This window comes from Streptacidiphilus sp. EB103A (genome assembly GCF_041261405.1).
In the GTDB taxonomy this organism is placed as follows: domain Bacteria; phylum Actinomycetota; class Actinomycetes; order Streptomycetales; family Streptomycetaceae; genus Streptacidiphilus.
Genome location: NZ_JBGCAQ010000007.1, coordinates 279,299 through 336,969, shown reverse-complemented (window position 1 = coordinate 336,969; position 57,671 = coordinate 279,299). Strand labels below are relative to the sequence as shown.

The following is a 57,671-nucleotide window of genomic DNA, read 5'->3' as shown; positions in this document are numbered from 1 at the left end:
GCAGCCCACGCACTGCGCCGGGACGAGCAGGTCCAGGGCGGCATCGAAAAGGCGGACGGACGCACTGGTCACGGGGATCCTCCGGGCGTCGACGCGGGGACAACAGGATGCTGCAACGGCCGGGAAGCGCAGGGATTTTTACCGTGAGTTCATCCGTACGGGGGTAGGACTGACGCGAGGGCTGTACAAGGCCCCGTACTGCCGCGATTTTGGGTGCTCAGGAGGTTCCGGCGGTTGCCGGTGCCCTCCGGTCGCCCTGAACGCACCGCATCCTCCCGGCAACGGGCGGGCGGAATCCCGGGAACCGTTGTTCCATGGGGTTTCAACCGTCCCCAGTGGGGAGGAAGGGATGTGAGGGGCGCTTCCGCCCATCCCGAGCGGGCGGTGCTGCGTACTCGATGGGCCGCGCGGACCTTGAGGGTTCGACCGGCGACAGTGCAAGGGATCGGAGTTCTGCGTGGACATCGTCGTCAAGGGTCGGAAGACCGAGGTGCCCGAGCGGTTCCGCAAGCACGTGAGCGAGAAGCTGGAGCACATCCAGAAGCTCGACGGCAAGGTGATCAGCCTGGACGTGGAGCTCTCGAAGGAGCGCAACCCCCGCCAGGCGGAGCGCTCCGAGCGCGTGGAGATCACGCTGCACAGCCGGGGACCGGTGATCCGGGCCGAGGCATGCGCCCCCGACCCGTACGCCGCGCTCGACCTGGCCTCCGCCAAGCTGGACGCCCAACTGCGCAAGGTCGCCGACCGGCGGCGGGTGCACAAGGGACCGCGCTCGCCGATGAGCGTGGCCGAGGCCACGGCGCGGCTCTCGTCCGCCCCCGACGTGGCCACCCCCGAGCAGATCGAGGCGCCCGCGACGAAGACCAGGATCGGTTCGCTGGAGATCGAGGGCGACGGTCCGCTGATCGTCCGCGAGAAGACCCACGCGGCCGTGCCGATGGCCCTCGACCAGGCGTTCTACGAGATGGAGCTGGTCGGCCACGACTTCTTCCTCTTCATGGACACCGACACCATGCAGCCGAGCGTCGTCTACCGCCGGCACGGCTACGACTACGGCGTCATCCATCTGAAGCTGGAGGGGCAGGGGTAGCCCTCCGACAGCTGTCCGGCGCTCGACGCAGGGGCGCGGCAGGGGCGCGGCACGGATTGCCGCGCCCCTGCGGCGCGCCCGGAGTCACTCGTCCGAGCCAATGCTGGCCTGCGGAATGATCGCACGGCGGCCGGAGCGTGGAATCATGGCGGCAACAGCCACCAGCCGAGGGGGAAAACCGGATGGCGGAGCGATGGGACGGGCGGCGCGGCGACGACCGGGAGCTCGACGAGCCTCGGCGTGCCGCCGAGCCGATCAGGGTCCTGGTCGTGGACGACCACGCCCTCTTTCGACGCGGCCTGGAGATCGTCCTCGCCCAGGAGGAGGACATCCAGGTGGTGGGCGAGGCGGGGGACGGCGCCGAGGCCGTGGAGAAGGCCGCCGACCTGCTGCCGGACATCATCCTCATGGATGTCAGAATGCCGCGCCGCAGCGGTATCGAGGCCTGTACCTCGATCAAGGAGGTGGCCCCCAGCACCAAGATCATCATGTTGACGATCAGCGACGAGGAGGCCGATCTCTACGAGGCGATCAAGGCAGGGGCCACCGGCTATCTGCTCAAGGAGATCTCCACCGACGAGGTCGCGACCGCGATCCGGGCGGTCGCGGACGGGCAGTCGCAGATCAGCCCCTCGATGGCGGCGAAGCTGCTGACCGAGTTCAAGTCGATGATCCAGCAACGCACCGACGACCGCAGGCTGCTGCCCGCGCCGCGGTTGACCGACCGGGAGTTGGAGGTGCTCAAGCTGGTGGCCACCGGGCTGAACAACCGCGACATCGCCAAGCAACTCTTCATCAGTGAGAACACCGTGAAGAACCATGTCCGCAACATCCTGGAGAAGCTGCAGCTGCACTCCAGGATGGAGGCGGTGGTGTATGCGATGCGGGAGAAGATCCTGGAAATAGGCTGAGCGAGCCGGTGCCGGCTACTGCAGCAGCTTCTCCAGCGGGGTGCGCAGGGCTTCGTCGTCCAGCCGCTCCACCCTGACCGCGTCGCAGCCGACCCATTCGGCGGCCTCGCGCAGTGCCTGGGCCAGTGCCGGGAGCGCCTTCGCCGAGTCCAGTGACACCTGACGGGCGATCAGAGTGCGGCCCTCGCGCGCCGGATCGACCCGGCCGACCAGCCGGCCGCCGGCCAGCAGCGGCATGGCGAAGTAGCCGTGCTGCCGCTGCTCCTTGGGGGTGTATGCCTCCAGTCGGTGGCTGAGGCCGAAGATCCGCTCGGTGCGCGCCCGGTCCCAGATCAGCGAGTCGAACGGGGAGAGCAGCGTGGTGCGGTGCCGGCCACGAGGCTCGGCCGCCAGCGCGGCCGGATCGGCCCAGGCCGGTGCTGCGGCCCCGCCCCGGCCCCAGCCCTCGACCAGAACCGGCACCAGTCCGCTGTCGGGCAGGGCGGCGGTGACCTGATCGACCTTCAGCCGGTGGTAGTCGCTGAGGTCCTTGCCGGTGGCCACCCCCAGCGCGGCACCCGACTGGCGCACCAACTGCCGTACGCAGGCGTCGTCGTCGGGTTCCGAGTCGAGCAGTTCGGCGGGGATAGCGCGCTCGGCCAGCTCGTAGACCCGCTTCCAGCTGCGGCGTTCGGTGCAGACCACGCGTCCGGTGTCCAGCAGCCACTCCACTGCGATCTTGGTCTCGGACCAGTCCCACCACTCGCCGCCCTTCCGGGCGCCGCCGAGCTCGGTCGAGGTGAGCGGTCCGTCGGCGGTCAGCCTGGCCAGCACCTCGGCGCAGGAGCGGTCCGCGTCCTCCATCCGGTGCCAGCGGTGGCCGCGGGCGAGGAAGGCCCGGCGTCGGAAGGCGAACAGCGGCCACTCCTCGACCGGCAGGATGCAGGCGGCGTGGGACCAGTACTCGAAGGAGGCGCCGCCGCTCCAGTAGGCAGCCTCGACGGCGGCGCGCCCCACCGGGCCCAGCCGGGCGTACGGGACGAGCTCGTGCGAGCGGGCCAGCACCGAGATGGTGTCCAGCTGCACCGCGCCCAGATGGCGCAGGACGCCGCGCACCCCGCCGCGCCGGTCCGGGGCGCCCAGCAGGCCCTGGGCGCGCAGGGCGATGCGGCGGGCCTGGTCCGCGCTGAGGGTGAGGGTGCCGGCGGGAGTGGTGGCTGCGGTCATGGGGCCAGCCTAGGAGGTGCCACTGACAGTGCCCCTGGAGAGTGAGCGGATCCGAACAACTGACTGGGGCTCAACTCGCAGGGGTGAGCTTTGGTCCACTCTCGCCGATTAGGGACACAGGCGTCGCGCCGGGGCTTCTAGCATATGAACGCAACGCCACGCACCGCAGTCACAGCAGCACCAGAAGTGACGGCGACAGGGGGGCTTGGCGGACGTGGACGCCGTCGCGGGGGCGACGGGCCACTGCATGTGATGTCGTTCATGCGATGGCGGGGGCCACTTCATTCCACTGAGGCGCGGGTATCGCGCCGCATCCGTACTTCGGCATGCCCATTCGGACATGGGCTGCCACTGGAGGGGAACATCATGGGTCGTAGGACCCGTTGGGCCGCCGCGTTCATCGCGGCGGGACTGCTGGCAGCCGTGGCACCGGCCGCCGCAGCACATGCGGCGACCGCCGCGCAGCGCATCGACCTCAGAGTGCTGGTCGTGGACGACGGCGGGCCGGCCACCGCCGCGATCATGAACGAGATGGACATCTCCGGGACGCCCTACACGGTGGTGAAGCTCTCGGACGCCAACCGGCCGACGATCGACGCCGCCTTCCTCAGCGGCACCGTCAACGGACAGGCGGAGGGCAAGTTCCAGGCCGTGGTGCTGCCCAACAACGCGCCCTTCGCGGCGGGCTCCGCCGAAATGGCCGCGCTGACCGGCTACGAGCAGACCTTCGGGGTCCGCCAGGTCGACGCCTACACCTACGCCCAGCCGGCGGTCGGACTCAACTACGCGGCGAATCCCGGCTACATCGGCTCGCTGGACGGCACCACCGGAACGGTCACGGCGGCCGGGCTCGCCGGGGCGTTCAAGTACCTCAAGGGAACGCTGCCGTTCGAGGACAACGACCCCAACGTGACCGAGAGCTACGGCTACCTGGCCACCCCGCTGGCCACCCAGGCGGCCGGGGCGAGCTTCACCCCGCTGGCCACCGCCCCGATCCCCGGCAGCAGTTCGGCGGGCGTCCTGGCGGGCGAGTACGACCACAGCGGTGTCTCCGAACTGGTGCTGACCTTCGCCTACAACCAATATCAGCAGCAGTACCGGCTGCTGGCCCGGGGCATCGTCGACTGGATGACCCAGGGCATCCACCTCGGCTACGACCGCAACTACTACGAGCAGCACATCGACGACGTCTTCCTGCCGGACGACCGCTGGAGCAGCACCGCCAAGTGCACGCCCGGCGACGCCGCCTCGGCCTGCAGCGGCACCCCGGCCGAGTCCACCATCCGGATGACCGCGGCCGATGTGACCTACGCCCAGCAGTGGGAGCAGGCGCACAACTTCACCTTCGACTTCCTCTTCAACGGCGGGGGAAGCGACGAGCAGACCGCCGCGACCGGCTCGGATCCGCTGCTGACCGCGCTGACCTCGGCCAAGTCCTCGTTCCGCTGGGTGAACCACACCTACGACCACCCCTTCCTGGGCTGCGTCCAGAACACCGCCACGGTGCCCTGGTCCTGCACCACCAACGCCGACGGCAGCACCGCCTGGGTGAGTAGGGCGACCATCCAGACGGCGATCACCCAGAACCAGCAGTGGGCCGCCAACCACGGTTTCAGCACGGACAACACCGAACTGGTCACGGGTGAGCACTCGGGTCTGGCGACCCTGCCGCAGCAGCCGGTGGACAACCCCAACCTGGCGCCCGCGCTGGCCGCCGCCGGGGTCAAGTGGACCGGCAGCGACCACTCCCGCGAGGCGAACCAGCGCGCGGTCGGGTCGGCGCTGACGGTGCCGCGCTACCCGATGAACGTGTACTACAACGCCGGTCACACCAATGACGAGGTGAACGAGTACAACTGGCTGTACACCAGCACCGCCCAGGGCGGCAGCGGCCTCTGCACCGCCAACCCGGCCACCAGCACCTGCCTGCCCGCGCCGCTCGACGAGTCCACCGGGTACGGCAGCTACGTCGCGCCGCTGGAGGCGCGGATCGACCTCGGGCACATCATCGACAACAGCCCGCTGCCGACCTACGCGCACCAGTCCAACCTGGCCGAGGACCGGATCCTCTACCCGGTGCTGAACCAGATCTTCGACAGCTACGCCAACCTCTTCGCCGCCAACGCGCCGATCGTCAACCTGCGCGAGTCGGCCATCGGCGCCGAGCTCAAGCAGCGGACGGCCTGGCAGGCGGCGGTGACCGCCGGGACCGCCAGCGGCTACCGCGTCGGCAGCACGGTCACGGTCACCGCGCCCAGCGGGGTCGCCGCCCAGGTCACCGCACCCACCGGCACGGTGCAGCAGCAGTTCCTGGGTACCAGCGCCTTCGGCAGCGCCTACGCCGGGGAGCTCTCCGGCTGGGCCAGCCCGGGGCTGCTGCAGAGCGGTGTCACGCTCAAGCTGAACGCCGCCGGAACCCCCGCGGCGCCGGCCGCAGCTGCAGCCGCGGCCCCCACGCCGAGTGCGAGCCCGAGCGCGAGTGCCGGTGCCACCTCCAGCACGCCGCCCACCGGCAGCACCGCCCCGGTGGTGCCCGACGGGGTGAAGAAGGCCGTGCCGCTGACGGTCGACGGTGTCGCCAAGCTGGTCGGCGCCCTGCTCTGAGCGAGGACCGGAGCAGCTGACCGCAGCACCTGACCGGACCGCGTCCGGGGCCCGTCGACACGCCGGGCCCCGGACGCGCCGCGCCGCGAAAAATCTGGAGCAGGGGGAAACGCAGGGACATGCACGGACCAGTCGAAGTCACCCTCCTCACCGAGGGCACCTATCCCTATGTACACGGCGGGGTGAGCGTCTGGTGCGACCAGCTCGTCCAGGGCATGCCCGATGTGCGCTTCCATGTGCTGGGCATCACCGGGAGCGGCCGTGAGCCCCAGGTCTGGACGCTGCCGCCGCAGGTCGCCTCGGTCAGCTCGGTGCCGCTCTGGGGGCGCACCCCCGGCGGTTCCGCGCCGCGCGGCCGGGACCTGCGCCGCTTCCTGGCCGGGTACGAACGCTTTCTGCTGTCGCTGCTGGACCAGGACTTCGAGAAGTACTTCGCCGACGAGCTCTACGAGCTGGCCGAGTTCGCCCTGACCGGCGGCTCGCTCACGGCGGCGCTGCGGACCGAGGGCGCGCTGCGCTCGCTGCAGAAGCTCTGGCAGCGGCCCTTCCTGGCGACCCATGCCTCCAGGCCCACCGTCCAGGACGCACTGGAGGCCACCGACCTGCTGGAGCACGCGCTGCGGCCGCTGACCGTCCAGCCGCCCAGCCGGGGGGTCGCGCACGCGGTCACCGGCGGGCTCGCGGTCCTGCCCGGGCTCACCGCCCGGCGCTTCCACGGGGTACCGCTGCTGCTCTCCGAACACGGCATCTACCTGCGGGAACGCTATCTCAGCTACCGCGCGGCGCCGTACCGCTGGCCGGTCAAGGCGCTGATCCTGGGCTTCTTCCGGCTGCTGGCCACCGAGGGCTACCGCGGTGCTGACCTGATCACCCCGTGCAACCGCTACAACCGGCGCTGGGAGGAGCGCGGGGGCTGCGACCCGCAGCGCATCCGCACCGTCTACAACGGCGTCGATCCCGAACTCTTCCCCTACGCCGGGCCCGAGCCCGAGGTGCCGACGCTCAGCTGGGCCGGGCGGGTCGACCCGATCAAGGACCTGGAGACCCTGATCCGGTCCTTCGCCCTGGTCAGGGCGGAGATCCCGAACGCCCGGCTGCGCCTGTTCGGAGCGCCGCCGGCCGGCGGCGAGGCCTACCAGGAGCGCTGCCGGGCGCTCGCGGCGGAGCTCGGCGTCGAGGCCGCGGTCAGCTTCGAGGGGCGGATCGACACGGTCCGGCACGCCTACGCGGCCGGCAGCGTGGTGATGCTGTCTAGCATCTCCGAGGGCTTCCCGTTCAGCCTGATCGAGGCCATGGCCTGTGGCCGGGCCACCGTCTCCACGGACGTCGGCGGGGTGCGCGAGGCCGTCGCCGACACCGGGCTGGTGGTTCCGCCCAGGGATCCCGCGGCGATGGCCCAGGCGGCCGTCGGCCTGCTGCGGGACCACGAGCGCCGGCAGGAGCTGGGCGACGCCGCCCGGGCGCGGGTCATCGAGCAGTTCACCCTCAGCCGGACCGTGGCGACCTTCCGTACGGTCTACGAGGCGCTGCTGGACGATCCGACCAGGCTGTGGTCCCCGGTCGGCGACCCGGCACCGGTCCGCACCCGCATGGCGGCCGCCGTATGAGCGCCGTCCTGGAACTGCGGCAGGGCCTGCGGCTCAGTCCGCTGCCCACCCCGCTGCCGAAGCCGGTCGGGCCGCTGGATCCGGCGGCGGAGGCGGCACTGCGCTTCGGGAGCGTGGCCGCGGCCGCCGTGCACCCCTTCGAAGTGGCTGCCGCCATCGAGGCCGAAGGGGTGACCGACCGTCAGGTCCAGCGCCGCTACGGCAGATCGGACGCCTTCGAGCTCGCCGAGGAGCTGTACGCCGAGACCCCGCGCAGCTACCCCGAGCCGGAGGCGGCCTCGTCGCCCTGGCATGCCCCGCTGTCCACCAGCGTGCTGCGCGGCTTCCTCTACGCCCTCCCCGGTCTGGCCTTCCCGCTCGGCGCGCCGATGCTCTCGGGCCCGCCGGACGCCGGCGGACTGCCGCACGGCACCTTCGCCCTGGCCCTGTCCGTCGTCCTCAACTGGGCCTGGAACCAGGCGCTCGCGCACCGCACCCACGCCCGGCTCGGCCGGGGCCAGCGCCGCTCCGGGGGCCGCTGCCTGCTGCGCGGGGCCTTCGTCGGGGCCGGGCTCGGCCTGCTCGGCGCCCTGATCGGCGTGCTGGTGGGCGGACACCGCAGCGGCGGCGTGCTGCTCTTCTGCGGCGGCCAGGCGCTCTACCTCGGCGGCTCCTGCGTCCTGCTGGTGCTGGGCCGGGAGTTGCTGCTGCTCCGCGCGCTGGCCCCGGCGACGCTGGGCGGGGCAGCGGCGCTGCTGGGGCTGATCCGTCCTTCTCCGCTGACGGCGCTGCTGCTCGTCTGGACCGTGCTGCTGACGGTGCGGCTGGCCCGGCGCGAACTGCGCGGCTGCCTGGCCGAGGTGGACGGTGACAGTGCGATCGAGCCGCTGCCACCGCTTCGGGCCTCGGTGCCGCACGGACTGTTCGGCATGGCGATGTCGCTGCTCACCCTGGGGATCGCGCTGCGCGGCGGCCGCCTCGACCTGGGGCCGACGGTGGCGCTCACCATCAGCATGGGCCCGGCCGAGTGGCTGCTGTACGGGTACCGGGACCGGATCCACGGCGCCCTGCGGGCCGCCCACACCGCGCGGGGATTCGCCCTGCTGTCGGCCCGGTCGCTGGCCCTGGGCCTGGGCAGCTATCTGGTCCTGCTCGCGCTCCTGGGCAGCGCGGTCGGGACGGCCCTGGCCGGCGGCCTGTTCGGACAGCAGTTGCCGGGGCTGCTCGCCCTGGGAGCGACCGTCTGGACGGCCCTGCTGCTCCAGGCGTTCGGGCTGGCCTGGGCCGCGACCGGGATCTGCTTCCCGGCCGCGGCCGCGACGGTGGCCGGGGTGGCCGAGCCGGCGGTGGGATCGACGGCAGCCGCCCTGCTGCTGGCCGTCGCCTGCTGGTCACTTGGTCGTGTCACGGTGCACAGGTGACACTGGTGGACATTCAGGACCGAGGACCGAGGACCGAGGAGCGTGGAAGTGACGACCCGTGGACCGGGAGAACGGTGCCTGCTGGTGCCGTTGTACGTCCACCCGGGGGCGGACCCGGCCGCCTGGGAGGCGACGGCGGCGAACGGGGCGACCGTGGCCTGGGTGGTGTTCAATCCGGCGAGCGGTCCCGGCGGTGCGCCTCAATCCGAGTTCGTCGAGGCGGCCGCGGTGCTGAGGGCGGCGGGGGTACCGCTGCTCGGCTATGTGGACACCGACTACGGCAGGCGGGGCCACCACGAGGTCGTCGCCGACATCGAGCGCTACCAGGAGTGGTACCGGGTCGAGGGCGTGTTCCTGGACCAGGCCGCCACCGCGCCCGACCTACTGGCCCACTACCGGCGGCTGGCCGTGGCCGCGCGTTCGCTGGAGGCACGGCAGGTGGTGCTCAACCCGGGGACGCACCCCGACCCGGGCTATGCGGAGCTCGCTGACGTGGTCGTCACCTTCGAGGGCGGCGCCGACAGCCACCGCAGCTTGCTGGTGCCGGGCTGGACCTCGGACTTCCCGCAGCAGCGCTTCGCCCACCTGGTGCACGGGGCCTCGCTGGAGGACTGCGCGGGGATCCGGGAGACAGCGCGTCGCCACCGGGCCGGATACTGCTACGCCACTCCGGGCAGCGGCGACAACCCCTGGTCCGTGGTCATGCCGGAGCTGCTGCTGACCGGCGTTCGGGGGACGCCGTGAGGTGGAGCAGGGTCGTGCCGGTCGCCGGGGCGCTGCTGCTGGCGCTGGCGGGTTGCACCTCGGGTGGCGGCTCCGGTTCCGGTGACACCGCGCCCAGTCCCAGTCCCAGTACCAGCTCCAGTACGGGCTCGGTCGCCGCCCGCTGGCAGCCGGCCCCCGGTACCAGCTGGCAGTGGCAGCTCAGCAAGGGCGTGGACACCGGCGTGGACGCGGCCGTGTACGACGTCGACGGCTTCGACGCCGGCGCCGCCGTGGTGGCCGCGCTGCATGCCAAGGGCCGCAAGGCGATCTGCTACATCAACGCCGGCGCCTACGAGGACTTCCGTCCGGACCGCTCCGCCTACCCGGCGTCGCTGCTGGGCTCCGGCAACGGCTGGCAGGGCGAGCGCTGGCTGGACATCCGCCGCCTCGACACCCTGCGGCCCATCCTCGGCAAGCGGTTCGACCTGTGCCGGAGCAAGGGCTTCGACGCGGTGGAGCCCGACAATGTCGACGGCTACCGGAACAACAGCGGCTTCCCGCTCACCGCGGCCGACCAGCTCGCCTTCAACCGCATGGTCGCCGGTCTCGCCCACGCCAGGGGACTGGCCGTCGGCCTCAAGAACGATCTCGACCAGATCCCACAGCTGGTAGGCGCCTTCGATTTTGCGGTGAACGAGCAGTGCGCCGAGTTCGGCGAGTGCGACGCGCTGACCCCGTTCGTCGCCCGGGGCAAGGCGGTGTTCGAAGCGGAGTACAACCTGCCGACCACCGCGTTCTGCCCGCAGGCGCGTCGTCTGGGCTTCAGCGCCCTGCGCAAGCACCTCGACCTGGACGCCTGGCGGCAGACCTGCTGAGCCCGGACAGGCATCGGTCTTGGCCGCCTCAGTAATTTTTCATGTCCGTTTTGTTCACTGTTGGCAGGAGTGGCCGACCCACTCGGGAGGGTGACACCCAGCCGGTCTGCTGACGGACCTCCCGACCCGATCGTTTCCTCGCATACGATGGCCACGCGGTGGTGCGTCTCCATCGCCGGTGCGCAGAACGCAAGTGCACAGACCGCCCAGTGCCAGCCCAGGCAAGGAGCCAGCCCACGTGTCCGTCTTCGACAAGATCCTGCGCGCAGGCGAAGGAAAGATCCTTCGCAAGCTGCATCGCATTGCCGCCCAGGTCAATTCCATCGAAGAGGACTTCGTCAACCTGACGGACGCCGAGCTGCGTGCGCTCACCGACGAGTACCGGGAGCGCCTCGCGGACGGCGAGACCCTTGACGACATCCTCCCCGAGGCGTTCGCCACGGTGCGCGAGGCTGCCCAGCGCACCCTGGGGCAGCGTCACTACGACGTCCAGATCATGGGCGGAGCCGCGCTGCACATGGGATATGTGGCCGAGATGCGCACCGGCGAGGGCAAGACCCTGGTCGGCACGCTCCCCACCTATCTGAACGCGCTGTCCGGCAAGGGCGTGCACCTGATCACCACCAACGACTACCTCGCCGAGCGCGACTCGGAGTGGATGGGCCGGGTGCACCGCTTCCTCGGCCTCGAGGTCGGTGTGATCCTCGCCAACATGAGCCCGGCCGAGCGTCGCAAGCAGTACCTCTGCGACATCACCTACGGCACCAACAACGAGTTCGGTTTCGACTACCTCCGCGACAACATGGCGTGGTCGCAGGAGGAGCTGGTGCAGCGGGGCCACAACTTCGCCGTCGTCGACGAGGTCGACTCGATCCTGATCGACGAGGCCCGTACCCCGCTGATCATCTCCGGCCCGGCCGACCAGGCCACCAAGTGGTACGGCGACTTCGCCAAGCTGGTCAACCGCCTCAGGCTGGACCGGGACTACGAGGTCGACGAGAAGAAGCGCACCGTCGGCGTGCTGGAGGAGGGCGTCACCCGGGTCGAGGACTACCTGGGCATCGACAACCTCTACGAGTCGGTGAACACCCCGCTGGTGGGCTTCCTCAACAACGCCATCAAGGCCAAGGAGCTCTACAAGAAGGACAAGGACTACGTCGTCATGGGCGGCGAGGTCCTGATCGTCGACGAGCACACCGGCCGTGTGCTCGCCGGCCGCCGCTACAACGAGGGCATGCACCAGGCGATCGAGGCCAAGGAGGGGGTGGAGATCCAGAACGAGAACCAGACCCTGGCCACCATCACCCTGCAGAACTTCTTCCGGCTGTACGACAAGCTCTCCGGGATGACCGGTACCGCGCAGACCGAGGCGGCCGAGTTCCACCAGATCTACAAGCTGGGCGTCGTCCCGATCCCCACCAACAAGGACCCGCGCCGGGTCGACCAGCCGGACCTGATCTACAAGTCCGAGCCGGCCAAGTTCTCCGCCGTGGTCGAGGACATCGTCGAGAAGCACGAGAAGGGCCAGCCGATCCTGGTCGGCACCACCAGCGTCGAGAAGTCCGAGTACCTCTCGCAGGAACTGCGCAAGCGCGGCGTCCAGCACGAGGTCCTCAACGCCAAGCAGCACGAGCGCGAGGCCCAGGTCGTCGCCCAGGCCGGGCGCCGCGGCGCGGTCACCGTCGCCACCAACATGGCCGGCCGAGGCACCGACATCATGCTCGGCGGCAACCCCGAGCACCTGGCCGCGGCCGAGCTGGCCCAGCGCGGGCTCTCCCCGGTGGACACCCCCGAGGAGTACGAGGCCGCCTGGGGCGAGGCCCTGGACAAGGCCAAGGCCGCGGTCAAGGCCGAGCAGGAGGAGGTCCAGGACCTGGGCGGCCTCTACGTCCTGGGCACCGAGCGGCACGAGTCGCGCCGGATCGACAACCAGCTCCGCGGCCGCTCCGGCCGCCAGGGCGACCCGGGCGAGTCCCGCTTCTACCTGTCGCTGGGTGACGACCTGATGCGCCTGTTCAAGGCCGGCATGGTCGAGCGCGTGCTGTCGATGGCGAACGTGCCCGAGGACGTGCCGATCGAGTCCAAGATGGTCACCCGCGCCATCGCCTCCGCGCAGACCCAGGTCGAGCAGCAGAACTTCGAGATCCGCAAGAACGTCCTGAAGTACGACGAGGTGCTGAGCCGTCAGCGCGAGGTCATCTACGGCGAGCGCCGCCGGGTTCTGGAGGGCGAGGACCTGCGCGAGCAGATCGACCACTTCATGGACGACACGGTCGACGCCTACGTCAAGAACGCCACCGCCGAGGGCTTCGCCGAGGAGTGGGACTTCGACAAGCTCTGGCAGGCGCTGGGACAGCTCTACCCGATCAGCCTCACCGTGGAGGAACTGGAGGGCGAGGACGGCGACCGTGCCGGAATCACCGCCGAGCTGCTCGCCGAGGCGATCAAGGAGGACCTGCACACCAAGTACGTCGAGCGGGAGAGCCAGCTCGGCGAGGCCGTGATGCGTGAGCTGGAGCGCCGGGTGGTGCTCTCGGTGCTGGACCGCCGCTGGCGCGAGCACCTCTACGAGATGGACTACCTCCAGGAGGGCATCGGCATGCGGGCCCTGGCCCAGCGCGACCCGCTGGTCGAGTACCAGCGCGAGGGCTTCGACATGTTCGCCGCCATGATGGAGGGCATCAAGGAGGAGTCCGTCGGCTACCTCTTCAACCTGGAGGTCCAGGTCGAGCAGCAGGTCGAGGAGGTCCCGGTGGCCCAGGACGGCAACACCGTCGTCATGGACAAGGCCCCCGAGGACGCCCGTCCGGAGATCCGGGCCAAGGGCCTGGAGGCCCCGCAGCGTCCGGACCGGCTGCACTACACCGCGCCGTCGGTCGACGGCGAGGGCGGCGTGATCGAGGGCGACTTCGCCACCGGCGATGACGGGGCGGACGAAGAGGCGGACGAGGAGAGCGGCACCCGCGCCGAGCGCCGCAAGGCCGCGAAGGGCCGCCGCCGCAAGAAGTAGCAGTACGCGGATTCGGAACAGTCCCATGGCGGTTCACCACCTGGTTTCCAGGGCGGTGAACCGCCATGCCGGTTCCGGGCGCCGGGGTGTGCGGTGCTGCTCCAGCCGGAAGGCCAGGAACTCCAGCCGCTCCTCCACGCCGACCGTCGCGGTCACCTCCAGCACTCCGGGGGCGGGGGAGTCGTCGAAGACCCGCCGCAGCACCGGGCGCGCGGTTCCCGGCCCTGGGCCGTGCAGGCAGCGCCGCCGGACCAGGGTCCGGACGTCGTCGTAGACGTCCTCGGTGGCCAGCGCGGCGAGCTGGTCGCAGACCCGGTGCCCGCTGAGCACCTCCAGCAGCCGCACCGCGTAGTGGCGCGCCAGGGTGTTGTGCCCGGTGCGGGTGGGCGCCGTGCCGCCGTGCTGCCTGGCTCTCGTCGCCCCCAGGCTGTGCACCCGCCCGATCCTGACCCCGGTGGCTGCAGTGTCGACCATGCCCGTACCCCCTTGACTCGCGGTGGTGTGCGTGAGGCCAGTGGTATCGGCTGTCACTGACAGCGACAAGGCTCCCGCGGACGCGTCGAGGGCTCCGGCGAAGTTCACCTATCCGAGTGGGCAGACGTCGCTGAGCTGGGAAGATGAACGGCACACCACAATCCGACCGGTCACCCAGCGCAGTCAAACCCCACTCGATCGGTGACTCTCCGCAGCCGTCCGGTGAGGTTGCCCGGCTGCGCGGGTGCGGTCGTCCGGCCGCATATGCTGGACGCCGGTCCCACCCCACCGTCGACCGGAGTGCCCCGATGCGCGTGTACGTTCCGACCACCCTGCACGCGCTCGCGCAGGCGCACGCCGACGGGAGCCTCGGACCGCTGCCGCTGCGGGCCTACGCGGTCACCCCGGCCCTGCGCGAGTGGTACCTCAGCGATGACATCGAGGAGCTGGAGTACGCCGCCCTGGTGCGCGCGGCCCAGTCCTCCCTGCGCCTGCTCGCCGCGGACGGCGCGGCTCCGCGCCGCCGGGTGGTCGTCGCCCTGGACGTCCCGGACGAGGCCGTCGCGCTGCAGAACGACGCCGAGCACGCGGACGCCTCCGCGCTCGGCGCGGTGACCCTCTCCGAGGCCCCGCCGCTGGCCAGGGCGGCCGCGGTGCACGCCGACGCGGACGAGCCCGAGGTCCGCGAGGACGTCTCGGCAGCCGCTGCGGCGGTGGCCGCCGCGGACACCGGGGACGAGGACGCCCGGTTCACCGTGGACGGCGCCGAGGACCACGAGCTGCTCTGGTTCGCGACCCAGGAGATCCCCGGCCTGCTGGCCTGACTGTCCGGAGGAACGGTCGGAGGAACGGCCCGCGCAACGACCCGAGCTCCCCGGTTGTCGGTGCCGCCGGGTACCGTGCGGCCATGCGCGCACATATCGTCTGGGACTGGAACGGCACCCTCTTCGACGACGTCGAGGTAGTGGTGGAGGCGAGCAACGCCGCCTTCGCCGCGATCGATCTGGCCCCGCTCACCGTCCAGCAGTACCGCGAGCAGTACCAGGTCCCGGTCATCGGCTTCTACGAGCAGGTGATGGGGCGGACGCCGACCGCCGAGGAGTGGCTGGTCATGGACGCCCGCTTCCACCGCCACTACGAGACGCTCAGGGACAGCTGTGGGCTGACCGAGGGGGCGGACGACGTCCTGGCCGGATGGTCCGGGTCGCAGTCGCTGCTGTCCATGTACGCCCACGCCGACCTGCTCCCGTTGGTCCGCCGGCTGGGCGTGGACCAGCACTTCATACGCGTGGACGGCCGGACCAGCACCAGCGGCGTCAGCGGCAAGGCCGAGCACCTGGTCCGGCATCTGGCGGCGATTCAGGTCGAGGGTGTGCACCCGTCCCGCACGGTGCTCATCGGCGACGTGGTCGACGACGCGCTCGCGGCGGCGCACGTCGGCGCGCAGGCGGTGCTGTTCACCGGCGGTTCGCACGCCCGGTCGGAGCTGGAGCGGGTCGGCGTACCGGTCGCCGACACCTTGGCGCAGGCCGTCGAATATGCCCAGGACCTGGTCAAATCATGACAGCATAAGACGTATGGACGCTGTCACGCAGGTACCGCTGCCCGTGAACGAGCCGATCCACGGGTACGCTCCCGGCAGTCCCGAACGGGCCCGGATCGAGTCGAGACTCGGTCAGCTCGCGGGCGAGTACGCGACGCTGTCGATGACGGTCGGCGGGGTGCAGCGGATGGGCGGCGGCGAGCGGATCGAGGTGGTCCAGCCGCACCACCACTCCGCCAAGCTGGGCGTCCTCGGCAATGCCACCCGCGAGGACGTCCAACTCGCGGTCGACGCGGCCGTCACGGCGGCCCCCGGCTGGCGTGAGCTGTCCTTCGACGACCGGGCCGCGGTCTTCCTCAGGGCCGCCGACCTACTGGCCGGCCCCTGGCGGGAGACCGTCGCCGCGGCCACCATGCTGGGCCAGTCCAAGACCGTGCAGCAGGCGGAGATCGACGCGCCCTGCGAGCTGGTCGACTTCTGGCGCTTCAACGTCCACTTCGCCCGGCAGATCCTGGCGGAGCAGCCGGTCAGCAGCCCAGGGGTGTGGAACCGCAGCGACCACCGGCCGCTGGAGGGCTTCGTCTGCGCCATCACGCCCTTCAACTTCACTGCCATCGCCGGGAATCTGCCCACCGCGCCGGCGCTGATGGGCAACACCGTGGTGTGGAAGCCCTCGCCCACCCAGACCCTGTCGGCCTGGTACACCATGCGGCTGCTGGAGGAGGCCGGGCTGCCGCCCGGTGTGATCAACCTGGTGACCGGCGACGGACAGGCGGTGTCGCAGGTCGCGCTTCCGCACCGAGACCTGGCCGGGATCCACTTCACCGGTTCGACCGGGACGTTCCAGCACCTGTGGCGGACGGTCGGCGCCAACATCGCCGGCTACCGCGGCTACCCCCGGCTGGTAGGCGAGACCGGCGGCAAGGACTTCGTGGTCGCGCACCCCAGCGCGGATCCAGCGGTGCTGCGCACCGCGCTGGTCCGCGGGGCGTTCGAGTACCAGGGGCAGAAGTGCTCTGCGGCTTCGCGCGCCTACATCCCGCGCAGCCTGTGGCGGCTGATGAAGGACGACTTCCTGGCCGAGGTGCGCGGTCTGACCGCGGGCGACGTCACCGACTTCTCCAGCTTCATGGGGGCGCTGATCGACGCCCGCGCCTACGAGAAGAACAGGAACGCCATCGACCGGGCGCGCAACGACCACAGCCTGGACATCGTGGTCGGCGGCCACTGCGACGACGCCATCGGATACTTCGTCAGCCCCACGGTGATCGTTTCCACGGACCCGCGCCATGAGATCTTCTCGACCGAGTACTTCGGACCGGTCCTGGCGGTGCACGTCTACGAGGACGGCCGCTGGGAGCAGACCCTGGACCAGCTGGAGTCCGTCGCCCCCTACGCCCTGACCGGCGCGGTCATCGCCCGCGACCGGGCCGCGATCGCGGCGGCGGCGCAGCGGCTCCGTTTCGCCGCGGGCAACTTCTACATCAACGACAAGCCGACCGGGGCAGTGGTCGGCCAGCAGCCCTTCGGGGGTTCGCGGGCCTCCGGCACCAACGACAAGGCGGGGTCGGCCCAGAACCTGCTGCGCTGGACCTCGACCCGGTCCGTCAAGGAGACGTTCGTGCCGCCGACGGACTACCGCTACCCGCACATGCTCTAGTCGTCGGTGCGGATTGGACAACTCGTACAGGTGGGACCAATGGTGCTGACGCAGTGCACCGTTCCGGCCCCTGACAGGGTCTCTTACCCCAGTTAGGCTCGCTGGGAAACCTCGCGAAAGGCGGGATTTCGCCGGGCGGTTCGCATCCTCTTCCGGACATGCGGGAGGATACGGACAGACCCGGCGGGTGCCCGTCCGACGCACACCACCGAGTCACGCAACGGCGCGCGACAGGAGCCAGATAGCCATGCAGACCCAGCTGGACGCGGCGAAGGCCGAACTGCTCAGCAAGGCGACAGTCCAGGGAGAATCCGGGACGGAGTTCGGCGACGGAGCCGGCGGCGCTCTCGCCACCTACCTGAAGCACTACTACCTGCACACCGCCCCCGAGGACCTGCTCGAACGGGATCCGGTCGACGTCTACGGCGCCGCGGCCTCGCACCACCGCCTGGCCGGCCGGCGGCCGCAGGGCACCGCCGAGGTCCGGGTGTCCACCCCCACGGTCGAGGAGAACGGCTGGTCCTGCGGCCACACCGTGGTCGAGATCGTCACCGACGACATGCCCTTCCTGGTCGACTCGGTGACCAATGAGCTGACCCGTCAGAATCGCGCCATCCATGTGGTGATCCACCCTCAGTTGCTGGTCCGCCGTGACATCACCGGCAGACTGCTGGAGATCCTGGACGCTGACGCCTGCAGCGCCACCGGCGCCGACCTGCCGAAGGACGCCCTGCTCGAATCGTGGATGCACGTCGAGATCGACCGGGAGACCGATCGCGAGGACCTGCGCTCCATCGAGACCGATCTGCGCCGCGTCCTCGGTGACGTCCGCGAGGTCGTCGAGGACTGGGGCAAGATGCGCGACGGCGCCCTGCGCCTCGCCGACGAGCTGGGCACCGAGCCGCCCAAGGAGCTGCCGGCCCAGGAGGTGGAGGAGGCGCAGGAGCTGCTGCGCTGGCTCTCCGACGACCACTTCACCTTCCTCGGCTACCGCGAGTACGACCTGGTGCAGGCCCCGGACGGCGAGGACCTGCTGCAGGCCGTGCCGGGCACCGGTCTCGGCGTGCTGCGCTCCGACCCGCGCGCGGACGCCCACGCCGGCGACACGATGGCCTCCGCCTCCTTCGGTCGGCTGACGGCCCCGGCCCGCGCCAAGGCCCGCGAGAAGAAGCTGCTGGTGCTCACCAAGGCCAACAGCCGTTCCACCGTGCACCGTCCGTCCTACCTGGACTACATCGGCGTCAAGAAGTTCGACGCGCAGGGCAATGTCGTCGGCGAGCGCCGCTTCCTCGGCCTGCTCTCCGCCGCCGCCTACACCGAGTCGGTCAACCGCATCCCGGTGGTGCGCCGCAAGGTCCAGCAGGTCGTCGCCGAGTCGGGATTCACCGTCGAGAGTCATGACGCCCGCGACCTGGTGCAGATCCTGGAGACCTACCCCCGCGACGAGCTGTTCCAGACCCCGGCCGACCAGCTGCTCTCGGTCGCGCTGAGCGTGCTCTACCTCCAGGAGCGCCGCAAGCTGCGGCTGTTCCTGCGCCAGGACGAGTACGGCCGCTACTTCTCCGCGCTGGTCTACCTGCCCCGGGACCGCTACACCACCAGGGTCCGGCTGCGGCTGATGGACCTGCTGATGAAGGAGCTCAGCGGCACCGCCATCGACTACACCGCCTGGAACACCGAGTCGGTGCTGGCCCGGCTGCACTTCGTGGTGCGGGTCGAGCCCGGCAGCGAGCTGCCCAAGCTCTCCGACTCCGACGTCGAACGGCTGGAGGCGAGGCTCGCCGAGGCGGCCCGCTCCTGGATGGACGGCTTCGGTGAGGTGCTGACCCGCGAGTGCGGCGAGGAGCGCGCGGCCGAGGCGTCGCGCCGCTATGCCAACGCCTTCCCGGACGGCTACCGCGCCGACTTCACCCCGGCCACCGCCGTCGCCGACCTGCGCCAGCTGGAGACGCTGACCGGTCCGACCGACTTCCGGCTGAACCTCTACATGCCGGTGGACGCCGCCGAGGGCGAGCGCCGCTTCAAGATCTACTGGGTGGGCCGCTCGGTCTCGCTCAGCGAGGTGCTGCCGGTGCTGCAGCGCCTCGGCGTCGAGGTGCTCGACGAGCACCCCTACGAGCTGCGCCGCAGCGACTCCACCGTCGCCTGGGTGTACGACTTCGGCCTGCGGCTGCCGGCCGATGTCGCCACCACCGTCAACGAGGACGCCCGGGACCGCTTCCAGGAGGCATTCGCCGCCACCTGGACCGGCCGGGCCGAGAACGACGGCTTCAACTCGCTGGTCCTGCGGGCCGGACTGACCTGGCGTCAGGCCGTGGTGCTGCGTTCCTACGCCAAGTACCTCAGGCAGGCCGGGTCGACCTTCTCCCAGGACTACGTGGAGGACGCGCTCACCAACAACGTCCACACCACCCGGCTGCTGGTGAACCTGTTCGAAGCCCGGCTGTCGCCGGCCCACCGCTCCGGCGGCGAGGAGCTCACCGACGGGATCATGGAGGAGCTGGACGGCGCCCTGGACCAGGTCGTCAGCCTGGACGAGGACCGCATCCTGCGCTCCTTCCTCACCCTGATCAAGGCCACCCTGCGGACCAACTTCTTCCAGCGCGACTCCGTCACCGGCGAGCCGCACTCCTATGTCTCGATGAAGTTCGACCCGCAGGCCATCCCCGAGCTGCCCGCGCCGCGCCCGGCCTACGAGATCTGGGTCTACTCGCCGCAGGTCGAGGGCGTGCACCTGCGCTTCGGCAAGGTCGCCCGCGGCGGGCTGCGCTGGTCGGACCGGCGCGAGGACTTCCGCACCGAGGTGCTGGGCCTGGTCAAGGCGCAGATGGTGAAGAACACCGTGATCGTGCCGGTCGGCTCCAAGGGCGGCTTCGTCGCCAAGCAGCTGCCCGACCCGACGGTGGACCGGGCCGCCTGGCTGGCCGAGGGCATCGCCTCCTACAAGACCTTCATCTGCGGTCTGCTGGACATCACCGACAACCTCATGCCCGAGGTGGGGGTGATCCCGCCCAAGGACGTGGTGCGCCACGACGGCGACGACACCTACCTGGTCGTGGCCGCGGACAAGGGCACCGCGACCTTCTCCGACATCGCCAACGAGGTCGCCCAGTCGTACGGCTTCTGGCTGGGCGACGCCTTCGCCTCCGGCGGCTCGGCCGGCTACGACCACAAGGGCATGGGCATCACCGCCCGCGGCGCCTGGGAGTCCGTCAAGCGGCACTTCCGCGAGCTGGGCCACGACACCCAGACCGAGGACTTCACCGTCGTCGGGGTCGGCGACATGTCCGGCGACGTCTTCGGCAACGGCATGCTGCTCAGCGAGCACATCCGGCTGGTGGCGGCCTTCGACCACCGCAACATCTTCATCGACCCCAACCCGCTCGCGGCCGCCTCCTTCGCCGAGCGCAAGCGGCTGTTCGACCTGCCGCGCAGCTCCTGGGAGGACTACGACAAGTCGCTGATCTCGGCCGGCGGCGGGATCTTCCCGCGCAGCGCCAAGTCGATCAACATCACCGCGCAGATGCGGGCCGCCCTCGGCATCGAGTCCGGCGTCAGCAGGCTCACCCCGGCCGAGCTGATGAAGGCCGTCCTGCTGGCGCCGGTCGACCTGCTGTGGAACGGCGGCATCGGCACCTACGTCAAGTCCGCGGCGGAGAACAACACCGAGGTCGGCGACAAGGCCAATGACGCGATCCGGGTCAACGGCGCCGACCTGCGGGTCAAGGTCCTGGGGGAGGGCGGCAACCTGGGCGCCACCCAGCTGGGCCGGATCGAGTTCGCCTCCGTCGGCGGCCCGGTCGGCGAGAGCGGCGAGCGCACGGGTGGCGCGGTCAACACCGACGCCATCGACAACTCCGCCGGCGTGGACACCTCCGACCACGAGGTGAACATCAAGATCCTGCTCAACCGGGTGGTCACCGACGGCGATCTGACGGTCAAGCAGCGCAACAACCTGCTCGCCGCGATGACCGACGAGGTCGGCGCGCACGTCCTGGAGAACAACTACGCGCAGAACGTCGCCCTGGCCAACGCCCTGGCCCAGGCGCCGAGCATGCTCGACGTGCACTCCCGGATGATGCGCAGGCTGGTTGCCGAGGGGCAGCTCAACCGGGCCCTGGAGTTCCTGCCCAACGGTTCGCAGATCCGTGAGCGGGCGGCGGCCGGGCGCGGGCTCACCCAGCCCGAGCTGTCGGTGCTGCTGGCCTACACCAAGATCACCCTCGCCGACGAGATCCTGGCCTCCGACCTGCCCGACGACGCCTACCTCCAGGGCAAGCTGCACCGCTACTTCCCGGAGCAGCTGCAGCAGCGCTTCGGCGAGCAGATCGACGCCCATGCGCTGCGCCGGGAGATCATCACCACGGTGCTGGTCAACGAGACCGTCAACCGCGGCGGCTGCACCTTCGCCTTCCGGCTGAAGGAGGAGACCGGGGCGACGTACGAGGAGATCGTGCGCTCGCACACGGCGGCCCGGGCGATCTTCGACCTCAAGGGCATCTGGGCGCAGATCGAGGGCCTGGACAACCGGGTCCCCGCCGCGGTGCAGACCCGGATGCGGCTGCACAGCCGCCGCCTGGTCGAGCGGGCCACCCGCTGGCTGCTCAACAACCGGCGCCAGCCGCTGGACATCGCCGGCACCATCGAGATGTTCCGGGACCGCTGCAACCAGGTCTGGAGCCTGCTGCCGGAGCTGCTGCACGGTTCGGACCGCGCCTGGTTCGACCTGATCTACGGCCAGCTGGCCGAGGCCGGGGTCCCGGCCGAGCTGGCCGTCCGGGTCGCCGGGCTGTCCTCGGTCTTCCCGACGCTGGACATCGTCGAGACGGCCGACCGCTCGGGCCAGGACGTCCGCACCGTCGCCGAGCTGTACTACGACCTGGCCGACCGGCTGCAGATCTCCGACCTGCTGGACCGGATCATCGAACTGCCCCGCGGGGACCGCTGGCAGTCGATGGCCCGGGCCGCGATCAGGGAGGACCTGTTCGCCGCGCATGCCTCGCTCACCGCGGACCTGCTGACCCACGGCGATCCGGGATCGACCCCCGAGCAGCGTTTCGAGGCGTGGTCGCAGACCAATGCCACCCTGGTCAACCGGGCCCGCGCCACGCTCGACGACATAAGGGGTGCGGAGGCCTACGACCTGGCGAACCTCAGTGTCGCGATGCGGGTGATCCGGACTCTGCTGAGGAGCGGATCGATGCGCTGACCGGTTGTCACAAGGCCGCAGGGCGGACCCGGTTCGGGTCCGCCCTGCGGTACCGCGCTGTCAGGGGGTGGGGGTCTTGGCGGCGCGGGCGGTCTGGTGCAGGAGCAGTTCTTCGACGTGGTCGCCGTCGCCGGCGGTGAGGATGCGTTCGGCGTGCGGGGTGAGCCGGGCGATGAGCTGGTAGCCGAACAGCGTCGGCCGGGCCTTCACCAGGGTCTTGGAGATTCCTCCGGCGATCTTGGTGATCCTGCTGTTCCCGCCGGCGAAGTTGACGAAGGGTGAGCCGGTGTAGCTGAGCTCCAGCAGGTCGTAGCCGGCGTTGCGCACCGCGCGGCGCAGGCTGGCGCGGGAGTAGAAGCGCAGGTGGGTCTCGTCGAGGATGCCGCGGCGGTCGTAGTCGAAGCCGCCGAGGGCGACCCGGCCGCGGGAGTACCAGTGGCCGATGTTGGGCACCGAGAGCAGGAGCTGCCCGCCGGGCCGCAGCACCGCGCGGATCTCCTCCAGCACCCGCTCCGGCCGGTACAGGTGCTCGATCACGTCGCCGGCCACGACCAGGTCGTAGCCGTCGCCCACGCCGTCGGGCAGGCCGTTGTTGAGGTCGGCCACCAGGAAGCGGTCGGTGCGCTCGCGCACACCCTCGACCTCGATGTAGTCCACGCCGGTGACCTGGTGGCCCAGGGCGCGGACGCGTTCGGCGAACAGGCCGCCGGAACAGCCCAGGTCCAGGACCTTGGACGGGGGCATGTCCTTCAGTAGTTTGAGGATGGCGGCGTGTGAGGAGCCGTCGCCCTCCTTGAAGGCGTACTCGTCGGGCTTGGGCACCCAGGGGCAGGTGCCGAAGCCCTTCTGGGCGAGGCGGTACTCCAGGACGTCCTTGACCACGTCCTTGGCGTACTTGACACCGTTGACGTAGCAGATCTCGTCGCCGTAGTAGGTCGGGATCGGTATCTCGACGATGGTTTTCCCGGCGTCGATCAGCTGGACGATGATCTGGGTGTCGAAGTCGAAGGCGTCGGTGTTCTTCTCGATCAGCAGCTCGGCCAGGGCCGAGACGCGGTAGGCGCGGTAGCCGGAGTGGAACTCGGTGAGGCTGGTGTTCAGCAGGCCGTTCTCGAGCTTGGTGAGGATGCGGTTGCCCAGGTACTTGTAGGCGGGCATGCCGCCGCGGCGGGCGCCGCCGTCCTCCATCATCCGGGATCCGAAGACCGCGTCGGCCTCGCCGGACTCGATCGGCGCGACCATGTCGGCGAGGCGTTCGGGCGCGTACTGCCCGTCGCCGTGCAGCATCACCACGATGTCCAGGCCGCGTTCCATGGCGAGCCGGTAGCCGGCCTTCTGGTTGCCGCCGTAGCCGAGGTTCTTGGTGTGGCGCATGACCACGGTGGGCGGGGCGTCCTCCTGCTGGGACCAGCGCCAGCCGGCCAGGAAGGTGGTGTCGTGGCTGGAGTCGTCCATGATCAGGATCTCGGTGATCCGTGACCGGAAGTCCGCCGGGATACGACTGAGGGTCTTCTCCAGCGTCGACTCGGCGTTGTACGCGACGACGAGGACACCGACCCTGGGGGACTCGATCGGAGTGCGTGACAAGATTCTCTCCACTCAGGATTCCGTAACAGGTCGGCCACGGTCGCCGGGAGCCGGATCAGCAGCGGATGGTTGAACTGCTGGAACGCACGAGAACACGTGAGTACGGGTCGTTCTCTCCGGTCACGATTCCACCTTGGTGTGCCCGGCCGCGCCGGTGGCGGCAGGAGTTGTTTGCAGGGCGGCCCGGACCGCGGCGCCGAGTCGGCGCTCCGTTGCCGTCCCCTGCGGATTTGTCGGCGACGTACGGCTCTGTGACGGAGTGTCGGGGGAGCGCAGCACGGCGCGCACCGCACAGACCAGCGCTGCGGCCAGGGAAGCCCAGGTGAGCAGGCCCAGCTGGGTGTCCTCGGCCGACCATCCCGCGGCTCGGGCCAGGTCCCATGTCCCCCTGCTCCAGGCGTCGTAGAGTTTGAAGAGGAAGACGCCGCCGACCAGGCTGTAGAGCAGTGCGGTCCCGGGTTCGGCGATGAACAGGCCGGCGACGGCCCAGGTCAGGTACTGGGTGCCGGTGGCGGTGCTGAGGAGCAGCAGGCAGGCCAGCGAGATGCCTACGGCCGGGCCCAGCGCGTCCCTGCGCCGCCAGACCAGGAACATGCCCAGCAGGGCGGAGGCAACGACGACCGGGGTGCGGAGCTCGCCCAGTAACGCGTGAAGGTCTGTGCTCTTCACGCCAAGGTCACTCAGGATCGGGGCGAGGCCCCACTGCGGAAGACTCCAGCCGTTGTAGCCGAGGACGTTGTCGCGCAGTGCCGGCCAATGCGTCGCCACGGCCGGCCCCCAGACCACGGCGAGGGTGGAGACGAGTCCGCCGGCGAACATCAGCAGGGTGCGGCGGCTGCGCAGCAGTGCCCACAGCAGCACCACCGGCAGGGCGACCAGCGGCACGACTTTGATGCTCAGAGCCAGGGCGAAGGTGAGCCCGGCGAGCAGCGGGAGGTGGCGCTGCGTCAGCAGCCAGACCGAGAGCAGGACGAACAAGATGAACAGTGGGTCAATATTTCCGTGGTAGCCCGAAATGATGATCAGCACCGGGCTGCAGGCCGTTCCAATTCCGGCCCACATGGCCCGGCGGGTGCTGTTCCGCCAACCGCGTACCAATTCGAACACGAGCAGGCTGGTGAACACGTCGGCCACGGTCGCCGGGAGCCGGATCAGCAGCGGGAAGGAGGCGCCGTGCCGGCTGAACTGCTGGAGCACCCAGAGCAGGCAGCCGGTCAGCGGCGGATGGTTGTAGAGGCCGCCGGCCGCGTGCGCCACACCGTAGATTCCCACCGGACCGACCCGGTCTATTACCGCCGCGAACTGCTGGAATGTACGGACGTCGTCGGTTCCGTGCGTTGTCGCCGCCAGCCATACTTTCAGCGCGAGGAACGGAAGGGACACCGCCAGGACGACCAGCCGGGCGCGTACGGCTGAGACTGAGGTGTCTGTTTGCTGTGCGGGCGACGACATGGGCCGAATACTATACGGGGCTGAATAACACCGAGCGTCGGTCACGAACTTCTTACCGTATCCGATCTGTATCTTTCTTCCGCACTCGATCCATCGGACCGGCCCGATCGCTCCTCTCCGGGGGCGAATCACGGGCAGCCGTCCAGACAGCACTCCGAACAGCACTCCGAGAGGCCGAAACGTGCCTGATCCCGTCTCCGACTCCAGGGCGGCCGCGCTGCGCACGGTCGTTCGCCGACTTCCCCCGGGGACCGTTCCGGTCGGTGGTGGCGTCTGCGCCCTCGCGCTGGCCTCCTATGTGTATCTGGCGATCGCCGGGCGCACCCTCTCCGTCGACGGCCTGGCCGGCCTCTCCGTGCTCTGGTCCCTCGCCTTCTCGGTGGGCACCGGTCTCTTCCTGCCGCTGGAACAGGAGTTGACGCGGGTGGTGGCCGCGCGGCGGGCCCGGGGCGAGGGCGCCAGGCCGGTGGCGCTGCGCGGGGTGCGGATCTCCGCGAGCCTGCTGCTGCTCTGCCTGCTCGGCCTCGGCCTCTTCGCCGGACCACTGGCCCGGCACCTGTTCCGCGGCGACCGCTCGCTGGTCTGGGGACTGGCCGCCGCACTCGCCGGCCTCTCGGTGGTCCACATCGCCAGGGGAATCCTCGCCGGTTCCGGACACTTCCGTGCCTACGGCGCCCAACTGGGCGTCGACTCGGCCCTGCGGGTGGTGCTCGCGCTGGCCCTGAGCGCGGCCGGTTCCACCTCGCCGCTCGCCTTCGCCCTGCTGCTCAGCCTCGCGCCACTGGCCTCCGTCGCCGTGGGCATCGTCACCACCGCCCGGGCGGCGCAGCCGGGCCCGCCGGCCGGGCCCGCGGAACTGCGCAAGGGCCTGGCGCCGCTGACCCTCTCGACGCTGCTCGGCCAGGTACTGCCGAACGCCCCGGTCGTTCTCGCCGAACTGATGACGGACAAAGGGTCGCCGCTCACCGCCGCGCTGCTCAGCGCCATGATCATCGTTCGGCTGCCGATCTTCGCGGCGGTCTCGGTGCAGCCGTCGGTGCTCAGCGTGCTCAGCCGCGCCTACGCACTCGGGAACCGTGCCGCCTTCCGGCGTCAGCTGCTGGGGGCGGCCGCCGGAGCCGTCCTGCTGGGCCTGGCCGGACTGCTGCTCAGCGGAGTTCTCGGGCCCTGGCTCGCGACCACGCTGTTCCACACCCCCCGGGCGCTCGGGGACCGCGACTTCGCCGTGCTCTCGTTCGCGACCGCCGGACTGCTGCTGGCCCTGATCCTCAGTCAGGGACAGCTGGCGATGAACCGGCAGCGGGCCCAGGGCACCGCCTGGGCCCTGGGCGCGGCGGTGTTCCTCGGGCTGGCGCTGCTGCCGGGGTCGGTGATGGCACGCCTGGAGGCCAGTTACACAGGAGGCTGCTGGACCGTGGCGGTGGTCCTGGGGGTCGGCATCGCCCGCCACCTGCGCCGGAACCCCGCCGGGACGGCTTCGGGCGCCTCGTCCGCGGAGGCCGAGACGGTCACTGTGTGACACCGATATCGGATCGGTATGCGTTCGGGAGTCGAAGGCTGCGCGATCTATTGGCGTGGCTCTCCCTGCAAGTTATGGTCCAGTTCTTGCTCCGTCGAAGAGTTCTGCCAGCAAAGAGATTCAGCACCTCGGGATATGACAACGCGGTCGACTTCCCTCTAGGAGGCTTGTCCTATGCACACCCAAGTCGGTCGGGGTGGGGGGTGGCGTCGGCAGCTCATCGCCGCCGGCGCGGTGACCTCCCTGGCACTGCTCGCTGCCTGCTCCAACGGCTCGTCGACGTCCGGCAGCTCCAACAAGGCCTCGGGATCGGCGGCGACCCTCACCGGGGACTGCGCCCAGTTCCAGGCGTACGCAGGGCATGCGGGCACCAAGGTCACCATGTTCGCGTCCATCCTCAGCCCCGAGTCGGACTCGCTCCAGACCTCCTGGAAGCAGTTCAGCACCTGCACCGGAATCACCATCTCCTACGAGGGCTCCAACGACTTCGAGTCCCAGCTCCCGGTCCGGGTCAACGGCGGCAACGCCCCCGACCTGGCGATCATCCCGCAGCCCGGTCTGCTGGCGCAGATGGTGAAGACCGGCAAGGTGGTCAAGCCGCCGGCGCAGACCGTCGCCAACGAGGACAAGTGGGCGCCGATCTGGAAGACCTACGGGTCGGTCAACGGCACCTTCTACGCGGCGCCGAGCAGCGCCAACATGAAGTCGCTGGTCTGGTACTCGCCCAAGGCGTTCACCGCGGCCGGCTACAAGGTCCCCACCACCTGGGCCGATCTGATGACGCTCAGCGACACCATCGCCAAGGCCGGGAAGAACAAGCCGTGGTGCGGCGGTATCGCCTCCGGGACGGCCACCGGCTGGCCGGCCACCGACTGGCTGGAGGAGGTCGTCCTCGGCAAGTACGGCGGTGACGTCTACGACCAGTGGGTGAACCACACGGTCAAGTTCAGCGACCCGAAGATCATCGCGGCGATGAACGTGGTGCAGGGCTGGATGCACAACCCGGCCTGGGTCAACGGCGGTTTCGGCGGGGTCAGCACCATCGCCTCCACCACCTTCCAGGACGCTGGCTCGCCGATCCTCACCGGCAAGTGCTCGATGCTGCAGCAGGCGTCGTTCTACGAGGCGCAGTGGCCCAAGGGCACCAAGATCGGCCCGACCGGCGACATCTGGGCCTTCAAGCTGCCGGCCGCCGACCCGACGGTCACCGACCCGGTCGAGGGCGGCGGCGAGTTCGTGGCCGCGTTCTCGGACCGCCCCGAGGTGCAGGCGGTGCAGAACTACCTCTCCACCGCGGCCTGGGCCACCAGCCGGATCAAGGTCGCGCCCGGATGGGTCTCCGCCAACCAGGGCGTCGACCCGGCGGTCTACACCGACCCGGTCGACCAGCTGTCGGCGAAGTACCTGACGGACCCGGCGGCGACGTTCCGCTTCGACGCCTCCGACCTGATGCCGGCCGCGGTCGGCTCCGGCAAGGAGTGGTCCGAGTTCACCGCGTGGTTCTCCAACAACCAGTCGGTCACCAAGACGGCGTCCAACATCGACGCGGCCTGGCCCCAGTAGCCACCACGGGCGCGGGGAACCGTGCGGCGGAGGCTCCGCCTCGCGGTCGCGCGGTTCCCCACGCCCCTTCGAACGAAGGAGCGCCACGACGATGTGGGCTGACGCGCTGACCAAGTTCGGCAATGCGGCTGGTGCCGTTGTGGTCTTTGTCGCCGTTCTGCTGCTGATCTTCTTCGCCGCCGGGCGCGCCAGCGGCCGGGTGTCCAAGCCGCTCGCGGTGACGATCTTCCTCGGACCCGCGCTGCTGCTGCTGGCCGTGGGGCTGGTCGTCCCGGCGATCAGGACGATCACGCTCAGCTTCTACAACGACGACTCCACCAAGTTCCTCGGCGGCTCCAACTACTCCTGGGCCTTCACCAGCAGCGGTGAGCAGCAGATCCTGCTCAACACCCTGCTGTGGATCATCGTGGCGCCGGTCGTCACCACCGTGCTCGGGCTGGTGCTCGCGCTGCTGGTGGACCGGTTGAAGCACCAGGGGCTCTACAAGGCGTTCATCTTCATGCCGATGGCGATCTCCTTCGTCGGCGCGAGCATCATCTGGAAGTTCGTCTACAACTACCGGGACCCCTCGCAGCCCCAGATCGGGCTGCTCAGCCAGATCTGCCTCTGGCTGGGCTGGCACAACCCGCCCAACTGGATCCTCTCGCACCCGCTGAACAACTTCCTGCTGATGGTGATCATGGTCTGGGTGCAGACCGGGTTCGCCATGGTGGTGCTGTCGGCGGCGATCAAGGCCATCCCGGACGAGATCACCGAGGCGGCGGTGCTGGACGGGGCGCGGGGCTGGCGGCTGTTCCAGTACGTGACCATCCCGATGATCCGCAACACCCTGGTCGTGGTGCTGACCACGGTCATGATCACCACGCTGAAGCTGTTCGACATCATCCGCACCATGACCGGCGGGAACTTCGGCACCCAGGTGCTGGCCAACGAGATGTACTCGCAGTCCTTCACCGAGTTCAACACGGGCCGGGGCAGCGCTCTCGCGGTGATCCTCTTCGTCGCGGTGCTGCCCCTGGTGGGCTACAACATCGTCCAGCTGCGCAGGGAGCGTGCGACCCGATGAGCGAAGAGACCGTCGAAGCGACACCGGCCGACGCGGCACCGGTGGTCACGGCCGGGGGCCAGGCCGGGGCCAAGGCGGTGCGCCGGGCGTTCAGCAGCCCGATCGCCTCCTTCCTGGTGATCGCGCTCACCGTGGTGTGGACGGTCCCCACCCTCGGCCTGCTGGCCACCTCGCTGCGTCCGCAGAAGGACGTGGCGCAGACCGGGTGGTGGACCTTCTTCGCCCACCCCGGCATCACCCTGGCCAACTACCACGACGTGCTGTTCAACGGCGGGTTCGGGGTGCAGAACGGCCTGATGCCCTATCTGATCAACTCGCTGGCGATCACCGTCCCGGCGACGATCTTCCCGCTGGCGCTCGCCTCGATGGCGGCCTACGCGCTGGCCTGGGTGCGGTTCCGGGGCAGCGACGTCATCTTCTTCGTGATCTTCGCGCTGCAGGTGGTGCCGCTGCAGATGGCCCTGGTGCCGCTGCTCCAGCTGTACTCGGGCGGAGCGCACATCGGCACCGTCACCATCTTCCCGAGCCTGGGCCTCGGCGGCACCTACGCCCCGGTGTGGGTCTCGCACACCATGTTCGCGCTGCCGCTGGCCGTGTTCCTGCTGCACAACTTCATCGCCCAGCTGCCCAACGACCTCATCGAGGCGGCCCGGGTGGACGGGGCCAGCCACTTCCGGGTGTTCCGCTCCATCGTGCTGCCGCTGGCCACCCCGGCGCTGGCCTCCTTCGCGATCTTCCAGTTCCTCTGGGTCTGGAACGACCTGCTGGTCGCCCTCACCTTCGCCGGCGGCACCCCCGAGGTCGCCCCGCTGACGGTCCGGCTGGCCCAGCTGTCCGGCTCCTTCGGGGACCACTGGGAGATCCTGACGGCGGGCGCGTTCATCTCCATCGTCATTCCGCTGGCGGTCTTCTTCAGCCTGCAGCGGTACTTCGTCCGCGGGTTGCTGGCCGGCAGCGTCAAGGGGTAGGTGCGGACCGTAGTGGGCTGGGCGCGCACGCAGTTGAATCAACACAGCCCCGCGCCCCTGGGGGTTGCAACCTGGCCACAGTGGATCAGTTGCAGCACCGCAGGGGCGCGGGGAACTGCGCGCCCAGCCATCTACGGTCCGCAGCCAAGGGGGCACCTTCACAGGAGCCCCGCGGCGGCCCCCGCCCCCGCGGTTTCCGAGGCCCGCTGCAGGGCGCTGGCCAGCAGCGCCAGGTCGGTCGGGCCGTTGCCGAGCTCGCGCACCGGGCGGCGGGCCGGCGGGTCGCCCATGGCGGCCCAGTCGATCGGCGCCACGGTCGGGCGCAGCGTGGCGGTACGGGGGATCCGGCCGCTCACCCTGGCGCCCTGAAAGGCCGTCACCCCGCCGTCGGTGTACCGGATCCAGCCGCGTCCCGGGCGGTCCTCCGGGACGCTCGCGGCGTCGTCGACATGGATCAGCAGCGACGACAGCCGGGAGTCGTCGGTGCGCAGGGCGATCCGGAGGTGGACGGCCTCGTCGAGATCGGTGCCGCTGCTGCGGTCGGGGCGGCCGGTGGCCACGGCCAGGAGCACGCCCAGGCGCGGCCCCCGGACGGCGACCGCGTCCAGCGCCGCGGCCAGCAGCGCCCGCTCGCGGCCGGGCAGCAGCAGTTCGTCGTGGTCGTCCACGACCACCAGCAGATGCGCGGGCGGGGCGGTGTCGACGGCCACCCGCGCGGGGGAGGGCGTGGCGGGCGCGGGCGCGCCGTGGGGGTGGTCGTCGGCGGCCCGGCGCGGGGGCGCGAGCCGGGCCAGCGCACGCTCGGCGTGCCCGGAGGCGAAGGAGCGTCCCTGCAGCAGCAGTTCACGCCGGTCCAGCTCGCTCTGCAGGGCCTGGGCCGCCTGCAGCAGGCGCTGCGGGTCCGATCCGTCCACATAGTCGGTGACCTGCGGGAGCTCGGTGCAGGGCAGCAGTCCGTCGGCCGGGTCGCGGGGCGGGCGGCCCTCGATGAGCATGACGCCGAGGCGGTCCGGCCGCTCGGCGACGGAGAGCGAGGCCAGCAGGGTGCGCAGCAGTTCGGTCCGTCCGGAGCCGGGGGCGCCGCCGATCAGCAGGTGGCTGGACAGGTCGAGACCGCAGGCGCCGTCGCGGTCCGCGCCGACCAGCACCCCGGGCAGGGCGCCCGAGGCGACCTGGAGGTCCTCCCAGCGGCCCGCGAGCTTGGCCGGGGTGACCGTGTCGAGGCCGAGCAGGTCCAGCAGTCTGGGGGCGTCGGGCAGGGCGCCGCGACCCGGCCTGCGGTTGGCGTCGGGCTCCCGCAGCGGGGCCAGCGCGCGGGCCAGCCGTTCGGCCCAGGCGGCGGAGACCGCGTCCAGGGCGATCCCGTCGACCAGCTCCCGGGCCGGGGCGGCCCGGTGCTGGCCGCCGGCCGGCAGCCCCGGGAGCTGGTCGACGGGATCGCCGGCCGGACGCTCCAGCGTGAGCAGGGTGTCGACCTCGCCGCCGATCGCGGCGGTGGCGCCGCAGCCGTGCGGCAGCAGGTCGGGCCGTTCGGCGAGGACGAGCACATGGACGCCCTGGGCGGGGCCGTGCGCCAGCAGGCTGTCCAGCGCGGCACGGGCCTGGGTGCTGCCCGGGTCGCCGTCGACCACCAGGACGGTGAGCGCGCAGGCGCGGGGAACGGCGCTGCCGCCCGCGGCGCCCAGCTCGGCCAGCCGGGCCAGCGCCTGCTCCGCGTCGAGCGCGGTGAGCAGCCGACAGGGCTGCCCGCGCAGCGGCCGCAGCTGCGGCAGCCAGAACGCCCAGGACCAGTCCTGGACGCGCAGCTCCGCGGGGCGCGCCGGGTCGGCGGCGATCAGCACGAGCTCCAGGGCGGCGGGCCCGTGCTCCACGGCGAGCTGGGCGACCAGCGCGCGGGCCAGCCCGGCCAGCCGGGGCTGGGGGCCGCTGAGGCCCAGGCTGCCGACGGCGCGCAGGTCCAGGGTGACCGGATCGGCGTGCGGTCCGGCGCTGCCGAGCCGCAGCGCCAGCGTGTCCGGGTGCTCGGTGCCGCGCTCCCACAGCCGTGGGCCCGGTCCGAGTGCGGTGTGCAGCAGTTCGGCCGGATCCGGCCAGCGCGAGGCGTCGGCGCTGCGCGCGGCCCGCGCCGGGGCCAGCCGCAGGCCGTGCGGGGGAGTGGCGCCGGGGCCCGGGGCCGGGACGCTATCGGCGCCTGCGGCGACCGGACCCGCCGGGGCCGCCGGCGGGCGCCCCGCCGACCTGCCGCCGCGCAGCAGCCGCTCCCCGCCGCGGGCCAGCAGTCCGCGGGTGCGTCCCGGGGACGGCTTCGGCACCGGGGAGCTGCCGGTTCCGCTCGCGGTGGGGCCGCCGAGCCGCCTGGGCGCGGGCGCCGGCGGGGCGGGCGGACGCTGGGTCAGCTGCAACTGGCCCCGGCCGTCCGCCAGCAGGTCGGAGCCGCCGAGCGGGCCGGGGCGGCCCGCTCCGGGGGCGAGTGTCAGGGCCGACTCGCCGAGGCCGAGCACCGAGCCCGGCGGCACCGGGACGGGGTCGGCGCCGACCGGCAGGCCGTCCAGCACGGTGCCGTTGGTGGAGCCCAGGTCGGCGACCGAGACCCGGCCGTCCGCGGCGACGTCCAGGGCGAGGTGGAACCGGGATACGTCGGGGTCGTCCAGCGGGACGTCGGCCTCGGCGGAGCGCCCCACCCGGACCCGGCCCGGCAGCAGCAGATGGATCCCGCCCGCGTCGGGGCCGCCGACGACCCGCAGCTCGGCCGGCGACCCGGCCCGGGTGTCCGGTACGTGGTCGGGGTCCGGCTCGTCCAGCCACAGGACCGCGCCGTCCACCAGCGGGGGGTGGCCCAGCACGGCCCGCTCGTCCAGCCGCTGGTCGCCCACGTAGAGGTGGACATGGGTGGAGGAGCGGGTGCCGCGCGACCCCGGGCGGCCGGCGACCGCGCCCGCGAGGGCGCCGGCGACCGCGCCGAGGGTCGTCCCGGCCGGGGCCGTCACCAGCACGTCCGCGGCCTGGACGGGCGGCCGCGGCCGCTGGCCCTGCGGGCCCAGGGCATGGGCACGTGACGGCGACGCGCCGTCACGTGCCGCGAGCACGCTCAGCCGGATCTGCATCGTCCCTCGGCCCCTTCCGCAGGCTCCTGGCAGCGGCACTTGCCAACCCACCCGGTACAGCACCACCCGGTCCCACCAACTCAACGATCAGACCCCGCAAGCGGAGTGGTCGCCACGGTGCTGAGTGCATCCTCCCATCCGCCACCGACAACTCGCCCCCATCACCCGTATCAGCGATCTTGGGAACTTGCGGCACCCTGAAGCACGTCCTTCGGGTAGGGGCTTACTGTTGCCTCCCAGAGGCTCGACGAATGCATGGGCGAGGAGCGCACGGGTGCGGCCTGTCGGCAGTAAGTACCTCCTGGAGGAACCGCTGGGACGCGGGGCCACCGGAACGGTGTGGCGTGCGCAGGTGCGGGACGAGTCCGGCAGCGGAGCGGCGCTCCAGCAGGTCGCGATCAAGGTCCTCAAGGAAGAACTGGCCACCGACCCCGACGTGGTCATGCGGTTCCTGCGGGAGCGCTCGGTGCTGCTGCGCCTGGTGCACCCCAATATCGTCCGGGTCCGCGACCTGGTCGTCGAGGGCGAGCTGCTCGCCCTGGTGATGGACCTGATCGACGGCCCCGACCTGCACCGCTACCTGCGCAGCCACGGCCCGCTGAGCCCGGTCGCGGGGGCGCTGCTGATGGCGCAGATCGCCGACGCGCTGGCGGCCAGCCACGCGGACGGCGTGGTCCACCGGGATCTCAAGCCGGCCAACGTGCTGCTGGCCACAGTGGTCACCGAGACGGGCTGGGAGCGAAGCGATTCGAACGAGGGTGGTGGTGGGCGACGGGCGGGCGGCAGTCAGCAGATGCATCCGCTGCTCACCGACTTCGGCATCGCCAGGCTCGCCGACTCACCCGGCCTGACCCGCACCCATGAGTTCGTCGGCACGCCCGCCTATGTCGCACCGGAGTCGGCCGAGGGCCGCGAGCAGACCTCGGCCGTGGACGTCTACGGCGCCGGGATCATGATGTACGAGCTGCTGACGGGTCAGCCGCCGTTCCACGGTGACGGCCCGCTGCAGATCCTGCAGATGCACCTCTCGCAGGAGCCCCAGCGGCCGCGCAACCTGCCGGAACCGCTGTGGACCGTGATCGAGCACTGCCTGCGCAAGAACCCGGCGCAGCGGCCGACGGCCGTGGTGCTCGCCACCGCGCTGCGCACCGTCGCGGCCGGGATCGGCGTGCACTCCACCCCGGGCCAGATCGACGCGGCCATCGCGGTCGGCGCGCTGCTGGCGCCGCCGCTCGCACCGGTGGGCCAGGACCCGACGGTGCCCAACGGCATCCGCTACGACCCGGGCGCGCCCACGGTGTTCGGCGCCTCGCCGGTCGGGGGCCCGGGGGCCACGGTGCTGAACGCCTTCGGCGCGGCCGACCCGACCCAGGTGCTGCCCCCCGGCGCGGCCGAGCGCACCCAGCGGATCGACCCGGGCCTCGCCCCCGGCGCGCCCCAGCGAACCCGGGTCATGCCCACGCCCTCCGGGCAGGGTCAGAACTACGGGCAGGGCCAGAACTACGGGCAGAACCAGAACCAGCAGTTCGGCCAGGACGCCCCGCCACAGCCGGCCGGCCCGCACCCGTGGGAGAACCAGCTGCGGGCGGCCCGGACCCGCAACGAGCAGACCCAGGTCGGCTATCCGATGCAGACCGGCCCCGAGCAGGCGCCGCAGGTGGCCCCGCCGCCGTACCGCAGCCAGGCCCAGCAGCGGCCTCAGCCGCAGTACCGCCAGCCGCCGCCCTACCAGGAGGCCGAAGAGTACCTGGGAAATCGGGAGGACTACCAGGAGCAGCAGCGGTCGCCGCAGCGGCGCTCCGAGCCCCCCGCCGCGCGCCCCGAACCGCAGCGCCCCGCGCCCAAGCGCGAACCCCGCCGCGAGCCGGAGCGCGAGCCCGCGCCGCGCCGGGAGCGCGAGCCACGACCCCCACGCCGCAGACGGATGCGCATCCCGGGCGGCGGCTGCCTGCGCACGCTGTTGTTCCTGGTGGTCATCGGAGTGGTGGTCTGGTACTTCACGCCGATGCAGCACTGGATCAGCAACGTCCAGACCTGGTACCACGACGTGGTGAACTGGGTGCAGAGCATCACCAACACCGCGAACTCGGTGAAGAAGGTCGTCAACAACGTCCCCACCGGTCTGCCGAGCAGTCTTCCCTAGCGGAACCGGGTTTGACGCTTTGTCGACATCTGACCTGCGGCAATGGGTGCCCCGTACCCCCAACCGGCCCCATTCCGCGTACTTTGGTCGCTGACATCCGCCCTACGCGCACGGAGCAGCCTTGGCACGCAAGATCGGCAGCCGCTACACCGCGCACCAGGTGATCGGCCGTGGCTCGGCGGGGACCGTCTGGCTCGGCGAGGGTCCCGAGGGTCCGGTGGCGATCAAGCTGCTCCGTGAGGACCTCGCCTCCGACCAGGTCCTGGTGGGCCGCTTCGTCCAAGAGCGCACCGCCCTCACCAGCCTGGACCACCCGCGCGTGGTCGGCGTGCACGACCTGGTCGTGGACGGCGACGACCTCGCCCTGGTGATGGAGCTGGTGCACGGCACGGACCTGCGCTCCCGGCTGGACCGCGAGGGCCCGCTCACCCCGCAGGCGGCCGTCTCCGTCGCCGCCGACGTCGCCGAGGGCCTGGCCGTGGCCCACGCCGCCGGCATCGTCCACCGTGATGTGAAGCCCGAGAACATCCTGCTCGACCAGGCGTCCTCGCCCGGCCCCGGCGGTGCGCCGCGCGCCAAGCTCTCCGACTTCGGCATCGCCCGCCTGGTCGACGCACCCCGCCGCACCCGGGCCACCCGGATCATCGGCACCCCCGACTACCTGGCCCCCGAGGTCATCGAGGGGCTGGAACCGCGCGCGGCCGTCGACATCTACGCCCTGGCCACGGTGCTGTACGAGCTGCTGGCCGGCTTCACCCCGTTCGGCGGCGGCCACACCGGGGCGGTGCTGCGTCGGCATGTCACCGAGAGCGTCGCGCCGCTGCCGGGGCTGCCCGAGGACCTGTGGCGGGTGATCGCCCAGTGCCTGGCGAAGGCGCCCGCCTCCCGGCTGCGCGCCACCGAACTGGCCGCGCGGCTGCGGGAGCAGCTGCCCTCACTGACCGGCCAGCCGGTGCTCAGGGTGAGCCACCCCGATTCCTCGGGGGCCCGGGTCTCCGACTACGACGACGGCTATGACCCGCATGGCCCGGATGATGCCGATGACCTGGACGATCTGGGCCATGTCTCCACCCGCCAGCGGATCGCCCGTCGGCGCGGGCCCGCCGTCCCGCTGGTGCCCGGCGCCCAGCCGGACTCCAGCCGGGACACCCACACCAGCCTGCGCCGCCCCAACCGCGAGGAGCTGGCCGCGTTCGCCGAGGCCTCCCGCCAGGAGCGAGCCGCCAGGGAGGCCGCCGCGGCCAGGCCCGGCAGCACCCACCGCCGTCCGGGCGCCCGGCGCAGCGGCGCCGGCAGCAACGTACGGCGGCGTCGACGGCTGCTGGTCGGCGTGCTCGCGCTGCTGGTCGCGGCCGGGGCACTGGGCGCCTACAAGGCCTTCGCCGGCGACGGCGGCGGTACCGCCGGCAGCCCCGGCAGCGGCCCCTCCGGCTCGCCGTCCGCCAGCGCCAGCAGCACGGACCAGGCCGACGAACTCGAAAAGGTCCAGGTCGCGGGCCTGACCCGGATGCACTCACCGGCCGGTATACCGGTCGGCGTTCCCCTGGTCTGAGCTCCGGCGCAGGCAGGCGGGACCCGCTCCCGCAAACCGTTAGGCTTGGCCCGTGGCAGCCATCGATCCTTACGAAGCAATCAAGTCCCTCGAAACGACCATGTCGTCGATCGAGGCTGTGGTCGATCTCGACAAGATCCGTGCCGATATCGCGATCTTCGAGGAGCAGGCCGCCGCTCCCAACCTCTGGGACGACGTGGACGCGGCCCAGCAGGTCACCAGCAAGCTGTCCTTCCTCCAGGGCGAGCTGCGCAAAGTGCAGACCCTGCGCGGTCGGATCGAGGACCTCTCGGTCATGTTCGAGCTGGCCGAGGACGAGAACGACGCCGACGCCCGCGCCGAGGCCGAGACCGAGCTGGAGAGCGTCCGCAAGGCCGTGGACGAGATGGAGGTCAGGACCCTCCTGGCGGGCGAGTACGACGCTCGCGAGGCCCTGGTCAACATCCGCGCCGAGGCCGGCGGCGTCGACGCCGCCGACTTCGCCGAGCGGCTGATGCGGATGTACCTGCGCTGGGCCGAGCGCCACGGCTACCCCACCGAGGTCTACGACACCTCCTACGCCGAGGAGGCCGGCATCAAGTCGGCGACCTTCGGCGTCAAGGCGCCCTACGCCTACGGGACGCTCTCGGTCGAGCAGGGCACCCACCGGCTGGTCCGGATCTCCCCGTTCGACAACCAGGGCCGCCGGCAGACCTCCTTCGCCGGCGTCGAGGTGCTCCCGGTCGTGGAGAAGAGCGACCACGTGGACATCGACGAGTCCGAGCTGCGGGTGGACGTCTACCGCGCCTCGGGCCCCGGCGGCCAGGGCGTCAACACCACCGACTCGGCGGTCCGGATCACCCACCTCCCCACCGGGATCGTGGTCTCCTGCCAGAACGAGCGCTCACAGATCCAGAACCGCGCCAGCGCGATGAACGTCCTCCAGGCCAAGCTGCTGGAGCGCCGCCGCCAGGAGGAGAAGGCGGAGATGGACGCGCTGAAGGACGGCGGCAACTCCTGGGGCAACCAGATGCGCTCCTATGTCCTGCACCCGTACCAGCAGGTCAAGGACCTGCGCACGCAGTACGAGGTGGGCAACCCGCAGGCGGTTCTCGACGGCGACCTGGACGGCTTCATCGAGGCCGGGATCCGCTGGCGCAAGCAGAACGAGAAGGCCGAGTAGCACCCGCCCGGGTTTCGCAGGGGTACGGGGCGTCGCGCCCCGAAAAGTTGGAGTATCGAGGCCGGGATCCGCTGGCGCAAGCAGAACGAGAAGGCCGAGTAGAGGCGTTGTACAGGTTCCGTCAATAATTCGTCATGATCACGGCGATCTGCTCCCGAAAGGGGACAGATCGCCGTTGACGTTACCGGGGGTGATTGACCATGCTGACCCGCAATGCCCGCCAAGGGCGGGACCTGAAGTGGCGAGAGGGGCCGTTGTGGCCATGGCACGGCGCGGGCACCGGAAGAAGTACACCGGTATACGTTCACGCGGGGTGCGGGTCGCCACGGCTGCGCTGGCCCTGACCGGCACCGGACTGCTGGTGGGCGGGGTCGCATCGGCGGCCACCACGCCCACTCTGGTGCAGAGCAAGGTGATCGACGGACCGCAGAGCAGCGCCGTCGGCCTGGACCCCAGCCTGACGGACCCCACCGTGACCGACTCCGCTACGGCGAGTGACGGGGCGACCGCGACGGGCCCGAGCGCGAACGCGACCGCGGCGTCCTCGGCGACCGCCGCCGCGACGGCGACCGGCACCGCGGCGGCGGTCGTCGGGGGCTCCGCGACGGCCACGGCGTCGGCCTCCGCGACCCGCTCCGCCAGCAGCAGCAGCGCTGCCGGGAGTGGTTCCTCGGGCGGCGGGACGAGCGCTCCGCAGCCCCGGCAGATGCTCGCCGAGACCGGAACCGACCAGAGCGCCCCGCTGCTGTTCGCCGGTGGCCTCACCCTGCTCGCAGGCGGTTTGGTGTTCCGCTTCGGCCCCCGCACCGGCACGCCCCGGCACGCCGCCTGACGGCAGGCGCGGAAACGCCGCAGAGGCCGGGCCCCGGAACACGGTTCCGGGGCCCGGCCTCTGCGCTGCGCCGCTGTGTGGGGTCAGGCGAAGGCGTGCCTGGCTATCAGGGCGCAGGCGACGAGTGCGACGAGCAGTGCGATCAGCGCGGCGGGGGAGAGGGAGCCGAACAGACCCTGCTGCTCCTGCATCCGCTGCCGACTGGCGCGGCAGGTGGGGCAGCGGCCCTCTGCCACCGGTCCGGCACAGTTGGCGCACACCAAGCGGTCGAGCGTCATATCGATCTCCTCCTTCGACCTGCCCAACGAGACACCATGCCGGGTGGGTTCCCTCCACTGTGCCATGCCGAACGCAATCAGGTCGGGTTCCCGGTCGGCCACCGGGTCCGACGAGGGGTGCGGACGGGGAGCGACTGTCAGGTATCGATCACAGTGAGTGAATCCGCTGGCAGGTTCCCATGATTCTTACGCTTGAATATTCCGATTTGATGTCGTTTGGCCGTGAACTCCCCCACCTTTCCGTGAGCGCGACTGCGAGTCGGCGTCGGGTTCGCGTAAGGTCGGCCAACCGGGGGAGCTGTCACGCGGGTGCACCATGCCGTCCTGCGGTGCGGCTCCGTCAGACCTGTCCCTGTCCGCAAGGGGGTGGTGAAGGTTCCGGGGTAACCGGCGCCGGCATCCTCCCTTCCACCTAGACTGGCCGACCGTGATGCAGCCGTGATCCGATTCGACAACGTCTCCAAGACGTATCCGAAGCAGAACCGTCCCGCCCTCGACAACGTCTCGCTGGAGATCGAGAAGGGTGAGTTCGTCTTCCTGGTGGGCTCGTCAGGCTCGGGGAAGTCGACCTTCCTGCGGTTGATCCTGCGCGAGGAGCGGCCCTCCATCGGTGAGGTGCACGTCCTCGGCAAGGACCTGGCCAAGCTGTCCAACTGGAAGGTGCCGCAGATGCGGCGCCAACTGGGCACGGTGTTCCAGGACTTCCGACTGCTCCCGAACAAGACGGTCGGGCAGAACGTCGCCTTCGCGCTGGAGGTGATCGGCAAGCCGAGGTCCGTCATCGGCAAGGTCGTCCCCGAGGTGCTCGAACTGGTCGGCCTGGCCGGCAAGCAGGACCGCATGCCCGGCGAGCTCTCCGGTGGTGAGCAGCAGCGTGTGGCCATCGCCCGCGCGTTCGTGAACCGGCCGATGCTGCTGATCGCGGACGAGCCGACCGGAAACCTCGACCCGCAGAACTCCGTCGGCATCATGAAGCTGCTGGACCGGATCAACCGGACCGGCACCACGGTGCTGATGGCCACCCACGACCAGGCGATCGTGGACCAGATGCGCAAGCGCGTCATCGAGCTGGACACCGGCCACCTCGTCCGCGACCAGTCCCGCGGCGTCTACGGCTACCAGCACTGACCGCCCGATCCGCCGCACGCACCGCACGCCCAGGCGTCCGCACCAGGCCGACGTCCCGACCAGCTAGGAAGTCATGCGAGCACAGTTCGTCATGTCGGAGATCGGAATCGGTCTCCGCCGAAATCTGACGATGACCATCGCGGTCGTCGTGAGCGTGGCGCTCTCGCTTGCCCTGGCGGGGGCGGCGCTCCTCCTGCGCGACCAGGTCAGCACCATGAAGGGCTACTGGGACGGCAAGATCGAGGTATCGGTCTACTTCTGCAACAAGACCGACGCCAACCAGGGCTCGGTGAACAAGAACTGCTCCACCGGAGCGGCGACGCAGAACCAGATCGACTCGGTCCAGGCCCAGTTGGAGAAGACCGGCCTGGTCGACAAGATCTACACGGAGACCCCGGCGCAGGCGCTGGCCGAGTACACCAAGCAGGACCCCACCAACCCGCTGCTGACCTCGCTGACGCCGGACAGCATGGAGTACTCGCTCCGGATCAAGCTCAAGGACCCGCAGAACTACCAGATCGTGAGCGGTCTGGTGGGCGGGCAGCCCGGGGTGATGAAGGTGGAGGACCAGAGCCAGGTCCTGAAGCCGCTGTTCAACCTGCTCAACGGCGCACAGGTGGTGGCCCTGGTGGTGATGGCCATCATGCTGGGGGTCACCCTGTTGCTGATCGTCAACACGGTCCGGGTGTCCGCGTTCAGCCGCAAACGCGAGACCGGGATCATGCGGCTGGTCGGCGCCTCCAACTACTACGTGCAGATGCCGTTCATCGCGGAGGCCGCGTTCGCGGCCCTGGTGGGCGCGGTCCTTGCGTCGGGGATGCTGGCGATCGGCAAGTACCTGCTGATCGACCGGTTCCTGAAGGGCCAGATCCAGCTGATCAACTTCATCGGCTGGGGCCCCGTGTTCCAGGTGATGCCGCTGATGCTGGTGCTGGGTGTCGGGATGTCCTCCATCGCCGCCTTCCTGACGCTGCGTAAGTACCTGAAGGTCTAGCCAGGTCTGACCTTCCGATGATCGCCCCGGCCGCTGTACTGCGTCCGGGGCGTTCTGCTGCGTACCCGCCATGGCGGCCGGTCCGCAGCCCTAGACTCACCTGCCATGTCCGGTAGCTACCCGCATCTCCGCCTGCAGCTGGCCCTGGGCCTGCTGTTCGGCACCGTGCTCGCCACCGGCGCGGCCACCGGCGCCTGGGGCAGCGAGGGGCAGCCGGCCCCGCTGCCCCGGCCGGCCGGCGTGCGGCTCAGCGGCGACGCCGCGGCGCGCAGCTGGGTGGACCAGGGCGGTGACCGCTGGGCCGCGTTCTACACGGCGCAGCAGTACGCGACCATGGCGAAAGCGCTGGACGGCCGCTACACCGGCGTCGGGCTGTGGGTCTCCCGCAGCTCCGCGGGCGTGGTCACGGTCTCCAGGGTGCCCGCCGGTGGCCCCGCCGCCCGTGCCGGGGTGCGCGTCGGCGAGCGACTGCTCGCCGTCGACGGCCGCGCCGTGGACGGCCTTCCGGTGACCGAGACGGTCGCCCTGCTGCGCGGCGCCCCCCAGGACGCCGGCAGCACCGTGGTGCTGCGGCTCCAGCAGGGGCGGACCGTGCGCCAGGTCGTGCTGCGCCGCGAACTCCTGGACACCGACGACGTGGTGGTGGACCGGCCCGCGGCCGGGATCACCCGGATCGCGGTATCGGCCTTCACCGCCGGGACTGGCGAGCAGGTCGCCGAGGCGGTGCGGGCACGCGGCGCCGGCGCCGACGGCGGCGGCATCCTGCTTGACCTGCGCGGCGACTCCGGCGGGCTGGTGGACGAGTCGGTCCGGGCCGCCTCCGCCTTCCTGGACGGCGGCCCGGTCGGGTCCTACCAGGCGGACGGGACCACGCAGTGGCTCACCGCCTCCCGCGGCGGTGACACCCGTACCCCGGTGGTGGTGCTGGTGGACGGCGGCACCATGAGCGCCGCCGAACTGCTCACCGGCGCCCTGCAGGACCGGGACCGCGCCGTGGTCGTCGGCTCGCGCACCTTCGGCAAGGGCGCGGTGCAGCTGCCCAGCGCGGTCAGCGGCGGCGGCACCCTGGAGCAGACCGTGGGCCACTACCGCACCCCGGCCGGACGCGACCTCGACGGCACCGGCATCACCCCGGACGTCGCCGTCCCGCCGGCCGCCGGGCCGCAGGCGGCGGAGCGCACCGCGATCACCGTCCTGGACGACCTGGCCGCGGCGGACCCGCACTGACGGGCTGCCCGTTACTCCCGTGCCGAGACCCGCTCCGGAGTGCGAGAATGGCCCGCATCATGGCCAAGGACTGCAATTTCCCGGGGGGCGACCCCCCGCACCCCCACGTGAACCCGAGGTGGCAGGCGTGACACTCGCGAAACTCACGCGGCGATCCGGAGCAAAAGAACCCGGACGCAAGATCATCGCGCAGAACAAGAAGGCGCGGCACGACTACCACATCCTGGACGAGATCGAGTGCGGCCTGGTGCTGACCGGCACCGAGGTCAAGTCGCTGCGCGCGGGACGCGCCTCACTGGTGGACGGCTTCGCCGAGATCACCAGTGGCGAGGCCTGGCTGCACAACGTCCACATCATGGAGTACGCGCAGGGGACCTGGACGAACCACGCCGCCCGGCGCAAGCGCAAGCTGCTCATGCACAAGGAGGAGATCAACAAGCTCGACGCCAAGCTGCGCGAGTCGGGCTTCACCCTGGTCCCGCTGTCGCTGTACTTCAAGGACGGCCGGGCCAAGCTGATGCTGGCGCTGGCCCAGGGCAAGAAGCTGCACGACAAGCGGCAGACGCTGCGGGAGAAGCAGGACCGCCGCGAGACCGACCGGGCCCTGGCGGCGGTGCGCCGCCGCGCGCAGGGCTGACCCACCGTTATGAGCTGGACCGTCCCCCCGGCGGGGACGTAGGATGACAGAGTTGCGCAGGACCCCCCAGGTCCACGCGGAACGGCAGGCGATTCGGACCGGAAATCCGGGGCGCGTGCCTTGAAAAATGAATAGCACCCCATGGGGGTGATCGGTTTCGACTGGGGATGTCGATCCAGGGGAAGCGAGCCGAGAAACGCGGCAATGATCTCGTAAACCATATGTCGCAAACTATAATCGCCAATTCCAACCGCGATTCCTTCACCCTCGCCGCCTGAGCGAGTAACTGAAGGTGTCAGGCCGGGCGCGTTCCCGTCCCGGACCCTGGCATAATCTAGGGAACTCCACCGTCGTGTCCGGTCACGGGATGCGGCGGGAAATCAAACAGTGACTGGGCCCGTCGGCGGCTTGTCCGCGTGACTGCCGGGGCCGAGAAAAGCACAGCGGACTGCGCTCGGAGAAGCCCTGGTTTTGCACCACAGGACGCGGGTTCGATTCCCGCCACCTCCACCAACCACCCCATGCGTCATGAGCCGCCCGTCCTGCAGACGAGGCGGCTTTCGGCGTTCCGGGCCCCGTCGCAGGCAATCCGGAACTCAGGAATTGGAGCACGGCCATCGAAAAGCTGACCGCCCGTTCGCTCAACCGCGCCCTGCTCGCCCGGCAGATGCTGCTGGCCCGGGAGCCGCGCGGGGTGCTGGAGAGCGTTCGGTTCCTGGCCGGAATGCAGTCGCAGGTGCCGGTGGCGCCCTATGTCGGGCTGTGGACCCGGCTGCTCGGCTTCGACCCCGAGGAGGTGTCGGCGCTGATGACGGAGCGCGCCCTGGTCCGGGTCTCGGCGATGCGCGGCACCGTGCACCTGCTCGACGCCGACGACGCGCTCGCCTGGCGGCCGCTCTGTCAGGTCGTCAACGACCGTGGCCCGTACGGGAAGAACATCTACCGCAAGGCGCTGTCCGGGATCGACCCGGCGCGGCTCAAGCAGACCGCGACCGAGCTGCTGACGCGGGAGCCGATGACCAACGCCGCCCTGGGGGCCGCGCTGGCCGAGGTCTTCCCGGGCCACGACCCCGGGACCCTGGCCTGGGCGATCCGCGACGGCCTGGCCCTGGTGCAGGTGCCGCCGCGCGGGCTGTGGGGCAAGAGCGGCCAGACCACCTCCACCACCCTGGAGCACTGGCTCGGCCGACCGCTCGACCAGGACCCCGACCCGGACGCCATGGTGCTCCGCTACCTCGCCGCCTTCGGCCCGGCCGGCGTCCTGGACGCTCAGGCCTGGTCGGGGCTGACCCGGCTGGTCGAGGTCTTCGAGCGGCTGCGCCCGCGGCTGCGGACCTTCCAGGACGCGCTGACCGGCCGTGAACTGTTCGACCTCCCCGACGCGCCCCGCCCGGACCCGGACACTCCGGCGCCGCCGCGCTTCCTGCCCGAGTACGACAACGTCGTCCTCGGCCTCGCCGACCGCACCCGGATCGCCGCCAGGGAGGCGGAGCTCGGCCTGCGCAACGGCAACGGCTACCGGGCCGCCTTCCTGGTGGACGGCACGGTGCGCGGGCACTGGTCGCTGAGCTTCACCAAGCAGGGGCCCGATCTCACCGTCACCGCCTTCACCAGGCTCACCGCGGCCGAGCGGGAGGCGGTGGAGGGGGAGGCCACCGGGCTGATGCGGTTCCACCGCCCCGGCCTGACCGGGTCGACGACGCGCTTCCCCGACCCGGGGTGAGAACCCGCGGGAGGGGGCGGATGACGTAGGATCGTCCGTCTCCTCTTTGCGCATCAAGGGGCGAGCGCCGCACACCACGTACACAGGGGGCCTTCTTGACCGCGCCCAGCGATACCGCCGCTGCCGCCAACACCGCCGCGGAGACCCTGCGCGATCGCGAGATCGCCGTCGAGCAGCAGCATCTGGACCGGGTCTACCGTCGCCTGGAGGAGAAGCTGGCGGAGGCCGAGTTCATCCTCAGCGACGCCAGCCGCAAGGCCTTCGTCGGCACCCCGGGCGCCCTGGCCGAACGCGATGCCCAGGTCTACACGGCCGGACGGCACCTCCAGCGGCTGAACAACGAGTTCGAGGACTTCCTCTTCGGGCGCATCGACCTGCAGCAGCCGGACGGTCCGGAGGAGGACGGCTTCCCCTCGCAGACGCCGCTCGACCCGGCCGACCCGGCCGTCGCCGAGACCCTGCACATCGGCAGGCTCGGGGTGCTCGACACCGAGTACGGGCCGCTGGTCATCGACTGGCGCGCGCCCGCCGCCGCGCCCTTCTACCGGTCCACCCCGCTGCAGCCCGGACGGGTGGTCAGGCGCCGGGTGATCCGCTCCCGCGGCCGCCGGGTGCTCGGCGTCGAGGACGACCTGCTGCGCCCCGACCTGGAGCCGGTGCTGGACGGCGAGCCGCTGGCCGTGGTCGGCGACGGCGCGCTGATGGCCACCCTGGGCCGGGCCCGCAGCCACACCATGCGGGACATCGTCTCCAGCATCCAGCAGGAGCAGGACATCGTGATCCGGGCCCAGGCGGCCGGGGCCACCCTGGTCACCGGCGGCCCCGGCACCGGCAAGACCGCCGTCGCCCTGCACCGCGCCGCCTTCCTGCTCTACCAGGACCGCCGCCGCTACGCCGGCGGCATCCTCGTGGTCAGTCCCACCCCGCTGCTGGTCTCCTACACCGAGGGCGTGCTGCCGGCGCTGGGCGAGGAGGGCCAGGTCGCGATCCGGGCCGTCGGCAGCCTGGTCGACGGCGTCGAGGCGGACAGCTACGACAGCCCCGAGACAGCCAGGATCAAGGGCTCCTCACGGATGGTCGCGCTGATGCGCCGTGCCTCCCGGGCCGCCCTGGATACCCCGGGAACCCCCGCCGAGCTGCGCGTCAGCGCCCTGGGCGAGGTGCTGCGGATGGACGCCAACGCGCTGCGCAACCTGCGCCGCACCGTCCTGGGCAACGGCGCCACCCCGATCAACCTGCTCCGCCCCCGGGCCCGCCGCCTGCTGCTGGACGCCCTCTGGTCCCTCCTGCTGCGTACCCGCCCCCGGACCGGGGACCGGGTCGACCGCGAGCAGCAGCAGCGCGAGCGGGAGACCTTCGACGACCATGTCGGCGACGACGACCGTTTCCTGGCCTTCCTCGACGCCTGGTGGCCCGCGCTGACCCCGCGCCGGGTGCTGGCCACCCTGCGCGACCCGCGGCAGCTGGCCCGGCAGGCGCGCGGCTCGCTCAGCCAGCAGGAGACCCGGCTGCTGGCCGGCTCCTGGCGGCACCTGGACGACGCCGGCCGCGGCAGCCTGACCGCCCACGACGTCGCGCTGCTGGACGAGCTGGAACTGCTGCTCGGCGAGCCGGCCAGGTCACGGGCCCGCGAGGTGGACGCCGCCGACCTGCTGACCGGCCTGGACGAGGTCACCACCTTCGCCGACCGCACCCGCCGCGGCGAGCGGGAGCCGGTCGAGCGCAGCGAGTACGCCCACGTCATCGTGGACGAGGCGCAGGACCTGACGCCGATGCAGTGGCGCATGATCGGCCGCCGGGCCCGGCAGGCCACCTGGACCATCGTCGGCGACCCGGCCCAGAGCTCCTGGATCGACCCCGCCGAGGCCCAGGCCGCGATGGACGAGACGCTGGGCTCCAAGCCGCGCCGCCGCTACACCCTCACCACCAACTACCGGAACCCGGCCGAGATCGCCGAGGTCGCCGCACGGGTGCTGGCGCAGGCGGCGCCGGGGACCGAGTCGCCGCGCGCGGTGCGCTCCACCGGCGTGCACCCGCGCTTCGTCTCGGTGGCCGCCGAGGTCGAGTTGGGCCGGGCGGCCCGGGCCGAGGTCGAGCGGCTGCTGGCCGAGGTGGACGGCACCGTCGGCATCGTGGTGCCGATGGACCGGCGCGGCGAGGCGGCCGGCTGGATCGCCGGGCTCGGCGCGCGCGCGGTCGCGCTGGGCAGCCTGGAGGCCAAGGGCCTGGAGTACGACGCCACGGTGGTCGCCGATCCGTCCGGGATCGCCGGGGAGTCCGACGCCGGGCTGCGGGTGCTCTACGTGGCGCTGACCCGGGCCACCCAGCGGCTCACCGTGCTGTCCGGACCGCTGGACCTGCCGGACGCCGCGGGTGTGCCGGCGCTGCTGCACGAGTAGTGGCGACAGCAGAGGGCCCCACCAACTTCCGTTGGTGGGGCCCTCTCTGATGCCTGGTACGACACCGACCCGCCATGCTCGCCTCGCGGCAAGTGGTCGCTCGAAGCGACTAAGGTTGGGCCCGGGGGCTTGGATCGAGCCGGTGTCGCACACCCAGACTAACAAAGCCTCCCGGAAACGCATTCCCTTCCCGTCAGAAACCTCAGTGCCTCCGCTGTGTGGAACAACATTTCCAGTTACGCGGCAGTAGGTGCGACGATCAGACCACAACGGTAAGTCTGATGAGTGCGCGTACGAGAGAAGGAACGTCGATGGCGACCGTGCCCAGTGTGTCGAACTCGATCACGGTGCGGATGGAGGTCCCGGCCCGCGGAAACGCTGTGAGCCAGGTCACCACCCTCGTGGAGTCCTGCGGCGGGACCGTCACCGGCCTCGACGTCACCGCGTCGGGTCTGGAGGCGCTGCGGATCGACGTGACCATCGCGGCGGCCTCGGTCGCGCACGCGGAGGAGATCGTCGACAAGCTCCGCACCATCGACGGCATCAGCATCGGCAAGGTCTCCGACCGCACCTTCCTGATGCACCTCGGCGGCAAGATCGAGATGTCGTCCAAGGTCCCGATCCGCAACCGTGACGACCTGAGCATGATCTACACCCCGGGCGTGGCCCGGGTCTGCATGGCCATCGCCGAGAACCCCGACGACGCCCGCCGGCTCACCATCAAGCGCAACAGCGTCGCCGTGGTCACCGACGGCTCCGCGGTGCTGGGCCTCGGCAACATCGGCCCCAAGGCCGCGCTGCCGGTGATGGAGGGCAAGGCGGCCCTGTTCAAGCGGTTCGCCGGCATCGACGCCTGGCCGCTCTGCCTGGACACCCAGGACGCCGACGAGATCGTCGCCATCGTCAAGGCCATCGCCCCCGGCTTCGCCGGCATCAACCTGGAGGACATCTCCGCGCCGCGCTGCTTCGAGATCGAGGCCCGGCTGCGCGAGGCCCTGGACATCCCGGTCTTCCACGACGACCAGCACGGCACCGCCATCGTGGTGCTCGCCGCGCTCACCAACGCGCTGCAGGTCGTCGGCAAGGCGATCGGCGACGTACGGGTCGTCATGTCCGGTGCGGGCGCGGCCGGTACGGCCATCCTGAAGCTGCTGCTGGACGCGGGCGTGCAGCACGCCACCGTCGCCGACGTCCACGGCGTGGTCCACGGCGGGCGCGAGGACCTCGACGACTCGCTGCGCTGGATCGCCGACAACACCAACCGCAGCGGGCGCACCGGCAGCCTGAAGGAGGCCGTCCGCGGCGCCGACGTGTTCATCGGCGTCTCCGCGCCCAACGTACTCGACGGCGATGACATCGCGGCCATGGCCGACAACGCCATCGTGTTCGCGCTGGCCAACCCGGACCCCGAGGTCGACCCGGCGGTGGCCCGGCAGACCGCGGCGGTGGTCGCCACCGGCCGCAGCGACTTCCCCAACCAGATCAACAACGTGCTGGTCTTCCCGGGCGTCTTCCGCGGCCTGCTGGACGCCCAGAGCCGCACCGTCAACAGCGAGATGATGATCGCCGCGGCCCTCGCCCTGGCGGCCACCGTCAGCGCCGAGGAACTCAACGCCAACTACATTGTCCCCAGCGTGTTCCACCCGGACGTGGCCAAGACCGTCGCGGCCGCCGTCCGTGACGCGGCACACGCGGCCGGGACGGCGCAGGCGCCGTCCAACCCGATCGGGGAGACCGGGTCCTTCCCGGCCGTGCAGCTCTGAGGCTCTGGGGCGCGGGCCGCCGGGGGTCTCGGGAGGCCGCTGGCGGGCCGCTTGGGGGCCATTTGGGCCCATCTGGCCCGAGGGCGTACGGTAGGCCCTGCACCGGCGTGGCGCGCCCTGCTGACATGGCGCGCGACCCTAGAGTGTGCCGCGGGAGTCAACGAACCGTCACTGCGCGTGCTGCATGGCGCTGTTCGTGTGACCCCCGCTGAAGCCGGATTCGCTTTCCCGGCGGTGGTGGGGGCAGGATTCGTCCCAAGGCAAGAGATTTGCGCAGCCTGGGGCGTCCAGCGGAACCCCCATCGCCTGTCGGTACGGCAGTCGAGGCGGCGGTCCTCCGGGGCAGCCGAGGATCGCAACGCGACAGACCAAATGGAGTACACATGAACCGCAGTGAGCTGGTGGCCGCCCTCTCCGAGCGCGCCGAGGTGACCCGCAAGGACGCCGACGCCGTCCTGGCCGCGCTCGCCGAGGTCGTCGGCGACGTCGTCGCCAAGGGTGACGAGAAGGTCACCATCCCCGGCTTCCTGACCTTCGAGCGCACCCACCGTGCCGCTCGCACCGCGCGCAACCCGCAGACCGGCGACCCCATCCAGATCGCCGCCGGCTACAGCGTCAAGGTCTCCGCGGGCTCCAAGCTCAAGGAAGCCGCCAAGGGCAAGTAAGTCCCCCTGGGCAGCAGCAGTACCGCAGCGCCGGGTTCGCCGTCCCCTTCACGGGGCCGGGGAACCCGGCGCTGTGCGCGTGGGTCACCGCGCCCCTCACAGCGCCGGGTTCCGGCCGCGGGCGACGGTGTGGAACCGTTCCTGACCTCATGGCGCCTGACCTTATGGTGCTGATTACGCTGTTCGGCTCCGATCCGGGACTGATCGGCAGCTCGTCCGGGTCGACTTCGGACACCATCGCCGGCAGGGGTGGCCACGGCTGGGGCCTGAGGCGTTCCGGGGCTTACCAGCGCACCCAGACCCTGAGCGGCCCGAGGGTGTCGAAACCCTCGGCGAGGGCGGCGTCGAGGTCCTCGCCGTGCTCGTAGCCGACGACCGGCAGGCCCGGCCAGTGGCGCGCGGCAGCGGCGGGCGCGCCCGCCCAGGCATCACCGAGGCCGCCTTCGGCGGCGAAGACATTGGAGAGGCCGACCACACCCGCGACTGCGGCACTGCGGTTCGCCACGGCGCCCGCGACCACTCGCCCCTCGCCGTCCCGGGCCTGCAGCACGGCGATGTCCTGCTCGTCCAGCAACCCGGCCCGGAAGATCTCGCCGTACCCCTGCCCGCCGTCCCACGCCGCCGCCCAGGCGGCCAGGCCCTCGGCATCGCCGACCACGGACCAGCCCGGGGCGGGCCGCGGCCTCTCCTCCGGCGCCCGGATGATCCACTGGGCCTCGAACAGCGGCGAGAATCCCGCCCCGGCCAGGTCCAGGCAGTCGAAGGAGTCCTTCACGGACGCGGTGGCCGGAGTCAGCTCGATCCGCCCCACCGCCTGCGCCCCGGTGGCCGCCGGATCCAGCGTCACCACATCGGGATAGAGCGGAGGAGGGGTCCTATCACTGCTCCACATCCCCCCGGCGAACGTCCCACCCCCGTCCGGGCCCAGCTCCTGACGGTGCGTCCGACACACGGCCGCGCACCACTCCGCGTTGTTCCAGGCCGCTGCCCGTATCCAGGTACGGCGGTCGGTAGCTGTCCTGATCACCTGTTCGAGTCAACCAGCGGGGCCCGCCGATCGCAAAGCATTATGCCCACTCTGTGCCGCCGCTCGGCTCCCACACCGAGCAGTCGTGTGCGAACAGCACCCGGCGCGGATCGAAGCCGGCCAGCCGGTCCAACCAGCCCCGGTACGGCGGCAGCGGCGGCTCGATCCCGTCCAGCCCGGCCCTGCGGGCGGCCTGGTCCGAGGCGAACTCGGAGGCGAAGTCGTGCGCCTGCCCGGCCAGCACCACCGTGCCGTCGTCCTGCCGGACCACCAGGGACTGGTGCCCGTCCGTGTGCCCGGGTGTCGGCACCACCCACACCCCCGGCCGGACCTCGGCCTCGCCGCTCAACTCCTGGTAGGCCGCGCCCGGGAAGTCGACCAGGGCGTCGACGGTGTGGCCCCCGGCCTGCGCGGCGGCCAGTTCGGTCCGCTGGACCAGGATCGGCGTCCCGGGCAGCAACGGATTGCCGCCGCAGTGGTCGAAGTGCAGATGGCAGTTGACGACGAGTGAGATGTCGCCGAGTTCGACCCCTGCCGCAGCGAGTGCCTCCGGCAACGGGCGGCGGCGCGGACGGTAGTGCGCCTCCGTCTCCTCCCCGGCGTCACCGATCCCGGTGTCGAACAGGATCAACCCCTGCTCGTCCCGCACCAGGTACGCGAGCACGGGCTCCACCCGAGGATCGGGCCCGCCGACTTCCGCCGCGGGCCGGACGAAGTAGCCGAGATCCAGCCGACGCACCGCACGAAGCTTCCCCATCGAGCCATGGTGTCAGGCGAGGGCACCCACGACGCGGGATTCGCCCCACGCCTGCAACGGCAACGCCCGTGCCGCGACCTCGCCCACCGTCTCCCGGGCTCCGCCCGGACAGAAGCGGCTCCGCCGCGCGACAGGGGCGGGGGCGGAGCCGCTCTGGCGCGGAGTGTTTCGCGGTGGGCGATGGTGGCGCCCCACCCTTGCAACGGCAGCGTGCGGTGGGGCGCGCTGGGCGCCGTTTCCCGCGCTTGCGCCCGGAAGGATGCGGCTTCCTCCCCAAGCACTTCGTGCAGGGGATACCCCATGCGCGACAAGGGCCGGGGGCGGCCTGGGTCCGGCGCGGAGCGTGCGGCGGGGGCGCGGGGCGGGGCGAGTTCACCGTTTTGGGGTCACTCGACCTACTTTGGGGTCACTGCCTTGACGTCATATCGGACATACCAGTCACATTTCGTCGGACGAGTGACCCCAAAGTAGGTCGAGTGACCCCAAAACCGGATGGTTCGGCTGAACCGGGGTCACTTTTGGGGCAAGGTGCCACTTGGTCATGCCGTTATGCCGGATTCATCCAGGTATTCGTGTACCAAAAGTGACCCGGTGTACCAAAAGTGACCCTGGTTCAGCCGAAGGCACACAGAAGGAACGTTTCTGCAGCCGCGGCACTGGCGCGCCACCCGGCAACGCACGCCCCACCACCCCCTCCCCTCCGCGCAGTTGGCCGCGAGCGACAGCGAGCCACCCCGGCCCGGGACCGACCGGCGTGCCCCACGGAGGCGACGGACGGTCAGCGGGAGCGAGCGCGCACGTCGGAGACGGGGGCGGGACGGGGGCTCGGCCGCGAGAGGGATCCCGTTGCGCCGGCGACGGCGTCCCGCCCCCGCTGGGCACGGACGGGACGACGGGACGACGGGACGGGACGGGACCCCCGCGAGGTCTACCCCGCCCCGGGGAAATCCGGCTCAGCAGTGATCGCTGAGTCGGCCGGCCGGCTCAGCGGCGATCTGGGCCGGCGTGGGGCGCACCAGCGGTGCGAGGACCCGGTAGACGGTGAAGTTCGAGTCGGTGTGGATCTGCTGGATCCGGCCCTGGGGAAGGTTGACATGGACGAGGGCGCGGACGGACTGGTCGATCAGCTGGCGGCATTCCGGGGCGCCGATGATGATCGTCTCGGCCCCGGCCAGGGAGCCGGTGGCGCTGGTGATCACCTGGGTGCCGGGCATGTAAGTGGGCATCAGTTCGTAGTCGATGCCGGCGGCGATCACCGGTCCGTGCAGACCGTGGCTTCGCTGGAGTGACGGCAGGACCTTCACCCCCACCGGCTTGAGCTCGGCGACCTTGATGCTCTCCTGGACCGACGCGCCCACCGGGACGGCCAGCACGACGCACACCGCCACCGCCTGCGGGACCGCACCACCCAGGCGGCGCGCCCGCTCGACGATTTCACGCATCCCCAGTGCCGCCAGGATGAAGAAGGCCGGCATCCACATCACCCAGTAGAAGCCCAGGGCGACCTTGGCGACGAAGCAGTGGAAGACGAACGGCCCGACGAGTGCGGCGACGCACCAGGCGGTCAGCTGGTCCCGGCGCAGGACGACCGCGGCCAGGACCGCGATCAGCAGAACGACGGTCAGCACCGATCCGAGGCTGTGCCCGGCGAACCAGAGGTTCGCCCACCACGGCGGGAACTTCGACACCTGGCCTGCGAACCCGATCAGGTGCCCCTCGTCGGAGTGGGCGGACTGGAAGTCGACGAGATAGCGGATGCGCTCGAACGGATGGCCCACCGGCAGATAGAGCGCCACGAAGACCATCGCGCAGGTCAGGGCCGCCAGCAGCGCTTGCAGACAGCGCACCGCCAGCCCCAGACCGGCGCGTGCGGTCCAGGCGAACACCAGGATCAGGACCGAGGGTCCGAGGACGCCGAGAAAGCCGTTCTCCTTCGCACCGGCCGCACATCCGGTCGCCACCCCGGTCGCGGCGGCGAGAAGCCAGGCACTGCGGCCGGTGCGCCGGCTCCACTGCCATCCCAGGGCGACACATGCGACCGCGAAGAATTCCGCCACCGGGTCGAGCATGCCGTACCTGCCGAAGTCGGCCGCCGAATTGGAGGCCGTCTCGGGCAGCACGCTGACCAGCCCGCCCGCCAGCAGGCCGGTCCAACGGCCGGCGGCCCGGCCGATCCACACCGCGACCAGCAGTCCGGTGAGGATCAGGAACAGGGCGGACACGGCCCGGTCGGCGGTGATCGACGGCTTACCGGCCATCAGCTGGGCAACGCCGAAGAGGTACTTCACCAGAGGTGGGTGTTCGAAGTTGTCGACGGTGGCGGCCAGCGCCGATGTGCCGTGCGTGGATGGCAGCGTCTGCCCGTGGACGTAGATCCAGGCGGCTTTCGCATAGATCGGCTCGTCGGACAGGACCTGCGGTGTTCCCAGTCGGAAGAAGTCCTGGAACAACGCCCAGAGGAGCACCGACGCGGCCACGGCGGCGAACCACAGATCCTGCGCGGCCGATCGCCGGGCCCCGCCCTTGGCTCTCCGGGAAGTCCGTGCAAGGCCGGCGGGCATCGGCGCGGTCATGTCCGCGGAGGTGCGCATGATCTCCAGATCCAGAGTCGCTCGTAGAGACTTCGCGAGGTCCCGCACGGCCGTGAACGGGCATGACGGAAGAAGGTGGACGGTAGCACAGATGCCACCGCCACCCACCCCGTGCGCCCCGCCCGGAGGGCTACTCCGCTTCGCCCGGGAGTTCCACGTGGGCGCCCAGGGCCCGGAGCTTCTCCATGAAGTTCTCGTAGCCGCGGTTGATCAGGTCGATGCCGTGGACCTTCGAGGTGCCCTGCGCGGCCAGGGCCGCGATGAGGTAGGAGAAGCCGCCGCGGAGGTCGGGGATGACGAGCTCGCCGCCCTGGAGCTTGGAGGGGCCGGAGACGACCGCGGAGTGCAGGAAGTTGCGCTGGCCGAAGCGGCAGGGGGTGCTGCCCAGGCACTCGCGGTAGAGCTGGATGTGGGCGCCCATCTGGTTCAGCGCGGAGGTGAAGCCGAGCCGGGACTCGTACACCGTCTCGTGGACGATGGAGAGGCCGTCGGCCTGGGTGAGCGCCACCACCAGCGGCTGCTGCCAGTCGGTCTGGAAGCCGGGGTGGACGTCGGTCTCCAGGGCGATGGCGTTGAGCTCGCCGCCCGGGTGCCAGAAGCGGATGCCCTCGTCGTCCACCTCGAAGGCGCCGCCGACCTTCCTGAAGGTGTTGAGGAAGGTCATCATCTCCAGCTGGCGCGCACCGTGGACGTAGATGTTGCCGCCGGTGGCCAGGGCCGCGCAGGCCCAGGAGGCGGACTCCAGGCGGTCCGGCAGGGCCCGGTGGTTGTAACCGGTGAGCCGGTCCACGCCGGTGACCAGGATGGTGCGGTCGGTCCCCATGGAGATGATCGCGCCCATCTTCTGCAGCACGCAGATGAGGTCGACGATCTCCGGCTCGATCGCGGCGTTGCGCAGCTCGGTGACGCCCTCGGCGAGCACGGCGGTGAGCAGCACCTGCTCGGTCGCACCGACCGAGGGGTAGGGCAGCTCGATCTTGGTGCCGCGCAGCCGCTGCGGGGCGGTGAGGACGGTGCCCTGCGGGTGCTTCTCGATGACGGCGCCGAACTGCCGCAGCACGTCGAAGTGGAAGTCGACCGGCCGGCCGCCGATGTCGCAGCCGCCGAGGCCGGGGATGAAGGCGTGACCGAGCCGGTGCAGCAGCGGGCCGCAGAAGAGGATCGGGATGCGCGAGCTGCCGGCGTGCGCGTCGATGTCGGCGACGTTGGCGCTCTCGACGTGCGAGGGGTCCAGGATCAACTCACCCGGCAGGTCCCCCTCGTGGACCAGGACGCCGTGCAGCTGCAGCAGTCCCCGGACGACCTTGACGTCGCGGATGTCGGGGACGTTGCGGAGCCGACTGGGTTCGTGTCCGAGCAGTGCGGCCACCATGGCCTTCGGCACAAGGTTCTTCGCGCCGCGGACACGGATCTCGCCCTCGAGCGGGTTGCCGCCGTGGACAAGCAGGACATCGTCGGTCATGTTCTCGCGATCCAGGGGAGGAGAGGAGTGGTTCAGGATGATGCGGACGGGCCGGGCGGGCACACCTGGGCCTGTGAGTTGATGCCGGTTCGTCACCTCTGGAGATGGTAATCCGGATGGCCCTGGTTCCCCAGCAGAGTACGACCTTGGTATAGGGGAGGGCTCGGCTGAGGCAAACGGCAGGTGGGGGCGGATGCACAGGTGGACGAATGTGTCGAACAACACACGGATCGGGTCGGAGTGCGGAGCTGACCACAGGTCAGCCGGGATCGGCCGGCCCGATCGACGGCCGGCGAATTCGTTGCCCGCTCGCCGGTACTGCGGGATCATGTCGACCATGACCGAGGCCGTCTCACTCGCGGGCAGGCTGCTCGTGGCGACGCCCGCGCTCACCGACCCCAACTTCGACCGTGCCGTGGTGCTGCTGCTCGACCACGACGAGGAGGGGACCCTCGGGGTGGTGCTGAACCGGCCGACCCCGGTGGACGTGGAGTCCGTGCTGGAGCCGTGGGCCGAGCTGGCCGGCGTCCCCGCGGTGGTCTTCCAGGGCGGTCCGGTCGCGCTGGACTCGGCGCTGGCGCTCGCGGTCGTGCCGGGGGACCAGCCGATCGAGGAGCTGCTCGGCTGGCGCCGGGTGCACGGGGCGATCGGCCTGGTCGATCTGGAGGCCCCGCCGGAGCTGCTGGCCTCCGAGCTGGGCTCGCTGCGGGTCTTCGCCGGGTACGCGGGCTGGGGCCCGGGGCAGCTGGAGGACGAGCTGCTGGAGGGCGCGTGGTACGTGGTCGAGTCCGAACCGGGGGACGTGTCGGTCCCCGACCCCGCACGGCTGTGGCGGTCGGTCCTGCGACGGCAGCGCGGGGAGCTGGCGATGGTGGCGACATATCCGGACGACCCTTCGATGAACTGATGGGGACGGTTCTAGACTGGTTTGCCATGAGCACCCTTGAACCTGAACCCGAGCGTGTAGGCGGCCTTGGCACCCTCGTCGAGCCGGTACCGCAGACGTCCCACGGGGACGGCGACCACGAGCGCTTTGCGCACTATGTGAAGCGCGACAAGATCATGGACAGCGCGCTGTCCGGGTCGCCGGTCGTCGCACTGTGCGGCAAGGTCTGGGTACCCGGGCGCGACCCGAAGAAGTTCCCCGTCTGCCCGATGTGCAAGGAGATCTTCGAGGGTCTCGACGGCGGGGGCAAGGACAAGGACAAGAAGTAAGGGCCACCCGGGAGCGGGGCCAGGGTCGGTTCGGCGCTGTTCCTCAGTACGGGGCTGGGCGCGGAGTTGCCCGCGCCCCTGGCCGGGCGTTGAACTCGGCCTGGTCTGGACCAATTGGCGTCTGCGGGGCAGGATGACTCGTCATGGATCTCATACCTGCTCCGCTGCGCGTCCGCGCGGGTGCTGATCAGTTCTTGTCGCTCGACGCCGGAACGGGGCTGACCGGCGGGCCCGGCACCGAGGGGGTGCAGCGCTGGCTGCGGGCCACCGTCGGCGGGGCCACCGGGCTGCCGCTGCTGCCCGGGGCGGGGGGCATCGAGCTCGCGCTTGTGCCGGAGCTGGAACCGGAGGCCTACCGGCTGGAGGTGTCGGCCGACGGGGTCGTGCTCACCGCCGGTGGTGCCGCCGGGCTGCTCTGGGGGGCGCAGACGCTGCGCCAGCTGCTCGGTCCGGAGGCGTTCCGGCGTGCCCCGCTGAAGCACGAGGGCTGGCGGCTGCCCCTGCTGACCGTCGAGGACGAGCCCCGCTTCGGCTGGCGCGGGGTGCTGCTGGACGTCGCACGG

Annotated in this window: 42 protein-coding genes and 1 other RNA gene (2 of these 43 running past the window's edge); 32 read left to right on the top strand and 11 right to left on the bottom strand. The window is 71.0% G+C overall.

Annotated elements, in window-relative coordinates; genetic code table 11:
* Nucleotides 1–72, bottom strand: the 5' end (the start) of a protein-coding gene (locus tag ABH941_RS14410; RefSeq protein WP_370129478.1) for a ComF family protein. The gene continues 672 nt to the left of window position 1, outside the view; the window shows 72 of its 744 coding nt (coding positions 1–72); its start codon is at nucleotides 70–72; its stop codon lies off the left edge, out of view.
* Between the two features lie 385 nt (nucleotides 73–457).
* Between ABH941_RS14410 and hpf the strand changes: the two genes are divergently transcribed.
* Both hpf and ABH941_RS14400 read left to right on the top strand, forming a co-directional pair.
* Entirely contained in the window at nucleotides 458–1,090 is a 633-nt protein-coding gene (gene hpf / locus ABH941_RS14405) for a ribosome hibernation-promoting factor, HPF/YfiA family (protein ID WP_370129477.1), read from the top strand.
* 182 nt (nucleotides 1,091–1,272) lie between these two features.
* Nucleotides 1,273–2,001 (top strand): response regulator transcription factor, encoded by a 729-nt coding sequence (locus ABH941_RS14400; protein WP_134004361.1) that lies wholly within the window; start codon nucleotides 1,273–1,275, stop codon nucleotides 1,999–2,001.
* A gap of 15 nt (nucleotides 2,002–2,016) precedes the next feature.
* Here ABH941_RS14400 and ABH941_RS14395 read toward each other — a convergent pair whose 3' ends face one another.
* Nucleotides 2,017–3,207: a winged helix-turn-helix domain-containing protein gene (locus ABH941_RS14395; RefSeq protein ID WP_370129476.1), complete on the bottom strand. Its 1,191-nt coding sequence runs from the start codon at nucleotides 3,205–3,207 to the stop codon at nucleotides 2,017–2,019.
* 366 nt (nucleotides 3,208–3,573) lie between these two features.
* On the opposite strand from ABH941_RS14395, the gene ABH941_RS14390 reads away from it, so the two are divergent.
* The 6 genes from ABH941_RS14390 to secA all read left to right on the top strand — a co-directional run bounded on the left by ABH941_RS14390 (nucleotide 3,574) and on the right by secA (nucleotide 13,408).
* The gene (locus tag ABH941_RS14390; protein ID WP_370129475.1) at nucleotides 3,574–5,811 is read left to right on the top strand and encodes a hypothetical protein; all 2,238 of its coding nucleotides are present in this window, start codon (nucleotides 3,574–3,576) and stop codon (nucleotides 5,809–5,811) included.
* A gap of 119 nt (nucleotides 5,812–5,930) precedes the next feature.
* Nucleotides 5,931–7,418: a GT4 family glycosyltransferase PelF gene (pelF, locus tag ABH941_RS14385; protein ID WP_370129474.1), complete on the top strand. Its 1,488-nt coding sequence runs from the start codon at nucleotides 5,931–5,933 to the stop codon at nucleotides 7,416–7,418.
* Nucleotides 7,415–8,818 carry a hypothetical protein gene (locus ABH941_RS14380; RefSeq protein WP_370129473.1) on the top strand — a complete coding sequence of 468 codons (1,404 nt, stop codon included), beginning with the start codon at nucleotides 7,415–7,417 and terminating at the stop codon, nucleotides 8,816–8,818. Before pelF ends, ABH941_RS14380 begins: the two co-directional genes overlap by 4 nt.
* 48 nt (nucleotides 8,819–8,866) lie before the next feature.
* Complete coding sequence (locus ABH941_RS14375; protein ID WP_370129472.1) at nucleotides 8,867–9,562, top strand: spherulation-specific family 4 protein; 696 nt, start codon at nucleotides 8,867–8,869, stop codon at nucleotides 9,560–9,562.
* A 14-nt stretch (nucleotides 9,563–9,576) separates the two neighbouring features.
* Complete coding sequence (locus tag ABH941_RS14370; protein WP_370129471.1) at nucleotides 9,577–10,398, top strand: endo alpha-1,4 polygalactosaminidase; 822 nt, start codon at nucleotides 9,577–9,579, stop codon at nucleotides 10,396–10,398.
* A gap of 238 nt (nucleotides 10,399–10,636) precedes the next feature.
* Nucleotides 10,637–13,408, top strand: coding sequence for a preprotein translocase subunit SecA (gene secA, locus ABH941_RS14365; RefSeq protein ID WP_370129470.1), 2,772 nt, complete (start codon nucleotides 10,637–10,639; stop codon nucleotides 13,406–13,408).
* Between the two features lie 33 nt (nucleotides 13,409–13,441).
* On the opposite strand, the gene ABH941_RS14360 is transcribed toward secA, so the two are convergent.
* Entirely contained in the window at nucleotides 13,442–13,882 is a 441-nt protein-coding gene (locus ABH941_RS14360; protein WP_370129469.1) for an Rv3235 family protein, read from the bottom strand.
* 308 nt (nucleotides 13,883–14,190) lie between these two features.
* Here ABH941_RS14360 and ABH941_RS14355 point away from each other — a divergent pair, with 308 nt between their 5' ends.
* The 4 genes from ABH941_RS14355 to ABH941_RS14340 all read left to right on the top strand — a co-directional run bounded on the left by ABH941_RS14355 (nucleotide 14,191) and on the right by ABH941_RS14340 (nucleotide 22,294).
* Nucleotides 14,191–14,706 (top strand): hypothetical protein, encoded by a 516-nt coding sequence (locus ABH941_RS14355; RefSeq protein WP_370129468.1) that lies wholly within the window; start codon nucleotides 14,191–14,193, stop codon nucleotides 14,704–14,706.
* 83 nt (nucleotides 14,707–14,789) lie between these two features.
* Nucleotides 14,790–15,446: an HAD family hydrolase gene (locus tag ABH941_RS14350; protein ID WP_370129467.1), complete on the top strand. Its 657-nt coding sequence runs from the start codon at nucleotides 14,790–14,792 to the stop codon at nucleotides 15,444–15,446.
* A 13-nt stretch (nucleotides 15,447–15,459) separates the two neighbouring features.
* A complete protein-coding gene (gene pruA / locus ABH941_RS14345; protein ID WP_370129465.1) occupies nucleotides 15,460–17,085 on the top strand; it encodes an L-glutamate gamma-semialdehyde dehydrogenase in 1,626 nt (541 codons plus the stop codon).
* A 247-nt stretch (nucleotides 17,086–17,332) separates the two neighbouring features.
* A complete protein-coding gene (locus ABH941_RS14340; RefSeq protein ID WP_370129464.1) occupies nucleotides 17,333–22,294 on the top strand; it encodes an NAD-glutamate dehydrogenase in 4,962 nt (1,653 codons plus the stop codon).
* Nucleotides 22,295–22,354: 60 nt separating this feature from the next.
* Here ABH941_RS14340 and ABH941_RS14335 read toward each other — a convergent pair whose 3' ends face one another.
* Together ABH941_RS14335 and ABH941_RS14330 are read right to left on the bottom strand one after the other, a co-directional pair.
* A complete protein-coding gene (locus ABH941_RS14335; RefSeq protein ID WP_370129462.1) occupies nucleotides 22,355–23,881 on the bottom strand; it encodes a methyltransferase domain-containing protein in 1,527 nt (508 codons plus the stop codon).
* 120 nt (nucleotides 23,882–24,001) lie between these two features.
* Nucleotides 24,002–25,333 (bottom strand): glycosyltransferase 87 family protein, encoded by a 1,332-nt coding sequence (locus tag ABH941_RS14330; protein ID WP_370129461.1) that lies wholly within the window; start codon nucleotides 25,331–25,333, stop codon nucleotides 24,002–24,004.
* 181 nt (nucleotides 25,334–25,514) lie between these two features.
* Between ABH941_RS14330 and ABH941_RS14325 the strand changes: the two genes are divergently transcribed.
* The 4 genes from ABH941_RS14325 (at nucleotide 25,515) to ABH941_RS14310 (ending at nucleotide 30,449) form a co-directional block, all read left to right on the top strand.
* Complete coding sequence (locus ABH941_RS14325) at nucleotides 25,515–26,852, top strand: lipopolysaccharide biosynthesis protein (protein WP_370129459.1); 1,338 nt, start codon at nucleotides 25,515–25,517, stop codon at nucleotides 26,850–26,852.
* A 174-nt stretch (nucleotides 26,853–27,026) separates the two neighbouring features.
* A complete protein-coding gene (locus ABH941_RS14320) occupies nucleotides 27,027–28,415 on the top strand; it encodes an ABC transporter substrate-binding protein (RefSeq protein ID WP_370129457.1) in 1,389 nt (462 codons plus the stop codon).
* A gap of 91 nt (nucleotides 28,416–28,506) precedes the next feature.
* Nucleotides 28,507–29,481, top strand: a complete 975-nt coding sequence (locus tag ABH941_RS14315; protein ID WP_134004392.1) for a carbohydrate ABC transporter permease — start codon at nucleotides 28,507–28,509, stop codon at nucleotides 29,479–29,481.
* A complete protein-coding gene (locus ABH941_RS14310) occupies nucleotides 29,478–30,449 on the top strand; it encodes a carbohydrate ABC transporter permease (protein ID WP_370129455.1) in 972 nt (323 codons plus the stop codon). Before ABH941_RS14315 ends, ABH941_RS14310 begins: the two co-directional genes overlap by 4 nt.
* A 158-nt stretch (nucleotides 30,450–30,607) precedes the next feature.
* Here the strand turns inward: ABH941_RS14310 and ABH941_RS14305 are convergent, their stop codons facing one another.
* Nucleotides 30,608–33,553: an FHA domain-containing protein gene (locus ABH941_RS14305; RefSeq protein WP_370129453.1), complete on the bottom strand. Its 2,946-nt coding sequence runs from the start codon at nucleotides 33,551–33,553 to the stop codon at nucleotides 30,608–30,610.
* 274 nt (nucleotides 33,554–33,827) lie between these two features.
* Here ABH941_RS14305 and ABH941_RS14300 point away from each other — a divergent pair, with 274 nt between their 5' ends.
* The 4 genes from ABH941_RS14300 (at nucleotide 33,828) to ABH941_RS14285 (ending at nucleotide 39,242) form a co-directional block, all read left to right on the top strand.
* The gene (locus ABH941_RS14300; protein ID WP_370129451.1) at nucleotides 33,828–35,696 is read left to right on the top strand and encodes a protein kinase; all 1,869 of its coding nucleotides are present in this window, start codon (nucleotides 33,828–33,830) and stop codon (nucleotides 35,694–35,696) included.
* Between the two features lie 121 nt (nucleotides 35,697–35,817).
* Entirely contained in the window at nucleotides 35,818–37,248 is a 1,431-nt protein-coding gene (locus ABH941_RS14295) for a serine/threonine-protein kinase (RefSeq protein WP_370129449.1), read from the top strand.
* A 52-nt stretch (nucleotides 37,249–37,300) separates the two neighbouring features.
* Nucleotides 37,301–38,410 (top strand): peptide chain release factor 2, encoded by a 1,110-nt coding sequence (gene prfB, locus ABH941_RS14290; RefSeq protein WP_370129447.1) that lies wholly within the window; start codon nucleotides 37,301–37,303, stop codon nucleotides 38,408–38,410.
* A 313-nt stretch (nucleotides 38,411–38,723) separates the two neighbouring features.
* Nucleotides 38,724–39,242, top strand: coding sequence for an LPXTG cell wall anchor domain-containing protein (locus tag ABH941_RS14285; protein ID WP_370129445.1), 519 nt, complete (start codon nucleotides 38,724–38,726; stop codon nucleotides 39,240–39,242).
* Nucleotides 39,243–39,325: 83 nt separating this feature from the next.
* Here the strand turns inward: ABH941_RS14285 and ABH941_RS14280 are convergent, their stop codons facing one another.
* Nucleotides 39,326–39,520: a hypothetical protein gene (locus tag ABH941_RS14280; protein WP_030260626.1), complete on the bottom strand. Its 195-nt coding sequence runs from the start codon at nucleotides 39,518–39,520 to the stop codon at nucleotides 39,326–39,328.
* A 438-nt stretch (nucleotides 39,521–39,958) separates the two neighbouring features.
* Between ABH941_RS14280 and ftsE the strand changes: the two genes are divergently transcribed.
* The 9 genes from ftsE to ABH941_RS14235 all read left to right on the top strand — a co-directional run bounded on the left by ftsE (nucleotide 39,959) and on the right by ABH941_RS14235 (nucleotide 50,056).
* Nucleotides 39,959–40,648, top strand: coding sequence for a cell division ATP-binding protein FtsE (ftsE, locus tag ABH941_RS14275; RefSeq protein ID WP_030260622.1), 690 nt, complete (start codon nucleotides 39,959–39,961; stop codon nucleotides 40,646–40,648).
* Between the two features lie 73 nt (nucleotides 40,649–40,721).
* Nucleotides 40,722–41,642, top strand: coding sequence for a permease-like cell division protein FtsX (ftsX, locus tag ABH941_RS14270; RefSeq protein ID WP_134004407.1), 921 nt, complete (start codon nucleotides 40,722–40,724; stop codon nucleotides 41,640–41,642).
* 105 nt (nucleotides 41,643–41,747) lie between these two features.
* Nucleotides 41,748–42,869, top strand: coding sequence for a S41 family peptidase (locus ABH941_RS14265; protein WP_370129441.1), 1,122 nt, complete (start codon nucleotides 41,748–41,750; stop codon nucleotides 42,867–42,869).
* A gap of 127 nt (nucleotides 42,870–42,996) precedes the next feature.
* Complete coding sequence (smpB, locus tag ABH941_RS14260; RefSeq protein WP_370129439.1) at nucleotides 42,997–43,506, top strand: SsrA-binding protein SmpB; 510 nt, start codon at nucleotides 42,997–42,999, stop codon at nucleotides 43,504–43,506.
* A 143-nt stretch (nucleotides 43,507–43,649) separates the two neighbouring features.
* Nucleotides 43,650–44,019, top strand: a transfer-messenger RNA (tmRNA) gene (gene ssrA, locus ABH941_RS14255).
* A 154-nt stretch (nucleotides 44,020–44,173) separates the two neighbouring features.
* The gene (locus ABH941_RS14250) at nucleotides 44,174–45,229 is read left to right on the top strand and encodes a winged helix DNA-binding domain-containing protein (RefSeq protein ID WP_370129437.1); all 1,056 of its coding nucleotides are present in this window, start codon (nucleotides 44,174–44,176) and stop codon (nucleotides 45,227–45,229) included.
* Between the two features lie 95 nt (nucleotides 45,230–45,324).
* The gene (locus ABH941_RS14245) at nucleotides 45,325–47,628 is read left to right on the top strand and encodes a UvrD-helicase domain-containing protein (protein ID WP_370129435.1); all 2,304 of its coding nucleotides are present in this window, start codon (nucleotides 45,325–45,327) and stop codon (nucleotides 47,626–47,628) included.
* 311 nt (nucleotides 47,629–47,939) lie between these two features.
* The gene (locus ABH941_RS14240) at nucleotides 47,940–49,391 is read left to right on the top strand and encodes an NAD-dependent malic enzyme (protein ID WP_370129433.1); all 1,452 of its coding nucleotides are present in this window, start codon (nucleotides 47,940–47,942) and stop codon (nucleotides 49,389–49,391) included.
* Between the two features lie 383 nt (nucleotides 49,392–49,774).
* Nucleotides 49,775–50,056 carry an HU family DNA-binding protein gene (locus tag ABH941_RS14235; protein WP_030260605.1) on the top strand — a complete coding sequence of 94 codons (282 nt, stop codon included), beginning with the start codon at nucleotides 49,775–49,777 and terminating at the stop codon, nucleotides 50,054–50,056.
* A 283-nt stretch (nucleotides 50,057–50,339) separates the two neighbouring features.
* Here ABH941_RS14235 and ABH941_RS14230 read toward each other — a convergent pair whose 3' ends face one another.
* The 4 genes from ABH941_RS14230 to murA all read right to left on the bottom strand — a co-directional run bounded on the left by ABH941_RS14230 (nucleotide 50,340) and on the right by murA (nucleotide 55,893).
* On the bottom strand, nucleotides 50,340–50,903 hold the full coding sequence (locus tag ABH941_RS14230; RefSeq protein WP_370129430.1) for a hypothetical protein: 564 nt from the start codon (nucleotides 50,901–50,903) through the stop codon (nucleotides 50,340–50,342).
* Nucleotides 50,904–51,123: 220 nt separating this feature from the next.
* Nucleotides 51,124–51,840 (bottom strand): N-acyl homoserine lactonase family protein, encoded by a 717-nt coding sequence (locus ABH941_RS14225; RefSeq protein WP_370129428.1) that lies wholly within the window; start codon nucleotides 51,838–51,840, stop codon nucleotides 51,124–51,126.
* A 953-nt stretch (nucleotides 51,841–52,793) separates the two neighbouring features.
* Nucleotides 52,794–54,431 carry an ArnT family glycosyltransferase gene (locus tag ABH941_RS14220; protein ID WP_370129426.1) on the bottom strand — a complete coding sequence of 546 codons (1,638 nt, stop codon included), beginning with the start codon at nucleotides 54,429–54,431 and terminating at the stop codon, nucleotides 52,794–52,796.
* A gap of 130 nt (nucleotides 54,432–54,561) precedes the next feature.
* Entirely contained in the window at nucleotides 54,562–55,893 is a 1,332-nt protein-coding gene (murA, locus tag ABH941_RS14215; RefSeq protein ID WP_370129424.1) for a UDP-N-acetylglucosamine 1-carboxyvinyltransferase, read from the bottom strand.
* Nucleotides 55,894–56,221: 328 nt separating this feature from the next.
* Here murA and ABH941_RS14210 point away from each other — a divergent pair, with 328 nt between their 5' ends.
* The 3 genes from ABH941_RS14210 to ABH941_RS14200 form a co-directional block, all read left to right on the top strand.
* Nucleotides 56,222–56,800, top strand: coding sequence for a YqgE/AlgH family protein (locus ABH941_RS14210; RefSeq protein ID WP_134004421.1), 579 nt, complete (start codon nucleotides 56,222–56,224; stop codon nucleotides 56,798–56,800).
* Between the two features lie 26 nt (nucleotides 56,801–56,826).
* On the top strand, nucleotides 56,827–57,108 hold the full coding sequence (locus ABH941_RS14205) for a DUF3039 domain-containing protein (protein ID WP_370129421.1): 282 nt from the start codon (nucleotides 56,827–56,829) through the stop codon (nucleotides 57,106–57,108).
* A 143-nt stretch (nucleotides 57,109–57,251) separates the two neighbouring features.
* Nucleotides 57,252–57,671 carry the 5' end (the start) of a beta-N-acetylhexosaminidase gene (locus tag ABH941_RS14200; RefSeq protein WP_370129419.1) on the top strand. The gene runs 1,191 nt beyond the window's last position, so 420 of the gene's 1,611 nt are visible here — the first part of the coding sequence; it begins with the start codon at nucleotides 57,252–57,254; its stop codon lies off the right edge, out of view.

What these genes read in the sequence shown, in the direction of transcription:
- pelF (WP_370129474.1), top strand. Translation starts at nt 5,931, where the DNA reads ATGCACGGACCAGTCGAAGTCACCCTCCTCACCGAGGGCACCTATCCC.
- ABH941_RS14225 (WP_370129428.1), bottom strand. Translation starts at nt 51,840, where the DNA reads ATGGGGAAGCTTCGTGCGGTGCGTCGGCTGGATCTCGGCTACTTCGTC.
- ABH941_RS14205 (WP_370129421.1), top strand. Translation starts at nt 56,827, where the DNA reads ATGAGCACCCTTGAACCTGAACCCGAGCGTGTAGGCGGCCTTGGCACC.
- ABH941_RS14380 (WP_370129473.1), top strand. Translation starts at nt 7,415, where the DNA reads ATGAGCGCCGTCCTGGAACTGCGGCAGGGCCTGCGGCTCAGTCCGCTG.
- ABH941_RS14250 (WP_370129437.1), top strand. Translation starts at nt 44,174, where the DNA reads ATGCTGCTGGCCCGGGAGCCGCGCGGGGTGCTGGAGAGCGTTCGGTTC.
- ABH941_RS14305 (WP_370129453.1), bottom strand. Translation starts at nt 33,553, where the DNA reads ATGCAGATCCGGCTGAGCGTGCTCGCGGCACGTGACGGCGCGTCGCCG.
- ABH941_RS14395 (WP_370129476.1), bottom strand. Translation starts at nt 3,207, where the DNA reads ATGACCGCAGCCACCACTCCCGCCGGCACCCTCACCCTCAGCGCGGAC.
- ABH941_RS14210 (WP_134004421.1), top strand. Translation starts at nt 56,222, where the DNA reads ATGTCGACCATGACCGAGGCCGTCTCACTCGCGGGCAGGCTGCTCGTG.
- ABH941_RS14390 (WP_370129475.1), top strand. Translation starts at nt 3,574, where the DNA reads ATGGGTCGTAGGACCCGTTGGGCCGCCGCGTTCATCGCGGCGGGACTG.
- pruA (WP_370129465.1), top strand. Translation starts at nt 15,460, where the DNA reads ATGGACGCTGTCACGCAGGTACCGCTGCCCGTGAACGAGCCGATCCAC.
- ABH941_RS14220 (WP_370129426.1), bottom strand. Translation starts at nt 54,431, where the DNA reads ATGCGCACCTCCGCGGACATGACCGCGCCGATGCCCGCCGGCCTTGCA.
- ABH941_RS14400 (WP_134004361.1), top strand. Translation starts at nt 1,273, where the DNA reads ATGGCGGAGCGATGGGACGGGCGGCGCGGCGACGACCGGGAGCTCGAC.
- murA (WP_370129424.1), bottom strand. Translation starts at nt 55,893, where the DNA reads ATGACCGACGATGTCCTGCTTGTCCACGGCGGCAACCCGCTCGAGGGC.
- ABH941_RS14315 (WP_134004392.1), top strand. Translation starts at nt 28,507, where the DNA reads ATGTGGGCTGACGCGCTGACCAAGTTCGGCAATGCGGCTGGTGCCGTT.
- ABH941_RS14355 (WP_370129468.1), top strand. Translation starts at nt 14,191, where the DNA reads ATGCGCGTGTACGTTCCGACCACCCTGCACGCGCTCGCGCAGGCGCAC.
- ABH941_RS14330 (WP_370129461.1), bottom strand. Translation starts at nt 25,333, where the DNA reads ATGTCGTCGCCCGCACAGCAAACAGACACCTCAGTCTCAGCCGTACGC.
- ABH941_RS14340 (WP_370129464.1), top strand. Translation starts at nt 17,333, where the DNA reads ATGCAGACCCAGCTGGACGCGGCGAAGGCCGAACTGCTCAGCAAGGCG.
- ABH941_RS14310 (WP_370129455.1), top strand. Translation starts at nt 29,478, where the DNA reads ATGAGCGAAGAGACCGTCGAAGCGACACCGGCCGACGCGGCACCGGTG.
- ABH941_RS14265 (WP_370129441.1), top strand. Translation starts at nt 41,748, where the DNA reads ATGTCCGGTAGCTACCCGCATCTCCGCCTGCAGCTGGCCCTGGGCCTG.
- ftsX (WP_134004407.1), top strand. Translation starts at nt 40,722, where the DNA reads ATGCGAGCACAGTTCGTCATGTCGGAGATCGGAATCGGTCTCCGCCGA.
- ABH941_RS14240 (WP_370129433.1), top strand. Translation starts at nt 47,940, where the DNA reads ATGGCGACCGTGCCCAGTGTGTCGAACTCGATCACGGTGCGGATGGAG.
- ABH941_RS14280 (WP_030260626.1), bottom strand. Translation starts at nt 39,520, where the DNA reads ATGACGCTCGACCGCTTGGTGTGCGCCAACTGTGCCGGACCGGTGGCA.
- ABH941_RS14360 (WP_370129469.1), bottom strand. Translation starts at nt 13,882, where the DNA reads ATGGTCGACACTGCAGCCACCGGGGTCAGGATCGGGCGGGTGCACAGC.
- ABH941_RS14320 (WP_370129457.1), top strand. Translation starts at nt 27,027, where the DNA reads ATGCACACCCAAGTCGGTCGGGGTGGGGGGTGGCGTCGGCAGCTCATC.
- ABH941_RS14350 (WP_370129467.1), top strand. Translation starts at nt 14,790, where the DNA reads ATGCGCGCACATATCGTCTGGGACTGGAACGGCACCCTCTTCGACGAC.
- ABH941_RS14235 (WP_030260605.1), top strand. Translation starts at nt 49,775, where the DNA reads ATGAACCGCAGTGAGCTGGTGGCCGCCCTCTCCGAGCGCGCCGAGGTG.